Here is a 57,671-nt window from a genome sequence, read left to right on the forward strand (position 1 = left end):
CAAAAACCAGACATATTGTTTTTCTGCTGCATCGGGATGCCAGAAAATGATGCCCATCTGAGCGAAACGTTTGAATGGATAGGGATAGGGGAGCTGACAATTATCAAAACTGACAAACTGTTCAGGGGTTAATTTACAGACCCTGCGGCCCATATCAAACACCCGATACTGGGCGCCACTTTGACGCAGAAATTTGCTCAAGGTGTTGATCTGTCCAATATCCATAACTTACTCCGTATCAGGTACGGTATTCGGCGTTGATTTTCACGTAGTCGTATGAGAAATCACAGGTCCACACTGTTTTGGCAACCTCGCCTCTACCAAGTTTTACCCGGATGGTTATTTCTGACTGTGACATCACCTGCTGGCCTTTTTCTTCAGTATAGTCAGCGGCAGGTTGTCCACCATCGACAATACATACGGCATCCAGATAAATAGCGATTTTCGATAAGTCTAGATTTGGTAAACTACTTCGGCCGACCGCTGCCAGAATACGACCCCAATTTGGGTCTGAGGCAAATAGTGCGGTTTTTACCAGCGGTGAATGTGCAATAGTATAGGCGACTTGCTTACACTCCTCTTCATCAGCACCTTGCTCAACATCAATACTGATAAATTTGGTTGCACCCTCGCCGTCACGCACGATAGCTTGGGCCAGAAAACGGCTTAATGAATTAAGTGCTTCGATAAATTGCTGCGCTTCAACGCTATCTATATCTTCAATCGAAGCATTACCCGCCTGACCAGTTGCCATCAGGATACAAGCATCGTTGGTGGACGTATCGCCATCAACGGTGATGCTGTTAAAAGACTGCTCCATCGAAACTTCAAGCATCTTTTGTAAAATTAATGGGTTGATGGCCGCATCAGTGGCGATATAAGACAGCATCGTAGCCATGTCCGGGCGAATCATGCCAGAACCTTTCGCAATGCCTGTCAGGGTTATTTGCTGCCCATTTAGAGACAACTCTACTGTGCGGGCCTTGGCAATGGTATCGGTGGTCATAATGGCATGGGCTGCCGCAAACCAGTTATCAGCCTGTAAGTTTGCAAATGCTTCCGGCAATACTGTGGTTATTTTGTCTACAGGTAACGGTTGACCAATTACGCCGGTAGAAAAAGGTAACACTGCAGTTGCATCACATTGACCGAATTCGGCCACCGCCTGACAACATGCTTTTGCTGCAGCTAGCCCCGAATCACCGGTTCCAGCATTGGCATTTCCTGAATTTATCAATAGAAAGCGTGTTGCGGATTGGGTCTGATTTTCTCTGGCAATTAATACCGGCGCCGCACAAAACGCATTACGGGTATACACCGCTGCAGTATGACTTCCGGCGGCCAGTTCGATTAAAACCACATCCTGACGGCCTGGTTTTTTGATGCCCGCACTGGCGGTAGCTAATCGGATACCGTTGACAGGTTTTAATTCAGCAGCGATTGGAGCAGAGAGATTAACTGCCATTATTTAATCGCGCCATGGCAATTTTTGAATTTTTTACCACTGCCGCATGGGCACGGATCATTGCGGCCGACTTTTTTACCTTCTCGTGTTAATGGCTGATTCGCTGACGGATGATCAGCTTCTGCTTCAGCTTCGGCAGATGGACTGGCGTGCTGATATTCCACATCTGCAGATTGACGGCGTTGTTCATCAACTGCTTCAACATCTTCCGGTGCCCGCACCTTAACACGAGAAATCAAACTTATCACATCGTGTTTTAAGCTATCCAACATAGCGGTGAACAGCTGGAATGCCTCACGTTTATATTCCTGCTTAGGATCTTTTTGGGCGTAACCACGTAGATTGATGCCCTGACGTAAATAATCCATTTGCGCCAGATGTTCTTTCCACTGGGTATCCAGCGTTTGCAACATAATGGCTTTTTCAAAATGGCGCATTAGCTCGGCACCCACTGTAGCTTCCTTGGCCTGACAGGCAGCTTCGGCTTCATCAATGATACGTTGACGCAAGGTTTCTTCGTGCAAACTGTCGTCTGCTTCTAACCAGCCACTGATATCTAAATCCAGTGCAAAATCATCACGCAGTGCCTGTTCCAGACCCGTGACATTCCATTGTTCATCAATGCTGTTTGGCGGAATATACAGACTGATAACATCGTTAATCACGCTGCTGCGCATTAAAATAATGGATTCAGAAACATCTTCCGATGCCATTAATTCATTACGTTGCTCGTAGATCACTTTACGCTGATCATTAGCCACATCATCGAATTGCAGTAATTGTTTACGGATATCAAAGTTATGTCCTTCTACTTTGCGTTGCGCATTTTCAATGGCTCTGCTAACCCAAGGATGCTCAATCGCTTCGCCTTCTTCCATACCCAGTTTTTGCATCAAACCGGCCATGCGATCTGAGGCAAAAATCCGCATCAAATTATCTTCAAGCGACAGATAAAAACGGGTAGAACCGGGATCGCCCTGACGACCTGAACGACCGCGCAACTGGTTATCGATGCGACGAGACTCATGGCGTTCGGTACCGATAATATGTAAACCACCGGCTTGCAAAACCAAATCATGGCGTTGTTGCCAATCGGCTTTCACTTTGGCTTTTGCAGCGTCATCAGCATCTTCGCCCAATTTATCAAGCTCAGCTTCAAGACTACCCCCTAAAACGATATCCGTACCCCGACCCGCCATGTTGGTGGCAATGGTTACGGATCCTGGTTTACCTGCTTCAGCGATAATATGTGCTTCTTTCTCATGGAATTTCGCATTCAACACTTCATGAGGAATTTTGGCTTTGGTCAGCAATTTATCCAGGTATTCCGAACTCTCAATCGAAGCTGTACCAACTAAAACGGGCTGCTTACGTTTAATACATTCCTGGATATCTAATAGAATTGCGTCGAACTTTTCTTTAGCCGTTAAATAAATTCGATCTGCTTCGTCTTTACGTTGCATTGGTCGATGTGTCGGAATAACGACAACTTCCAAACCATAAATTGACTGTAATTCGTAAGCTTCTGTATCGGCGGTACCGGTCATACCGGATAATTTTTTATAAAGACGGAAGTAGTTCTGGAAGGTGATGGAAGCCAGTGTTTGATTCTCGTTTTGAATCTTCACGCCTTCTTTGGCTTCTATTGCTTGATGTAAGCCTTCAGACCAGCGGCGGCCTGGCATGGTACGACCAGTAAATTCATCGACGATAATGATCTGATCGTCCTGAACAATATATTCGACATCACGATGGAATAAAACATGGGCGCGCAAGGCGGCAGTAACGTGATGCATCAAACCGATATTGGCCGCATCATACAAACTTGCATCGGCCTCCAGCAGACCGGCATCAGTCAATAACTGCTCGATTTTCTCATGGCCAGCTTCAGTGAAATGAACCTGTTTATTCTTTTCATCTACGGTGTAATCACCAGCGACTTTGATATCGTCATCTTCACCTTCCTGTTTGGTGAGATGGGGAATTAGGGTGTTTATTTGTACATAACGCTCAGAGCTGTCTTCCGCCGGACCGGAAATAATCAGTGGTGTTCTGGCTTCGTCGATCAGGATGGAGTCAACTTCATCGATAACCGCAAAATTCAGTGGGCGCTGTACACGGTCTTCCAAACGAAAAGCCATGTTGTCGCGAAGGTAATCAAAGCCAAATTCATTATTGGTACCGTAGGTGATATCCGCGGCGTAAGCTTCACGACGTTCATCACCACTCAAACCACTGACAATAACTCCGGTGGTTAAACCGAGGAAGCCATAAAGTTTACTCATCCACGCCGAGTCACGCTTGGCAAGATAATCATTGACTGTGATTACGTGAACACCTTCGCCAGTCAACGCATTTAGATAGACCGCTAAGGTTGCGACCAGTGTTTTACCTTCACCGGTTTTCATCTCAGCGACTTTGCCATCGTTCAGCACCATACCGCCAATCAACTGAACATCAAAATGGCGCATTTCCATTACACGCTTGCCGGCTTCACGAACTACTGCAAATGCTTCAACCAAAATATCATTGAGCGTTTGGCCGTCATTCAGTCTTTGTTTAAATTCGATGGTTTTGGATTTTAAGGCAGCGTCATCCAGCTTTTCGTATTCGCTTTCCAATTCATTGATAAGGCCAATTTGTTTCTGCAGCTTTTTGATTACACGATCATTGCGACTGCCAAAAACCTTACTGAAAAACTTGCCTACCATGACTGAACTACCTGTTGAATTGAGTCGAATTGACGACGGTTTGATAAATCACGTGATTATAACGCGTACTATTGAGAAGATCGAAGATCAACTTCATCTTTTAAGTGGTGACAGAATGTGTAATTACAAGTGGGATTATTCGATGTAATTAAATGGATTTACGGATTTACCGTCTCGCAGCACTTCAAAATGAACATGAGGACCAGTTGACCGGCCAGTTGACCCCATCAACGCAATGACATCACCTTTATTGACCCGATCACCCGTACTCACTTCCAGCGATTTATTGTGGGCGTAACGTGTTACGTAGCCATTACCGTGATCGATCTCTACCAAACCACCATAACCGCCACGCATACCTGCCCAACTTACAATGCCATCTGCTACAGAAATAACGGCGCTACCAGTTTTTCCTGCAAAATCAATTCCGTCGTGAAAGGATTTTTTTCCGTTGAACGGATCTACTCGATAGCCATAAAAAGATGATATCCAGCCTTCATTGACAGGCCTACCAGTTGGGATGGCGCCAGTGATATTTTCGTTGGTAATCAAATAATCTTGTAATGCCGTTAAAGTATCTTGTTGATTAGCAAAGTCTTGCGAAAGACGAACTAAACTTTCTTCAAATTCAGCATTGGATAACCAGTCACCTGTTGTTTCAATGCCGCCCATGCCTGGAGCAAATTCCAAATCAAAGTCACTTACTTCAAACCCTGCAATTTCCGCTAACCGTTGGCTAAGCATTTTCAAGCGAATGGCTTCCGCCTGCAATCCACCAAGCTGTTGCGCATAGAAACCTTGAATGGCTTCATTAGCAGTCGTGTCATCACTTATAGAATAGGGATCGGTTTTAGGTGTGAGAAGTTGAGCGGTAGGGAAAAATTTTGAATCTTCAGTAGATGTCAGAGTAGTCTTTTCATCAATGTAGTTCATCGCCGAGATAGTTACTGCAATGGTGATTGATAACACAAACATTGTCAGCAACATCAGACTGGTTCGGCTAAAATGCCAGTTCTTGTGGCCGGTATTGTCGGCGGATATTATGATAATCTGCATACTTATCCTCGTCCCGGTATTGAGACATGTCAAATAAACCGCTTCATTTTGCAACTGTGTGCCAAAGTAATCAGCAACTACAGCAAATTGCGAAGCGCGCCCAAAAACTAACCCAGCTTAACAGCATTCTGCAAGAATTTTACCTTCGCAGTTCTCAGGGCATTGCCAGCTGGCAAATCTGAATGACAATAAAATTATCATCCATACCGAAAGTGCGGCAATTGCAAGCTTGTTACGCTTTCATTCCGCAACCATTTGTAAAACACTTTCCAACCAATTGGCTGTTAACATTGATCGCGTCGAAGTCAAAGTAAAACCGGGCAATCTGCCCAGAAATCACCAAGATCCAACACGATTGATATGTCCAATAACAATGCAGCGCTGATTGCTCAGACCGCCGCCGGCTTGGACGATGGTCAGCTCAAAACAGCGCTGCATAAACTCGCAAAGCGAGGTGAATTTTCTAATGACTCCTAGCTGACTATTGAAGCAGCTGGTCGACTGAATACAATCGGTGCATCTGCATCTTCTTCAAATGTCACCAATTCCCAACAATCTTGTTGAGCCAGAAGTTTGCGTAATAAACGATTGTTAACCTCGTGGCCCGATTTATGACCAACGAAAGCGCCAATCAAACTATGTCCTAATAAATACAGATCACCAATTGCATCAAGCACTTTGTGACGAACGAACTCATCTTCGTAACGTAGACCATCTTCATTCAAAACACGAAAGTCATCTACAACGATCGCGTTGTCCATGCTGCCACCAAGCGCAAGATTCATTTCACGCAATTTTTCGATATCTTTCATAAACCCGAAAGTCCGGGCACGGCTGACTTCACGAACAAATGATGTGGAGGAGAAATCAACATCGACTTGTTGTGGTCTGCCAGTAAATGCCGGATGTTCAAAATCAATGGTAAAAGAGACTTTGAACCCTTCAAATGGCTCAAACTTAGCCCATTTATCACCGTCTTCCAGTAATACAGGCTTTTTGATACGAATAAATTGTTTAGCAACTGACTGTTCTTCAATACCTGCAGATTGCACCAGAAACACAAATGGTCCGGCACTGCCGTCCATAATCGGTACTTCTGCGGCATTGAGGTCAATATAAGCGTTATCGATACCCAGCCCGGCAAAGGCTGACAATAAATGTTCAACTGTTGAAACCCGCTGACCATTTTGGACTAGTGTGGTTGACAGGGCAGTCTCACCCACATTCTCCGCTTTGGCTTCGATTTCAACGACTGGATCTAAATCGACTCGACGGAAGATTATGCCTGTATTCGGGGCAGCCGGACGCAATGTTAAATAAACCATCTCACCGCTGTGTAATCCCACACCTGTGGCACGAATCACATTTTTCAATGTTCGCTGCTTAATCAAGGTGCTCTACCCCCTTCTAGTTTAATCATCCGACAATAATATCATAGGCTTATATTACATAACCATCTTCGTTAGTCAGCTTGTCGGCGTAAAAAGGCTGGAATGTCTAAATAATCCATGTTGACATCACCATTGGCCACTTGTTTATGTTCGCTATTCCGACCATTACGTAAAACAGTTGGTTCGTCATAGTCGATATCAATTGGCTTTTTGACAATTTCAATTTGCGGTGCTGAAGCAGTTTCGACTGGTTTCACTACTGCGGCTCTTGCTGCGCCCAAACCAGTGGCAACAACCGTTACACGCAATTCATCAGTCATATCAGGATCAATTACGGTACCCACAACCACTGTTGCGTCTTCTGAAGCAAATTCTTTAATGGTATTACCCACTTCTTCAAACTCACCGATGCTCATATCCAGACCTGCAGTGATATTAACCAATACACCGCGGGCACCCGCCAAATCAACATCTTCCAACAGCGGACTAGATACCGCTAGTCTTGCTGCTTCAGAAGCACGATTTTCGCCAGAAGCACGGCCTGTTCCCATCATCGCCATACCCATTTCTGACATAACAGTTCTTACGTCAGCAAAGTCGACATTGATCATACCTTCACGAGTAATCAGTTCAGCAATACCCTGAACAGCACCCAGTAATACGTCGTTGGCTGATTTAAAGGCATTAAGCAAGCTCATTTCCTTGCCTAATACTTTCAGTAGTTTTTCATTTGGAATGGTAATCAATGAGTCAACATGCTGACCCAATTCTTCAATACCTGCCGCAGCCACTTTCAAGCGTTTAGCGCCTTCGAAAGGGAAAGGCTTAGTTACAACAGCTACGGTCAAAATCCCCATTTCTTTGGCAACCTGAGCAACAACAGGAGCCGCACCCGTTCCTGTACCACCACCCATACCGGCGGTAATGAACACCATATCGGCACCACGGATTACATCCATGATACGTTCACGATCTTCTAATGCTGCCTGACGACCTACATCTGGATTGGCACCGGCACCAAGTCCTTTAGTAATATCAGTTCCTAGTTGTAAATGTGTGGTGGCATTACTTTTACGTAAAGCCTGTGCATCAGTATTGGCACAGATAAAATCAACACCTTCGATTTTACTGGCTACCATGTGTTCCAATGCGTTACCACCGCCACCACCAACACCGATGACTTTAATAACCGCATTCGCTGTATATGTATCAATCAATTCAAATGTCATGATTTTCTCCCCTCTTCATTAACCAACATAACCTGCTCAGAAATTGCCCTGAAACCAACTTTTCATTCTGGCAAGCATTCCTTTAAAACCATCCGAAATCACAGATTCACTGTGACCGGTACTCACTTGTTCATTTCCAAACAATAATAAGCCCACACCCGTGGCGTGGATTGGATTACGTACTACATCAACCAAACCACCAACATGCTGTGGTACACCCAGTCTTACAGGCAGATGAAACACTTCTTCTGCCAATTCAATCGCACCTTCCATTTTTGCACTGCCGCCGGTTAAGACGACACCTGCCGCCAGCATCTCTTCAAAACCGCTGCGGCGTAATTCAGCCTGCACAAGCATCAATAATTCTTCATAGCGTGGTTCCACCACTTCTGCCAGAGTTTGTCTGGCCAGTTGCCGTGGAGGTCTGTCACCGACACTTGGCACTTCAATGGTTTCATCTTCACGAGCCAATTGTGTTAAGGCACAGGCATATTTGATTTTGATCTCTTCGGCATACTGGGTTGGTGTTCGTAAAGCCACCGCAATATCATTGGTAACCTGATCGCCAGCAATTGGAATAACTGCGGTATGGCGAATGGCACCATCAATAAACACGGCAATATCTGTTGTTCCGCCACCGATATCTACTAAACACACACCTAACTCTTTTTCATCCTGTTCCAGTACTGAATAGCTCGATGCCATCTGCTCAAGAATGATGCCATCAACCACCAGTCCACAACGTTCGATACATTTGGTGATATTTTGTGCGGCGCTGACGGCACCGGTAATCAGATGCACTTTGGCTTCCAGACGAACGCCTGACATACCAATTGGCTCACGAATACCTTCCTGATTATCAATAATGTATTCCTGTGGCAGCACATGCAGTAATTGCTGATCGCCAGGGAAATGTACGGCACGAGCCGCATCCAACACCCGGTCCAAATCACCTTGGGTGACTTCTTTATCGCGAATAGCCACCGTGCCATGTGAGTTCAAGCTGCGGATATGACTACCGGCGATACCAGCAAATACAGAATGGATCTGACATCCAGCCATCAATTCAGCTTCTTCAATTGCGCGTTGAATGGATTGAACTGTTGATTCAATATTCACCACAACGCCTTTTTTCATGCCTCTGGCAGGATGTGAACCGATTCCGATAATTTCCAGCTTATTGTCGTTAGGACCAGCATCCAGAATCGGCGCTGCAACTATCGCAACAACTTTGGAAGTTCCGATATCCAATCCGACAATCAGTTCTCTTTCAATTCGTTTCGACATTACACAATTCCATTAAAAACAGGTTGCTTACCATCTTTCCAGACTACTGCGAGTCCGTTGGTATAGCGCATATCTACGGTTTCGATTTGTTCGCGATAGATTGCGAGCGGGCCTTGGAAAACCTGAATAAATCTTGCTAACCGCTGCTCACTGGCAGCCCGGCCAAGTAGCAGCTGCATATCATCTGTAAATTTAACTTGCCACGAACGACGCTCATCCATGGTCAGGCTTTTGACTCTTAAACCTAATGTTTCCACCGTCTGCTGAATCGTGACCATTTGTCTTGCCATCAACTCACTGTTGCCATCAGGCCCGAATAACTGAATGAGTCCTTCCGGCATTTTTCCCCCATCGGGATAAAAAACTTGCCCGCGTGTATTCACTAGTCCGTTTTCGTTCCAACGAGCGATTGCTTGATGCTCACTGACCATCAAGTGCAAGGTATCCGGCCAGACACGTCTCACTTGAATCTGGGCAACCCATGGCAAAGCTTCCCCTGCTTGCCGAATACCCGCCACATTTACATCAAGGAAACTGCCAGTGACGTATGGTGTCACTGCCTCGATCAACGCCTGTTTTTCCGTGTTAATCAATTCACCTTCAACCGTTACATGCATAATCGGCAAGGTGTCGGTATTGTTCAAATACACTGTGCCAAGAATTAACGTCAGCAATACCAACACGGTACTGATATTTCGCAGTCTGACCGACCAGTTAACTTGCTCGCGTGGTTTCACCGCACGGGTGCGGGTTGCTCCAGCAGTTGGGCGTTGTCTGATAGCCATCAGCGTTTAAGCTCCATACTGCCTTGTAGAATTTGTCCGACCAGATTTTCAAAGCTGATCCCAGCCTGACGCGCTGCCATCGGTACCAGACTGTGATCAGTCATGCCCGGGACACTGTTGGCTTCCAGCAGGTAAAATTCACCTTGTTGATCAGCCATAACATCAATGCGTCCCCAACCTTGCATATTAAGTGCATTAAATGCTTTTACCGCCAGTTCCTGACAACGCTTTTCATCTGCTTCTGTCAGACCGCAGGGGCAATGATATTCGGTTGAATTCGCGAGATATTTGGCTTCAAAATCGTAAAATTCTCTAGGAGTTTTTAAACGGATAACCGGCAAAGCCTCACCATTTAAAATGCTGATAGTGTATTCAGCTCCGTTAACCCATTGTTCAGCGATAACTTCGGCATCGTACTCAAATGCCAAATCAATCGCCTGTTGCAAAGCCTCTGAAGTATTTACTTTGCTCATGCCGATACTTGAACCTTCATTAACTGGCTTGATGACGATAGGCAGACTCAATTCTTCAACAATTTGCTGAGGAGTCGATTGACGAGTCAAACGCACATATTTAGGAGTTGGCAGACCCTGGCTTTGCCAAATCTGTTTACTGAGGCGTTTATTCATCGACAATACTGCACCAGTGATGCCGCTGCCGGTATAAGGGATTTGCAGTGACTGCAATACTCCCTGAATTTCACCATCCTCACCGCCCCGGCCATGCAAAATGATAAAAGCACGATCAAAACTGCCTTGCGTTAAACGCTCACTGACTGATTTATCAACATCAATTTCTACTGCATCGATTCCAAGTGACTGCATTGCTGCCAGCACTGCACGACCACTTTTCAACGAAATCTCACGTTCTGCAGATCTCCCGCCCATTAATACAGCGACCCGACCAAAGTTCTGCGGATTAAAAGTTAAGTTACTCATGCATGTTCTCCGATAATGTGGACTTCGGGCATCAGTCTTACCTTTGTTTCTGCTTCGACGCGCTCTCTCACCAACTCGATAAGCGCCTCAATATCAGCAGCGCTGGCGTTGCCTTCATTGACAATAAAGTTGGCATGTTTGGGTGACACACTGGCACCGCCTACCTGTAAACCTTTCAGGCCACATTGTTCAATCAATCGTCCAGCAAAATCACCTTCTGGATTACGAAACACCGAACCCGCACACGGCTGATTGGTTGGCTGACTGTCATTCCGTTTTTTCAATAATTGTTTTATCAACGCTGTTTCAGCATCGGCATCCCCCACTGGTAATTCCAGTGTGGCGGATACAAACCACTCGGTCTCGGGTAGCTCAACATGTCGATAGCTGACTTTAAAATCGCTCACCGGACGTTTTTTCAATTCACCCTGACGGGTGACTGTGGTGGCATCTTTAACCAGCTGCCAGGTTTCTGATCCATGAGCGCCTGCATTCATTGCCAAAGCACCGCCAAGAGTGCCGGGAATACCAGCCAGAAATGCAGCCCCACTCAAGCCATGCTTGGCTGTTTGCTTGGCTACTTTACTGCAGTAAACACCTACTTCGGCTGTAACTGTTTGGCCATCAATATCTAAAGCCTGCATGGTGCCTGCCATACTGATGACAGTGCCAGCATAACCACCATCACGAATTAACAAATTACTACCTAAGCCCAGCCATAACAGTGGTTCATTGGCAGGTAACTGACGTAAAAAATTGGCTAGATCATGTTTATCTTTTGGCCGATAAAAACGCTGAGCATTGCCACCAACACGCCATGAGGTGTGTTGTGAGAGTGGCTCATTGGTTTTCAATTCGCCTTGTAATTCGGTAAACATCATTACCATCAGCTTAGTCCTCCAAGTTGTTGATCCAACTCTTTGGCTATTGCACCGATATCACCGGCACCAAGCGTAAGTAATAAATCTTGATCTTGCAGTAAGCCTGGCAACACTGAAAACAGTGCTTGTTTATCTTCTGCAAACACCGGCTCAACTTGGCCTCGCAAGCGAATAGCACGGCATAAACTGCGGGCATCGGCCCCAGCAATTTTGTTCTCTCCCGCTGGATAAACCTCCAAAACAATTAATACATCAACGGTTGACAGTACGCGGGCAAAGTCTTCAAACAAATCACGGGTACGGGTATAACGATGTGGCTGAAATATCACCACTAGACGTCGATCTGGCCAACCGCCACGACTGGCAGCAATGGTGGCAGCAATCTCAGTTGGATGATGACCATAATCATCAACCAGCAACACTTGACCTTGTGCTGTCTGTTTCTCACCAAGAATATTGAATCGTCTGCCAACACCATCAAACTTCAACAGCGCTCGCTGGCACGCGCTAACATCAACTCCCAAATTACGTGCAACCGCTAAAGCCGCAGTGGCATTCAAGGCATTGTGTAATCCCGGCATATTTAAACGAATCTGATATTGCAAACCGCTTTGAGCTTCGTGAACGATAAACTCGCTTTGTCCTTGGAATTGCTTCAATTCACTGATGCGGAAATCAGCACGCTGATCCTGTCCATAAGTTGTAATCGGACGGGTCACTTCTGGCAAAATACTTTCCACCACATCATCATCAATGCATAACACGGCTAAACCATAGAATGGCAAGTGATGCAGAAACTCAATAAAGGTGGCTTTGAGCTTTTCAAAATCTCCTTCATACGTTGCCATATGGTCGTCATCAATATTCGTCACAATGGCGATCATTGGCTGCAGATATAAAAACGATGCATCGCTTTCATCCGCTTCAGCAACCAGATAACGTCCTGTACCCAGACGTGCATTTGAACCTGCACTATTCAAGCGACCACCGATAACAAAGGTTGGATCCAACTCGCCTTCACTTAACAATGCGGCCGTTAAACTTGTGGTAGTGGTTTTACCATGGGTTCCAGCAACGGCAATGCCATAACTGAAACGCATAAGTTCCGCCAACATTTCAGCACGAGGAACTACTGGTATACGATGTTCACGGGCAGCAACTACTTCAACATTGTCAGCGCTCACTGCGGTGGTAACGACCACCACATCAGCACCTTTTAGATATTCCGCATCATGACCAATCATGATCGTGGCACCCAATTGACGCAGATGTTGAATCAAACTGTTCTCATGCAAATCCGAACCACTGACCTTATAACCCAGATTCAGTAATACTTCGGCAATACCGCCCATTCCCACACCACCAATACCGATGAAATGGATATGTTTGACCCGACTTTGCATTGCTGAGGTTAATTTAGCCATGTGCATACTCCAGACAGATATCCGCGATCTGCGCTGCTGTTCCGGGTTTTGCGAGTGTTCTTGCTTGAATTGCCATGTTTTCTAACTGTTTTCGATGTTCTAATAGTGACTTTAACGTTGCTGCCAGATCATGTGCGTTTAAATCTGAATCCTTAATAAGCAGCGCCGCTCCAGCATCTTTTAATGCCTGAGCATTGTGCGTTTGATGATCATCAACAGCAAAAGGATAAGGAACAAAAATCGCGGCAACGCCTGTCGCGGCAACTTCAGCAACCGTTAATGCTCCGGCTCGGCAAATAACTAAATCTGCCTCAGCGTATGCCACTGCCATATCATCGATAAATTGCGTAACTTTTCCGGTTACTCCAGCGTGTTGATAAGCTTGCTGACAATCCGCCAGATGTTTTTCACCACATTGATGAATGACTTCGACCTGATGTTCTGTTTTGAGTAAAGCTAAAGCCTGTGGCACAACCTGATTCAAGCTTTTTGCGCCAAGGCTTCCGCCTAAAACCAACAGCTTGAATGGCGACAAAGTTCTTGCAGCGTAACGAACCTGAGGTTCTGGTAATTTTTCAATTTGTGCTCGAACTGGATTACCGACCCATTTGGTTTTTGCTGTCTGGGTAAAACTTTTTTCAAAGCCTTGTAAAACCTGTTTGGCAATTTTCGCCAGCAAACGATTGGTTAAACCGGCAATGGCATTTTGTTCGTGAATTAATAATGGTTTTCCTGACAACCATGCCGCCAGACCACCAGGGCCAGAAGCAAAACCGCCCAAGCCAATCACTACATCAGGTTGGAAACGTTTAATTACTTTTCTGGACTCAATTACAGCTCGCAGGATTCTAAATGGTGCCACCAACCAGCCCAACAGGCCGTTACCACGTAATCCTTTAATTGGAATCAAATTTAATTTGAATGCAGCAGCAGGTACCAGTCTGGATTCAATACCGCGCTCAGTACCAATCCACTCTACTTTTACTGAACGTGAGCGTAATTCTTCGGCTACTGCCAAAGCAGGAAAGACATGCCCACCAGTTCCACCAGCCATAATTAATACGCGAGTCATCGTTTGATCCTCGCGGAGGCTTTTTCAGGCTGACGGGTTTCCAAATCAACACGTAATAACAAACCTATTGCCACACAGACGATTACCAAACTACTGCCGCCATAACTCATTAATGGCAACGTTAAACCTTTAGTTGGTAATGCCCCCATATTCACGCCGATATTGACGCAGGCCTGCAATCCCAACCAGACAGCAATACCATAAGCAACTTGAGCACCGAATAATTGACCAGCTTCTTCCGCAGCACGTCCAATTGCCAGAGCACGCCAAATCATCACCAGAAATAATGCAATGACCGCTACAGCACCAATCAATCCCAATTCTTCTGCCAAAATGGAAAACAAAAAGTCAGTATGTGCTTCTGGTAAATAAAACAGTTTTTGCATACTGCTGCCCAGACCGACACCAAACCAATCTCCACGACCGAAAGCAATCAAGGCCTGTGTTAGCTGAAAACCACTACCAAACGGATCTGCCCATGGATCCATAAAGCTTTGCAGACGTTGTAAACGATATGGAGCAATCCAAACCAGCATGGCAAACAGTCCAGCGAGAATCCCCATTAAGCCAATAAACACATCCAGTCTTGCACCACCAAGGAACAACATAACCAAGACTGTCGATAGAATGACGACGATAGAGCCCATATCCGGCTGCATTAACAACAATACTGCTGCCACACTGAGGAGTAATAAGGGCGATAAGACTTTCAATAAAGAGGTATTAAGCTGACCATGATGACGTTGCAAATAATCAGCAACATAAATTATCGCGAATAATTTGATTAATTCTGCAACTTGGAGATTGACCGGCCCTAAAGGTAACCAACGAGAGCTACCATTCACTTCGCGGCCAATGCCTGGTATCAATACTAATACCAACAAACCTACCCCCACCATCAGTAACATCGGCGCCATTTGTTGCCAATGTGAAAGACGTATAGAGATCACACACCACGCAAAAAATAATCCCATCAATGCAAATGCCGCCTGACGGATAAAGAAATACAGCGGTTGACCAGTTTTATTTTCAGCAATTGTAATTGAGGCTGAACACACCATTATCAAACCAATTAGCAACAAGGCTAACGTTGACATTAAAAGCTTAGAATCAAAGTGGGCACTTACACGGCTCATGCCGTCAACTCCCTTACAGCTTGTTCAAACTGTTCGCCACGATCGACATAATTGCTGAACTGATCAAAACTCGCACAGGCTGGTGACAATAAAACCTGTTGGCCATTTTCTGCAGATGTAGCTGCCAGTTTTACGGCCGCTTTAATATCTCCAGCAAAATGTACTTTCACTGATTTCGGTACATGTCGGGCAATCTCTTCTGCAGACTGACCGATTAAAACCACGGTACTGACATATTCATTCAAGGTGGCTGCTAAAGGCTCAAATTTTTGACCTTTGCCAACACCACCAGCAATTAAAACCAACTTCCCACTATCAGCCAAGCCTTCAATTGCAGCGACACTTGCCCCAACATTGGTGGCTTTAGAATCGTTAAACCAACGTACTCCGTTGATCTCACGAACAAACCGGCAACGATGTGGCAAACCTTTAAATTCTCTTAATGCCTGCAGCATCGCATCCATCGGTAATCCCATTACCGAGCCAAGTGCCAGAGCAGCCAACGCATTTGCAACGTTATGTTTGCCAGCAATTTTCATTTCACTGACCAGCATTAATGGCGCATCACCTTCGGCTAACCAGAGATGTCCTCGTTGACTTAATACACCGAATTCATAACCTTGTGATTCATGCAGACTAAAGCCGAGCTGATTACGGCCAGCTATGGCCATTGATGACACAATCGGATCATCCCGGTTAATCACCATGACACCATTACCCTGATAAACCTTTTGTTTTGCTCGCTGGTAATCTTCTACCGAATCATAGCGATCCAGGTGATCAGGACTGACATTCAGAATAACTGAGGCAAAGGCATTCATTGACTTCACAGTTTCCATCTGGAAACTGGAGAGTTCCAGTACATAAAAATCTGGAGCCGGATCGGTCAGCAAATCCAAAGCTGGCGTGCCGAGATTGCCGCCTACCGCGACTTTTTTACCGGCCATTTGAGCCATCAGCCCTACCAGGGTGGTGACGGTACTTTTACCATTTGAACCAGTAATGGCAATAATTGGTGCATTTGCATGTCGTGCAAACAGTTCAATATCGCCCACGATTTCAATACCTGCAGCTGCAGCTTGTTGAATTTGTGGTAAGCGTGGGTCAACGCCTGGGCTCAATACAATACTATCTGCACGCATTAACCAATCAGCCGGGATACTGCCGGTTTTCACCACGACTTCAGGATAGTCCTTTTGTAACGCATTCAAACATGCCGGTTTATCATTGCTGTCAATGACAGCCACGGCATTGCCTTGTTGAACTAAAAATCGTGCGCAGGATAACCCGGTCTGACCTAAACCAATGATCAGGCTATAGTGCGAACTATGATGGTTTAATTCTGCTGTCATCGTATTTTCAACGTCGCTAAGCCGACCAGCACCAGGAAGACGGTGATGATCCAAAATCGAACAATAATGCGTGGCTCGGGCCAGCCTTTTAATTCATAGTGATGGTGTATCGGTGCCATCAAAAACACGCGCTTACCGCGTAATTTATAGGAGGCCACCTGAATCATTACTGAGAGCGTTTCAATTACAAATACCCCGCCCATAATCAGCAATACCAGTTCCTGACGTACCAAAACTGCTACTGTCCCCAGTGCTGCACCTAGTGCCAAAGCACCGACATCCCCCATAAAAACCTGAGCTGGATAAGTGTTGAACCAGAGGAATCCCAAGCCCGCTCCAACCATTGCCGCACAAAATACGGTTAATTCACCGGCACCAGGAATGTGTGGAATCTGCAGATAACGGGCAAACTCAAAGTGACCCGCCACATAACTGAACAAACCTAATGCGGCGGCAACCATTACAGTTGGCATGATGGCTAAGCCATCCAGTCCATCCGTCAGATTCACAGCATTACTGCTGCCAACAATGACCAGGTAGACCACCAGCAAATACCAAGCGCCCAGAGGAATCACGATTTCTTTAAAAAACGGTACGATTAACTGTGTTTCAGCCGGTGTTTGAGTGGTCATATACAAAAATATCGCAGCGCCCAAGCCCACCACGGATTGCCAGAAATATTTATAGCGGCTCAATAAGCCTTTAGGATCCTGTCTGACCAGTTTGATGTAATCATCAACAAATCCAATCAAACCAAACAGTAAAGTAACCAGTAACACGACCCATACATAACGGTTTGCCAGATCAGCCCATAACAATGTGCTGACCGCAATGGCAACCAGAATTAATGAACCACCCATAGTTGGGGTTCCGGTTTTGCTGAAATGCGATTCCGGACCGTCATTTCTGACTACTTGGCCAATCTGTCTGAAACTCAAATGACGAATCATCGTTGGACCAACAACCAACGCGATCCCCAAAGCAGTCATAACCCCTAATATGGCGCGTAAAGTCAGGTATTGGAAAACATTAAAGCCGGTGTGATACTGGCTTAAATACTCACTGAGCATTAATAGCATCAGGCATCTCCTCCAACTGCGAGCACATCCGCCAGCTGATCCAGCTTCATAAAGCGAGAGCCTTTGATTAAGCAAGCCACATCACTGTTCAATGTTTGCTTTAATTCGGCTTCTAACGCGGTCTTGTCGGTGAAATGCTGTGCATTTTCACCAAATGCTATGGCAGCCAGCTCACTTTGTTGGCCAACAGTTAATAATTTCTTTATTCCTGCCGCTTTGGCATCCCGTCCTAGTTGTTGATGTATCGAAGCGCTTTCCGGACCTAATTCACCGAAATCCCCTAAAACTAACCAATGCTCACCTGGAAACTGCATCAAGGTTTGTAAAGCCTGACGGAATGATCCGGGATTAGCGTTATAGGTGTCGTCAATAATTAGGGCATTATTTACTGCCTGACGCAGTTGCAAGCGATGTGGCACAGATTTAATTGCTGCCAACCCTTTCACAATTGCTTCAGGGTCAATTTTCAATGCAAAGCAAATCGCAATTGCAGCCAATGCATTACTGACGTTATGAATTCCTGGTAAGGGAAGACTTATAAAATGACAAACGCCATCCAGTCGGACCATAAAATGGCTGCCGGTTATCGAAAGTTGTAAATCCAAGGCAGTAATATCGGCAGGTTGCTGCAGACCAAAACGAATCTGCTGGCGTGCACCGAGAATGTGTTCCCACAACTCACCGTATGGCATATCAGCATTGATAATGCCTACACCATCTGCTTTAAGGCCTGCATAAATTTCGCCTTTTGCTTCTGCAACACCTTGTAATGATCCAAACCCTTCAAGATGTGCCTCACCAACGTTATTAATTACTGCAATATCTGGTTCGGCCATGGCAACCAGAGATGCAATTTCACCTGAATGGTTGGCACCCATTTCGATTACAGCAAAATCATAATTATCATTTAAACGCGTCAGAGTCAGAGGTACGCCCAACGCATTGTTCAAATTACCTTTAGTCGCTAACACCTTGCCACATTGTGACAAGATCGAAGCAATCATCTCCTTGAGTGTTGTTTTACCGTTGCTACCAGTTACTGCAACCACTTTTGCATGACTTTTCTGCCGCCAGAATCTGGCGATTTGGCCATAAGCGCGGGTAACATCTTCAACGACAAGCTGCGGCAACTCACTAGGAACATATCGATTCACCAGGGCAGCACAAGCACCTGCTTGATAAGCCTGTTCAATAAATTCATGGCCATCGCTATTCACACCAGACAATGCGACAAACAGATCACCGTTTTCAATCTGACGGCTATCAATTTTACTGCCCGTCATCATGGCATCATTGCCACGCAACTCTGTGCTGAGTAGTTGAGCGATCTCAGTCAGGGTTATATTCGTCATAGCATAACCCTTGTGACTGAGTGGCGTTTTTGTATGGCTTTCATAGCTATCTCGTAATCATTAAATGGTTTTTTGACGCCAGAGATTTCTTGATAATGCTCATGGCCTTTGCCAGCAATCAGCACCATATCTTCAAGTGCAGCATCATTAACGGCGTATTCAATCGCCCGTTGTCTGTCTGCTTCGATATGCACATCAATATTGCTTTGGATACCTGCCAAAATATGTTCGATTATGCTGGAGCTGCTTTCATTACGCGGGTTGTCGTCAGTAAGCACTACCTTATCTGCAAGTTCACTGGCGATTTGCCCCATTAATGGACGTTTTCCGTTATCACGATCACCACCACAACCAAATACACACCAAAGTTTGGAACGTGTATCTATATGCTGACGCATACCCTGCAATGCTTTCGCGAGAGCATCCGGAGTGTGAGCAAAGTCAATCACAACCGCGGGTTGTAAATTGCTCGCTAACATTTGCATGCGACCGTTGACACTAATTAAATGATTCAGGCTTTGAGCAATGTCATCTGTTGACCAGTTAAGCAACGATAGAACTGCAGCCGTTGCCAATATATTTTCAACATTAAACTTGCCAAGTAATCGGCTTTGAATCGTTAAATTCTGCTGAGTAATCTGTAAATCAAATTGCAAACCAGTGCTGGCAGTACGAATATTAGAGGCAACAAGATCAGCCTGAGAATCCTTACAGCTATAGCGAACAGTGTTGATTTGCTTCGCAGCCAGTAATGGAATCAATGATTGGCCAAACGCATCATCGGCATTCACAACAGCGGCTCGCAATGAATCAAAATCAAATAAACGTTGTTTTGCCGCAGCGTAGTCCGCCATGCTCTGATGATAATCAAGGTGATCACGACTTAAATTAGTCAATACTGCATAGTCAATATCGACAAAATTCAATCTTCCCTGCTCTAAGGCATGGGACGACGCCTCGACAGTCACATATTGAATTCCACTATCACGCATTTCTGCCAATAACGCTTGTAAACGCACAGGATCCGGCGTTGTCATACCGTTATATTGCATGTCGGTTAACCGTCCACTGCCTAGCGTGCCGATCACTCCACACGCTTGTCCTGCATTTTCCAGTGCCTGAGCGATAAATTGAGTCACCGAGGTTTTGCCATTAGTGCCTGTCACGGCAATGATGATCATCACTGCTGATGGATAGTTATAAAACGCCGCAGCAAGACGCGAAGTTTTATCCTTAAGATTTGCGACGGCCACCAACTCAATGGGTGTAGCTGCCAGTTGTTGTAACAATTCCGGTTCTAATGGTAATTCAGCTGAGTAGCAAACTGCAGCAACATTGGCCGTAATTGCTTGTTTGATATGTTGTAACCGTTCTTGTGGATTGGCTGCTAAGGCAATAAACAAATCCCCTGACTTGAGCTGACGGCTATCAAGACTCATACCTGTTATCAAACAAGTTGAGCTGGTGTCACTCTCAACCAGATGCATTAAATCAATCAGACGCATTTGATAATTCATTGATGCGCCACCTGTAATTGCGTTTGCGGCAAAGCATCAGGTGCAATATTTAATAACCGCATCGCACCAACCATGACATCAGCAAATACCGGCGCAGCTACTGCGCCACCGTAATATTCTTCTCCGGTAGGGTTATCAATGACTACCACCATCGCAAGTCGCGGATTGCTGGCTGGAATTAAACCGGCAAATAACGACAGATATTCGCTTTCGGTATACCCACCTGCCATAGCTTTTTTTACGGTACCGGTTTTAGCGGCAACACTGTAATTAGGCACTGCAGCTCGTTGTGCTGTACCGCCAGGCAATACCACCAACTCCATCATTCCGCGAACCGTTTCCATCAAATCTTTGGAAAATACTCGACGACCTTTTGGCGTTTTATCCTGTTTAATAAAGGTGACATCGCGCATGATGCCGCCATTGCCAATAATCGTATACGCCCTGGCAAGTTGTAATGTATTAGTGGCCAAGCCATAACCATAAGCCAGCGTGGCACGATCCAGAGTTCGCCATGACCGTGGATCAGGTAAACGTCCCATCGCTTCGCCGGGGAAATAAGCACCACTGTCGACGCCCATACCAAAACTGGCAAAATCTTCCCAGAGTTGCATCGGTTCTATTTCCAGGGCAATTTTGCTGGCAGCCACGTTACTGGATTTTTGAATAGATGTGGCGAGATCAATAATGCCGTAATCACGAAAATCACGAATATTATGGCCACTAACGCGCATGGTACCTGGATGGGTATTAATCATCGTGGTGAGATCAAATTTGCCTGACTTCAAACCACTGACTACCGTAAATGGCTTGACAGTTGAGCCTGGTTCAAACAAATCGGTAACGGCACGATTACGTAAGTCAGTTGAGCTCACGCCATATCGATTATTCGGATTAAATGCGGGCTGATTGACCATTGCCAATACTTCGCCAGTCTGTACATCCAGAATAACGGCAGAACCAGATTGTGCCCCATGTTTTTCAACTGCATTTTTAAGTGCGTTGTAACTTAGATATTGCAGACGAAGATCAATGCTCAGCTGAATATTTTCACCTGCTTTCGCCGCACGAATCGGATCACCACCACCTACAAAATTACCTTTACTGTCACGCACCATACGACGCAGTCCAGGCACGCCAGTTAAGAGGGGTTCATAGGTTAACTCGAGACCTTCCTGACCAATATCATCAACATTAGTAAAGCCCACAACATGGGCAGCGACTTCACCGGTTGGGTAATATCGTTTGTATTCCCGCTGTAGTGCCACACCACCAATATTTAACTGTTTAACCTGCTCTGAAATTTCAGGTGTTACCCGACGTTTAAGATAGAGAAATTCACGATTGGGATTTTGATAAATCCGTTCACGGACATTTCTTGCATCAATACCCAGAATGGATGCTAATTTTGTCAATTGTGGATGTTCAGGATCGGTTGCCTGTGGATTCAACCATACCGAATGCACCGGTGTGCTGATGGCCAGAGGTTCACCATGTCGATCCAGAATCATGCCCCGATGTGCGACGATGGGCACATTACGCAAATGGCGCGCATCGCCTTGATTACGTAAAAAATCAGGGTTTAATACCTGAATATCCACCAACCGCCACAATAAACCCAAACCAATCAGAATAAACGACAGTCTGACCAGATTCAGCCGCCAGCTGCCGGTTTGTTGATAACCGCGTTGTTGACGGCGACTCATGGTTTAACCACCACGGTTTGCTCGTTGCTAGGCACTTGCATATTCAAACGGGTACGAGACTGCAGCTCTACTCGGGCGGGGCTTGCCCATGTACTCTGTTCAAGCAATAACTTGCCCCACTCTTCATTCAATTGGTCACGTCTGTTATCCAATTGTTGTAATGCCACAAACTCGCTGCGGCCGGCATGTTTGGTATATACCACCGCAACGGAAGAAATCAGCACCAATAGCGTCATAATCAATACTGGGAAGTCGATACGTACATGCTCAAAAAAAGTTGGCCAACTCATGCCAATTTCTCCACCACACGTAACACCGCGCTGCGTGCACGGACGTTGACAGCTAACTCGGCATCATCCGCTTTGACTGCTTTGCCGATAATGCGTAAGCGCGGGTTTAACTGATCAGCTGTAACCGGAAAATGGGCTGGTAAATTATCGCCTTTGGCTTGATCACGGAAAAAACGTTTTACGATGCGATCTTCCAGCGAATGAAAACTGATAACGACCAGTCTGCCACCTACCGCCAGTACTTCCAGAGCTTGTTCCAGAGCACTGGTTAACTCTTCTAACTCACTGTTGATAAATATACGAATTGCTTGAAAAGTCCGGGTGGCCGGATGCTTGAATTTATCCCGCGTGGGGCTGGCTTTATCTACCAAATCCGCTAATTGTTTAGTAGTAGTAATCGGAGTGTGTTCGCGGGTTTCCACAATAGCTGAAGCAATACGTTTACCGTAACGTTCTTCACCTAATGTCTTAATCACTGTAGCGATTTCATTCATTTCGGCACTGGCAAGCCATTGCGCCGCACTCATGCCTGAAGTCGGATCCATTCGCATATCTAAAGGACCATCATGCTGAAAACTAAAGCCGCGCTCGGCTTCATCCAGCTGCGGGGAAGACACACCAATATCCATCAAGATTCCATTCACTTTGCCCTGCCAGAGTCGTGAATGGATAACGGTTGATAATTCTGAGAAAGCACAATGTTCAATGGAAAAACGGTTGTCAGTTGCAGCTAATGCCTGACCGACTTCAACAGCAGCAGGATCACGATCCAGACCCAATAAACGGCCATTTTCGGAAAGTTGTTCTAACATTGCCCGGGAGTGTCCACCACGACCGAAAGTCGCATCTACATAAATACCATCTGGCTGAATAAACAGGGCCTCGACAGTCTCTTTCAAAAGGACCGGTTGATGTGTAGGGAGTTGGTTCGTCATGACTCCGCCCTATATCGACAGCGTTTCGAGTTCGGCGGGCATTATTGCGTCAAAGTCTTCTTGAAGACATGCGTCCATCAATGTATTCCAGCTTTGTTCATCCCACAGCTCAAACTTATTTCCTTGCCCAATCATTACTATATTTTTATCTAAACCTGCGAACTCACGAAGCTTAGCCGGCAACAAAATGCGGCCATTGCTATCCATCTCACATTCGGTGGCATAGCCCAGCAACATACGTTTCAAACGACGAACTTGAGGATTCAAACTTGGTAGCGCAGATAATTTTTGCTCAACAGTTTCCCATTCTGGCAGTGGGTAAACCTGTAAACAGTGGTCGGAGTGGTCAATTGTGATCACTAATCGGCCCTCGCAGCAGACATCAAGATGCTTACGGAACTTGGCTGGAATGGCCATCCGTCCTTTTGCATCCAGATTGAAAGTTGCTACGCCTCGAAACACCGTTAGTCCTCAAATTGAAAGATCCACAAAGATCCACTTTTCCCCACTTTCCGACACTATAGGAGGGCGACATAACGAAGTCAAGCACGAAAATTAAGCAAATCCTCTTTTTACGACAAGGACTTAGCGCATTTTCATTAAAGTGGGGGAAAAGTGGATCAAGGCAAAAATGAGGACTTATTTCTTATCAAAAAACTGGCATCGGAAGTTAAAGTAGATTCTAGAATAATGATTGGATTTGGACTGACTGAAAAAAATTTAGCCGGGTAAAAACAAAAAAAGTTTGAGATGGCCGATAAGCCGGGTTCTGTCGTGGACAATCATTCATCTGGGACAGATGTCACCATCTGCCTCAAGCAACCTACCCGGGAACCATGCGGGCCGCATGTCATGCCGAAGCATTTGTTCCTCTATTTGGTCTTGCTCCTGGTGGGGTTTACCATGCCACTTCTGTTACCAGAAGCGCGGTGCGCTCTTACCGCACCCTTTCACCCTTACCTGAAAATACATTCAGGCGGTTTACTCTCTGTTGCACTGGCCGTGGACTTGCGTCCCCCAGGTGTTACCTGGCACCTTACCCTATGGAGCCCGGACTTTCCTCACTATGAATCCTTGCGGACATCAAGCGCGATTGTCTGGCCATCTCAGTGAGCTATTTTACCGGAGCAGCTTTATTTTTGCTGAAGTTTCAACGCCATGTCATAGGCTTGGTTTTTCTTGATACCAAGAATAGACGCCGTAATACTTGCCGCCTGCTTCAAAGGTACTTCCTGTAACAGGATCTGCAATACACGGGCCTGCTCTGCTTCATCACTGTCCACTACGGTTGATTGACCTTCAATAAGTAAAACGATCTCGCCTTTTTGATGATTCGGATCATTGATGACAATCTCAACCAGCTCTGCCAAGGGCAGAGTGACAATCGTTTCAAACATTTTTGTCAGTTCGCGAGCCAGACACGCCTTCCGCTCGCCACCAAACACCGCAAGCATATCTTGCAAACTGGCTACCATTCGTTTGGGGCTTTCATAAAAAATCAAGGTACGTGGCTCATTCGCTAGTTTTTCTAACACTTGTCGGCGTGCAGTAGATTTAGGCGGTAGAAACCCTTCAAAGGCAAAGCGTTCAGCGGATAATCCGGAAGCTGACAATGCCGCAATAACTGCACAAGCACCGGGAATCGGGATCACTTTTATTCCCTGTTCACGCGCCATATTGACCAGGCGAAAACCCGGATCGCTTATTAATGGTGTACCTGCATCTGAAATCAAGGCAATGGATTCACCGGCAGCAATACGAGCTAACAATAATTCACTGCGCTGTTGTTCATTATGTTCGTGCAGTGAAATGGTTGAAGTTTCAATACCATGATGCTGTAACAAATATTTGCTGTGGCGTGTGTCTTCAGCGGCAATCAAATCGACTGAAGATAAAACTTCAATAGCGCGCGCTGAAATATCCGCCAGATTTCCGATTGGCGTGGCAACAATATAAAGTGCGGCTGTAGCGTCGTTCACGGCTGGTATCCTGAAAAGAAATATTGATTCTGGTCGTAATATACGCGAACAGGTAAGATGATGCCTTCTCCGAACTAAATTTGATGTAGCTTATGACGCAACGATTTTCCGCCCTGCTTATCTTGTTAGCCCTCCTGACATTATCGGCCTGTCAGCCAATTTCAATGGATACGAAACCTTCAGGTCCTGATATGACGACCTTGATATCTGATGCTGAAAAACAAGGCGACTACGCTGTGGCAGCTGAAGATTATCTGTCCAAAGCGGCTGATTCTGAAGGTGCGCTGAAAGCGGCATTTCAATATCGTGCAGCATTAATGCATTATGAGTTGGGTGAGTTTGCTGAAGCAGAAGCCTTGCTCGCTGAAACCAATTTGCAACAACTAACCTCACGTGAACAATTAACAGCCCACTTATTACGCGCCGATATTGCTGTATTAAATCTCGATGGACAAAGCGCTTTACAACATCTGGATAACATTGATTTTGCTTCGGCCAATGCTGCCCAGCAAAAACGTATTCTGGAATTACGAATCACCGCTTACGATCTGACTGAAAACTGGTTGGAAAAAGCTTTGGCTCATATCCAACTTGATAAGCTGCTGCCGGAAACTGATCGTGAAAACAATCATGTCGCACTTTGGCAGACGTTAATGAAAATGACGCCTCAGGCATTGGATTTATATAATCCTGGTCAGCCTCCTGCCGAAGACAGTGGCTGGTTTGCTCTGGCCTATGCGGTAAAGGCTTATGAAAATAATCCTGAAGCAATGGAAGTCGCCATTGAAGATTGGGAATTTAGTTATCCCAACCATCCGGCCAATGTCGATCAATTGAAAAAAACAGTTAAGGCTCCTGTCCGTCTTCCAGATCAATTGGATTTGATTGGCATATTGTTGCCTGATTCTGGCCCCGCAGCAAATGCTGCACAGGCTATCCGTCAGGGAATTATCGCAGCGCATTTTAATGCTCGTTCGAATGTTCGCCTGCAATTTTATGATGTTCGTCCCGGCAACACACCAGATTCAAATAATGTCATCGCGCAATACGACAAAGCCGTTGCCGATGGTGCGAATATTGTCATCGGACCACTAGATAAACTTTCGGTGGAAATACTGGCCGCCTATGAGTCTTTATCTATCCCAGTGTTAGCACTTAATCGTGTCAGCCAAAATGTCGAAAATACTAATTTCTTCCAGTTTGCTTTAGCCCCTGAAGATGATGCCCGAAGCCAAGCAGATTACGCCAAAAAACTGGGCTATAAACGGGCAATCGTATTAAGTCCTCGTAGTGAATGGGGTGACCGTGTGGTCGCTGCATTTTCAGATGAATGGCAGGCGTCAGGTGGACAACTGGTGACCCGGGCAAAATATGATGAAGCAGAAAATGACTATTCGCATATTTTGACGCCAATTTTAGGTGTGGATAGCAGTAATCAGCGTTATCAGAACCTGCGCCGTACGTTGGGACAATCGTTGGAGTTTGAGCCTCGCAGACGTCAGGATGTGGACTTCCTGTTTATGGTGGGCAGACCATTAAAAGCCCGTCAGTTAGTCACGCAATTACGTTTCCATCGTTCTGGACAATTACCTATTCTTGCTACCTCTCATGCATATGGTGGTGAGGCAAATGCTCAGCAGGATATTGATCTGAATGGTTTGATTTTTACCGATATCCCGTGGATGTTTACAGAACAGTCGGAACAGGATCCTGCATATGCAGCCGTTCGCCGCCAAGCCAGTGGTGATGTAGGTTCATTTATGCGTTTGGCTGCGTTAGGTGTTGATGCCTATCGTATGATTCCTTTCCTGACAGCCATGAGTAGCTCTGAAGATGAAAAATATCAGGGAGCAACTGGAGAATTGACGATTAATGAGCAAGGTCAGATTGAACGTTTGATGCCAATCGCCACTATCCGTAACGGCTTGATTGAACCGCTGCAAAGAGATTAAAGCGAATGGCAGAACATCTCCAGTCTGGTAAACAGGCGGAGCAATTGGCATGTGATTATTTACAACGCCAAGGTTTAAAGCTGATTCAGCGTAATTTTCACTGTCGTCGTGGTGAAATTGACGTGATCATGCAGGATGGACAAACACTGGTTTTTGTTGAAGTTCGGTATCGACGAAATGACTCACATGGTGGCGCGCTGGAAAGTATTACAAGTTTTAAACAATCACGTATCATCACCACAGCCCAACACTATTTAATGCAATCCGGATGGTCCCACAATTGTCGCTTTGATGTCATCGCTATCACTGCCGGCACAGCAGATAAAATTGTGTGGATTCGGGATGCTTTTCAACTAAACTAAGTCACAGTTTTATCTGCACACATTCAACGAGGAACAAATCCATGTACCAAATTAGACTGGTTTTTATGTTACTGATACCGATTATGCTGCTGCAAGCCTGCGCCGCTGTCGTGGTCGGTGGTGCTGCAACCACTGCAGCGGTAGCTTATGACCGCCGAACAGCTGGAGCAGTTTTAGACGATCAATCTATCGAAGCAAAAGCCAAATATGCCATTTTTCAGGACAAAGATATTCACAGCCAAAGCAACATTAATGTAACGAGTTACAATGGATTTGTCTTGTTGTCCGGCGAGACGCCCAATGAAGCGCTTAAACAAAAAGCCGAAAATTTGGTTAAAGATATTCCGAAAGTACGTAAAGTATTTAACGAATTAGCTATTTCAGGCCCAAGCGCATTAACGTCACGCAGCAGTGATAGCTGGATCACCACCAAGGTGAAAGCCAAGATGACTAAAGATGAAAATGTTGATCCCTTATTTATAAAAGTCGTGACCGAACGTGGAACGGTCTATTTGATGGGTAAAGTTACTCGCCCTGAAGCAGATAAAGCTGTCGCGGTTACTCGTTCAACCAAAGGCGTTTTACGAGTAGTGAAAATTTTTGAATATATAGATTAATTATCTAAGCTCAATCGAAAGCCCCTCTCGCAGGGGCTTTTTTTTAAAAAGGTTTCACCACAGCCAGAATCATCACGGCAATCAAAATTAATACCGGCATTTCGTTAAACCAACGGTAAAACACGTGACTACGTTGATTGTTATCCGCAGCAAATTGTTTGAGCATGCGACCACACATACCGTGATAGACAAACAGTAACAACACCAGAGTTAGTTTGGCATGTAACCAGTACATGGCTTTTAGTTGTTCCAGTGGGTAATAACTCATTAGCCAAATACCTAATATCAAGGCAATAACAGCACTTGGCGTCATGATGCCCCGGTATAATTTTCGCTCCATAATTTTAAAACGCTCGTTACCAGCCTGGTCATCACACATTGCGTGATAGACAAACAACCTTGGCAGATAAAACAAAGCGGCAAACCATGTGACCACTGCCATTAAATGAAACGCTTTTACCCATAACATCTGCAATGACTCCTTATTTGAAATAGTGATAGTATCAGCCTTATATAAACAGGAGATCACCGATGTCCGATGAACGCCGATATTTCAGCCGGATTCCTTTTGCTGCCGACGCACATGTCATTGCACCACATGGTGATGTGTACTTGAACTGTCGGGTTATTGATGTCTCGCTCAACGGTTTGCTGATAGCGCGACCCGACAATTGGTCTGGCCAGCTAGCGGATATTTTTAATGTGGATCTGTTGCTGGATGGGGCTCAGATTGTTATCAAAATGCAGGCTGAAGTTGCACATATGGATACACAAAGTATTGGTTTTCACTGCCAACTGATTGACCTCGACAGCATTACCCACTTGAAAAGACTGGTTGAACTCAACCTTGCCGACGAAGGCTTGTTGCATCGGGAATTATCCGCTCTGCTGGACATGCCGGATAACTAGACACGCCTTTATCACTGCCAGCCTTCTTTAAGCGCCTCAATAGCCTGTTGTAAATGATGGACCGCTATCACTTTCAAACCTGAAACAGGTTTACGCGGTGCATTAGCTGCAGGCACCAACGCCACTTTGAAACCATGTTTACCCGCATCCCGTATCCGTTCTTCCCCTGCCTGAACCGGGCGAATTTCACCGGTTAAACCGACCTCTCCGAACACCACCCAATCCTGCGGAATAGCTTTATTGCGCAAACTGGAAATAACGGCTGTTAAAACAGCCAGATCGGCTCCGGTCTCACTGAGTTTAACGCCACCCACTACGTTGATAAAAACATCCTGATCATGACAGGTAATACCACCATGTCGGTGCAAAATAGCAAGTAACATCGCCAGACGGTTTTGTTCCAAACCTACTGAGACACGCCTTGGATTGCCCAGTGGACTTTCATCGACCAGCGCTTGCACTTCCACCAGCATCGGGCGACTGCCTTCGCGAATCACCGTAATCATACTGCCAGGTACGGCATGCTCTCCTCGAGATAAAAAGATGGCGGATGGATTACTGACTTCTTTCAATCCAAGTTCAGTCATCGCAAATACGCCCAACTCATTGACCGCGCCAAAGCGGTTTTTGACTGCGCGTAAAATACGAAACCGTGTTGAGCTGTCGCCTTCAAAATACAACACAGTATCAACCATATGTTCCAAAACACGTGGACCAGCTAAGGCGCCTTGCTTGGTGACATGGCCGACCAGAATCATGGTGATACCGCTGGATTTAGCAAATCTGACTAATTGCGCTGCACTTTCACGCACCTGCGCTACCGTACCGGGTGCTGATTGCAATAACTCAGTAAATACCGTTTGAATCGAATCAATGACCATGACCTGTGGTTGGCGTTGCTGGGCAATCGCCATCATCTGTTCAGCATGGGTTTCTGCAAGTAGGTCCACTGGCGTTTCCTGCAATTGCAAACGCTCAGCACGCAGACGGATTTGCTGCAGGGATTCTTCACCGCTGATATAAAGCGGATTAATACCGCTTAATTCCGCCATACTGGCCATGGCTTGCAACAGTAAAGTCGACTTACCAATACCGGGATCACCGCCTATCAACACTACAGAACCAGTAACAAGTCCTCCACCAAGCACGCGGTCCAATTCCGGCAATCCGGTTGACCAGCGAACAGCTTGTTCGGAGGTAATAGTTTTTAATGCCTGAACTGTATTTTGTTGCTGGCCGGCATAACCAGTGTGTTTATTCATTGTGGCAGATGGTTTAACACTGCTTTGCACCGATTCTTCAAGGCTGTTCCATGCCCCACAGTCTGTACAACGACCAGCCCATTGCGGTGTCTGAGCACCACATTCACGGCAGACATAAACCCGTTTTGCTTTAGCCATGCAGATACTCCCTGTTCACACGCGGTGTCACACAGCATAATAATTCGTAAGGAATGGTTCCGGCTTTTTCGGCTAACCATTCAACTGGTAACGCATCGGTTCCCCAAATAACTACCTCGTCCTCTAATTGTGCTTGTGGACAAGCATCCAGATTGACACATACTGTATCCATGGAAACGCGACCTATAACCGGAACTTCTTTGCCACGAATAATGACTTTGCCAGTATTGGATAAATGGCGACTATAACCGTCACCATAACCAATGCTGACCACGCCCATACGCATTGATTGGTCTGCAGTCCACTGGCCACCATAACCAACTTCATCTCCAGCTTTTAACTGTTGAGTAGCAATCAGTTTCGAGACCAGTTGCATCACCGGCTTCAATCCCAGTTGAGCGCCTGTTTTATCAGCAAATGGCGAAGCGCCATACAGCATCAGGCCGGGTCTTACCCATTGATAATGAGATTGCGGCAAACTGATAATCGCTGCTGAGTTAGCCATACAAACTGGTAAACCCGTGGTTTCTGCAAGTCTTTGCATAACCATTATCTGTTGTTGGTTTCTCGTATCATTCAGTAAATCAGAGTTAGCAAAATGACTCATCAAACCAATCTCGTCGACCAGATCTGTACGTCCTGTAAATTGATCAATGATCTGTCGGATAGGCTGTTCCGCAAGCCCCAACCTATGCATACCGGTTTCCAGCATCAGCCAGATAAACGGCAACGGTTTATAGAGTTTCGCTTTTAATAAATAATCGAGATGTTGTTGCTGATGCAATACCGGTGTTAAATCATATTCCGCAGCCAACTGCCATTCTTCAATTGTGCTGACACCTTCGAAAATGGTTATCGGCTGCTTAAAACCATGTTGTCTGAGGATTAACGCTTCTTTTAATCTTGCTACTGCAAAAGCATCGGTCTGCTCTAATGCTTTGGCGATTTCAATTACACCATGGCCATAGGCATCGGCTTTGATCACCGACATTATTTTACTGTGCGGAGCGTAATAGCGTACTTGCTGCAGATTATGTTGAAGTGCTGTCAGATTGATTCGGGCAAACGGATAGCGGCTCACGAGTCATTATCACCGTAATCTTGTTGGTAATACGCAGGAGCAAAGTTTTCAAAACGGGTATATTTGCCCTGAAAGGTTAGCGCGACAGTGCCGATGGGACCATTACGTTGTTTACTGATAATGATTTCAGCTTTGCCTTTTTCTGCAGAATCTTCGTTATAAACTTCATCACGATAGATGAATACAATGATATCGGCATCCTGCTCAATCGCACCGGACTCACGCAGATCCGACATTACCGGGCGCTTGTTCGGACGTTGTTCAAGTGAACGATTCAACTGAGACAAAGCAATAACTGGAACATTCAGTTCCTTAGCAAGCGCTTTTAATGATCGGGAGATTTCAGAAATCTCATTAGTACGATTTTCAGCCTGCCGTCCATTGGAACTGCCGCTCATCAATTGCAGATAATCGATAATGATCAGGCTCAAACCATGTTCACGTTTTAGCCGTCTTGCCCGTGCTCTAAGTTCTGATGGGGTTAAGCCGCCAGTATCATCAATAAATAATGGTGCTTCGTTTAATAATGCAATGGCCGAAGTCAGTCTGGGCCAGTCATCATCATTCAGTCGGCCGGTTCGTAATCGATGCTGATCTATACGGCCCAATGAGGACAACATCCGCATCGCTAATGAGTCGGCAGGCATCTCCATACTGAATACCGCAACCGGTTGTTTGCTATGGATAGCTGCATTTTCAGCAATATTCATCGCAAAGGTAGTTTTACCCATCGACGGTCGGCCAGCGATAATAATTAAATCCGCAGGTTGTAGCCCGGAAGTTTGATCATCAAAATCAATAAAACCAGTTGGCAGACCGGTAATACCACTGTCCTGTTCAAACAGCGTATCGATTTTATCGACCACTTTGCTCAGGACATCTTTGACCTGAATAAAACCGCCACCACGTTTTGCGCCTTTTTCAGCGATTTCAAAAACACGTCGCTCAGCAGTGTCGAGCATTTCTTCGCTATTTCGGCCTTCTGGCGTAAAAGCCATATTGGCAATGTTATTACCAATCTGAATCAGCTGACGCAAAATTGATCGTTCGCGAACGATCGCTGCATACGCTTTGATATTAGCTGCACTGGGAGTATTGCGCGCAAGGGCGCCGAGATAGGCAAGTTCGCCAACTTTATCGAGTTCACCACGTTGATTATGCCATTCGGCCAGCGTGATAACGTCTACGGGATTGGCTTGCTCCATTAATTCCGCAATGCCACGGAAAATAAGCTGATGGTCGTGGCGGTAGAAATCCTGCTCAACCAATAGATCAGAAACCTGTTCCCACGCACTGTTATCAAGCATCAATCCGCCTAAGACAGATTGTTCAGCTTCTACTGAATGTGGTGGTACCTTCAGGGCCTGAGTCGCGCTGTCTTGATAGCTTTCTGGATAAGTTATCTGTTCCACAGCAATTGTCCAAGCTGGTTAAACAAGCATTTGATTCAATATAACTGAATCACAAAATAGCAGAGGCACAGAATGTTCCATGCCCCTGCTGTTCAATTTTCTTACTGTTGTTCTTGTGCTTTTGCGATCGCTTCAGCTTCTTCACGTGAAGCTTCACGTGCTTTACGCGCTTCTTCTGCAGCGGCAATAGCAGCAAGTTCAGCTTCTGAAGTGATGTTTACTTTCAGGCTATAGACAACATCTGCATGCAATTGCACATCAATGTTGTATTCGCCTGTGTGACGCAAAGGACCAGTCGGTAAACGGACTTCGTTACGATCAACATCAGCGCCTTTAGCATTTACCGCATCAGCGATATCTGCAGCAGTAACTGAACCGAACAATTTACCTTCCACACCTGCGTTAGCCATGATGTCTACATCACCAGCTGCAATCAGTTTTTTCTCACGTTCTTGAGCAGCAACGAGTAATTTGGCCGCCGCCGCTTCTAATTCAGCACGACGTTCTTCAAATTTAACTCTGTTGTTCTTGTTAGCAGGCAAAGCCTTACCAGCAGGAACCAGATAGTTACGACCATAGCCAGCTTTTACGCTAACTTCGTCACCCAAATTGCCAAGCTTTTGAACTTTTTCCAGCAAAATTACTTGCATCGTTCTAACCCTCATTCGCAGTCAGGGACTGCTTATAAAATAACCGCATTACGCTAGTGCGCGTTTGCGAAAATTAAACCATTGTTCCAAAACACCCAGTGTCGCAGTCAAAATCAACATTTGTGGCAGCATCAATACCATTAGCACATACATTACCACTAACCATGCAACCGATTTCTGTTTCGCCCGAACAATCGCGTGGGCAACCGCAATACCTTGTATTGCAAACAGCACCAGCAGAACCGGCAAACAATCAATTAACAGCATCAGCGAACTGGCTATCGGTGTCAGTGACAGAGCCATCAGCACTGCGGTCAGTATTGCCAGCGTTTTACCCAAAGTAATTTGAGTAAATTCACTACCAAACGCACCTTCGTTATATAACGCAGACTGCCATGCACGACCGATCAAGATACCCAGAATAATATTGACGCTAACTGCTGCTGCTATTAACCCGGTCATCATGCCGGCCATCTGGACCAGAAAGTTTTGAGTATCAGCAGCATTCAGTTGCCATCCAGATTGTTCTGATAGCAATTGAACGAATGGTGTCAACATTTCCTGCCACCATAATGCAGGGTTTGGTAAGAAAATATGCGCTATCAATACCACCAGAATACCCGCGCCAGCGGTAGCCAAAAGTGCCCGCTCCAGCGATCGAGTGTATCCCAATACCAATGTCACTAAATAAGCTGGTAACCAACTGGTTAGTAATAATGCCGCAGCAATCCAGACCTGCCCTAAAAGCAGTCCGGCGACTACAGCGAATACTACTAATGTTGCTGCCATTACCCGCAGACCTTCTTTAGGGCCCACACGTAAGGTGGCCAGCACAATAACCCCGCTAGCGAGATAATTGAGTGGTGGTAACAGCATTGCAGCAACCGATAGCAAAGCAGCTGCAAATGCAGCTTGCCAGCGACCTTTCATTGCAAAATCAGCTATACCGCGCAACATAATATTTCTTGATTTTAACCTTACAACTGGGAAGCTAAATTACTTGTGCATGTCACAGTAAGGCAGCAATGCCAAAAACCGTGCACGTTTTACACAAGTTGACAGCTGACGCTGGTAACGAGCTTTTGTACCGGTGATACGGCTAGGAACGATTTTGCCTGTTTCAGTAACGAAATTTTTAAGCAGGTTTACGTCTTTATAATCAATTTGTTTCACACCTTCGGCAGTGAAACGACAAAATTTTCTACGTCTGAAAAAACGTGCCATCGTGATATCTCCTGATTAGGCTTGTGATACGGGTTTTTCGTCGTCTTTGCGCATCATCGGTGAAGCATCAGTAACTGCTTCGTCCATGCTGACAACAAGGTGGCGAATAACGGCATCATTGAAACGGAACGCAGTGGTAACTTCGTTCAACTGCTCAACATCACATTCAACATTCATTAACACGTAATGTGCTTTGTGAACTTTGTTGATTGGGTAAGCTAATTGACGACGGCCCCAGTCTTCCAGACGGTGAACTTGACCACCAGCAGTAGTCAGTGTTTGTGTATAGCGCTCGATCATACCGGGCACTTGTTCGCTCTGATCAGGGTGGACCAGAAACACGATTTCGTAATGTCTCAATTTGAGCTCCTCACGGTTTATACAGCTTGCTGAAAAATTTCAGAAAGCAAGGAGTTTTACCTGTTAAAAGGCAATCGCGGATTTTACTTCATTTTAGTACTTACTCACAAGCGACGTTGACGATCCGCCTCAAATAGACACACACCTGCAGCCACAGATACGTTGAGACTTTCTGCGCCACCTTGCATCGGTATATGCATTACCTGATCGCAATGATCTCTGGTCAAACGGCGAATACCCTGCCCTTCTGCCCCAAGGATGATCGCTAAAGGTCCTTTGAGATCGGCTTGATAAAGGCTCATTTCACTATCACCCGATGTGCCAACCAACCAGATACCCCGTTGCTGCAAATCTCGCAAAACGCGCGCAAGATTAGTTACTTGAATAAACGGCAGACGTTCGGCCGCTCCACTGGAGATCTTGATGGCGGTAGGCGTCAAACCAGATGCACGATCTTTGGGAGCAATCACTGCATGTGCTCCGGCAGCTTCCGCTGTTCGCAAACAAGCGCCGAGATTATGCGGATCTTGTACACCGTCAAGAATTAATAGAAAGGGTGTCTGCTGTAAATTATCCAGCAATACATCCAGATCGGTTTCATCCAGAACAGCTAACGGATGACAGCGTGCAACACAGCCTTGATGACGGTTTTCTGGAACCATATCGTCCAGTTGCTGACGTTGGGTTTTATGCAAACGTATACCCAAATCACCGGCTAATTTATAAATAATTTCCACACGTTGATCATGGCGCTCATCGGCTACCCAGATTTCTGCCACACGTGAAACAGGCGACTCAAGAGCCGCCTGCACTGCGTGCAAACCGAAAATCAGATCTTGCGATGGTGCCTGGTTTCTTTCTGATGTGCCTTTACGGCGTTTGGTAGGCTTCAGCTTCCTGTCCCTCTACAATTGGTTTAACAATAATTTCGACACGACGATTCAATTGTCGCCCTGCCTCGGTTTCATTACTGGCACGTGGTTCTAATTCACCGCGGCCCATTGGCACCAAACGTTCTTTCAAAACTCCACGTGCTGCAAAATAATTGGTGACCGATTGTGCTCTGCGCTCTGAAAGCTGCTGGTTGTAACTTTCTGAACCTCTGCTGTCAGTATGGCCGATGACATGAATGATGGTTTTCGGATAACGTTGCAGCACGTCGGCGACTTTATTCAAAGTCGGCTCAAATGCCGGTTTGATAGCAGCACTGTCAAAATCGAAAGACACTTCATTGGAAATATCGATTTTTAAAGATTCATCTTGTAACTGCTGGATTTGTAGTTCATTACGAGCTTGCTCTTGAGCCAACGCTTCATTCATTTCACGCTGCTGATTATCCATATAACGACCAACGCCAGCTCCTGCCAACGTACCGACAGCCGCGCCAGCTATAACACCGCCTGCTCCATCATCAATGGCATAACCAATGATAGAACCGGCTGCAGCACCAATTGCCGCACCTCTTTTGGTCCGCATATTTGGATCATCCGCCGCACAACCCGACAAAATGATCGCTGATGAAATGGCTGAGACTAATAGAATCTTTTTCATTATTTTAACTCCCTTACTATTGCGTTGCATTCTAGACCCTAAGCGCTATGCTGACTATACTTGCTTTCCACCAAATTAAATGAGAACCATTCGATATGGATCGCCCCTTTATTCCAGTCAAAATTGCCGTACTGACGATTTCCGATTCTCGTACTGAAGTCGATGATGTCTCTGGCAAAACGTTACAAGACCGATTACTCGCAGCTGGGCATGAACTGGCAGATAAACAGATTGTTGCAGATGATATTTATCAAATTCGCGCCATTATTTCTCAATGGATTTGCGATGAACAGGTTGACGTTATTATCACTACAGGCGGCACTGGACTGACAGGACGTGATGGTACGCCGGAAGCTGTCCAAGTTTTATTCGATAAAGAGATCGTCGGCTTCGGAGAACTTTTCCGACAAATCTCCTATGACATTATCCGTACTTCTACTGTTCAATCAAGAGCCATTGCCGGAGTGGCAAACGGTACATTTATTTTTTGTCTGCCCGGATCTTCTGGTGCCTGCAAAACGGGCTGGGATGACATTCTGCAACACCAGCTTGATGTAAGACATCGGCCATGTAACTTTGTTGAACTGATTCCCAGGCTGCGAGAGAAATGATTACTTTGCAATTATTTTCCACAGCGGGATGCCATCTCTGCGAGCTTGCGTTTGAACAAGTCAAAAGCCTACCTAATGCTGATCAGATTAATTTGCAAATCGTGGAAATTGGCGATGATGATGGCTTGGTGGAACAATATGGCATTCGTATTCCGGTGTTGAAATTCCCCGATAACAGTGAATTGAATTGGCCGTTTGAGCAACACAATATTCTGCAAAAAATTGCTGTTGTGACAGAGGAACTTTAACGTTAACAACGGCTCTTAACTTTACTATCAAGTTATCTTTTGTGGAGCCACCAAATGAAAGTGTTGATCTGGCCTTTTTTAATCTTCTGGTCTGTCTCCACACCTTTGATTGCCGCTGAATTTCCAGCAATTCCCGGCAAACGATTTGATGTTGGTGGATATCAGTTACATATTCATTGTTCTGGCTCCGGTAGTCCGACCGTTATTGTCGATGTAGGCCTTGGCGATGATTCGACTGATTGGCTGCCGATTCAGCAAGCTGTTTCCAATAACTCTCGGATTTGCGTGTTTGACCGCCCCGGTTACGGATGGAGTGATTTTGGTCCAGCACCACGAACCAGCAACCGAATTGCCAGTGAGCTGGAGATATTGCTTGAACAGGCTGATATTGCCCCGCCTTATATTTTGGTAGGTCATTCATTTGGTGGATACAACATCCGTATTTTTGCCGCCAATAATCCGCAAATGGTGGCTGGTATGGTATTGGTTGATGCTTCTCATGAAGATCAATACAACCAGTTTCAGATCAAACTTCCCAACAATTTCGATCGCCGCGGCACTATTATGATTTTGCCAAAATCAACCGATAGTATGGCGCATGCCAATAAACCACCGATTTTGCGTGAACGAGCTTTTCATGCTGCCAGAGCTGAAATCTCAGCACTCGATGAAAGCTCAGTGCAACTGCAGAAAAACTCAGCTTTACCGGTTGTGCCATTAATTGTCATTAGCCGTGGTAAACCGGAATGGTATGGCGATGCCAGTCAGCAACAACGCGAAAAAACCTGGATTAATCTGCAACAGGACTTATCCAGACTGTCACCAATAAGTTCGCATATGTTTGCTCATCAAAGCGGCCATGCCATTCCACATGAACAACCAGAAATCATTATTGAAGCCATTAACGATATCGTCAGTCGGGTGCATGCCCGCAATGTGCTCTAAAAACAGTTATACTGCCTGCTTTTTTTAGCTGGATAACATGACTGTTCTTTACATTGATTCGGATGAGGCGTTAACGCAATTTTGCCAGGATATTCAGCACAGCAAATGGCTGGCCATCGATACAGAATTTCTGCGCGAAAAAACCTATTATCCCCAACTATGCCTGATTCAGATTGCCAATGATGAGGTCATTGCCTGTGTTGATCCTATCGCTATTAAAGATCTTTCACCTTTACTTGATCTGCTCTATCAACCGCAAATAACGCTGGTTTTCCATGCTGCAAGACAAGATCTGGAATTGCTGTATTTATTAAAAAATACATTGCCACAGAACCTGTTTGATACCCAATTAGCTGCGACCATTCTGGGTGATGGTGATCAGATCGGCTATGGTAATCTGGTTAAGTTACGGCTTGATGTGAGCCTGGATAAAGCCCATTCGCGAGCGGATTGGACCCAACGTCCTTTAAGTGCAGAACAGCTGGAATACGCTGCTGATGATGTGCGTTATCTGCGTGAGTTATACCATCAGATGTCAGCCGATCTTGAAAAACAAGGTCGTACTGAATGGCTTAAAGAAGATTTTGCTGACCTTGCCAATGCTAATAATTACATCGCTGATCCGGAGACTATCTGGCGTAAGATTCGTGGTGCCGGTAAATTAAAAGGTGTGCAACTTGCCGTATTACAACAATTGGCAGCCTGGCGTGAGCAACGTGCCATTGATAGAGATCGCCCGAGACGATGGATCATCAAAGATGAGGTAATGCTGGATTTAGCTCGTTTTGCACCGGAAAAAATTGAAAAACTCAGTCAAATCCGCGGACTTGAAGCTCGGGATATTGAACGAAGTGGTCGTGCCATTATTGACGTCATCAGTAAAGCCAAACAAACTCCGCCAGAACAGTGGCCGATATTGCTGAGACCTGAACCACTGAGCAATCAGCAAGAAGCTCTGATTGATGCATTGATGGCTTTACTGCGTAAGTTCTGTGATGACCAATCGATAACTCCCATTGCCGTGGCTAGCCGTAAAGACATTGAGAGACTGGTACGTGGTGAAACCGATCTGTCGTTATTGCAAGGCTGGCGTAACCAAATCGTTGGGCATCATCTGACCGCTTTTATCGAAGGCCATCTGTCGGTTACCGCTGATACACAACAGATTCATACAAAAGAGGTATAAACATGTCGGTACTTATCTGTGGCTCCTTTGCCTACGACAATATTATGGTGTTTCCCGATCAATTTAAAAATCACATTCTGCCTGACAAAGTGCACATGCTGAATGTGTCGTTTCTGGTGCCGGAGTTGCGTCGTGAATTTGGTGGTTGCGCAGGTAATATCGCTTTTAATATGAAAATGTTGGGTGATGATCCGATCCCAATGGGCACCGTTGGCAGTGATTTTGGTACCTATGCCGCCTGGATGGACAAGTTTGCGATTAACCGCCGTCATGTCCACGTCAAAGAGAATCATTTCACCGCGCAGGCTTATATCACTACCGATATTGATGATAATCAGATCACGGCCTTTCATCCCGGTGCGATGAATCTGGCTCATGAAACTAAAATCAGTGAAGCCCAAAATATCCAGCTGGGTATTATTGCTCCCGATGGTCGTGATGGCATGCTTCAACACGCCCAGCAATTTGCTGATGCCGGTATTCCATTTATCTTCGACCCAGGCCAGGGGTTACCGATGTTTAATGGTGAGGACTTGCTGCAGTTTGCTCGTCAAGCTACATATATTGCTCTGAATGATTACGAAGCACAGCTATTTGAAGACAGAACCGGTCTGCCGCCCGAAGAAATTGCCAAACTTGTGGAGGCATTGATTATCACTCGTGGTGCTGAGGGTTCGCACATTTATACTGAAGGAAAACGTATTGATATCCCTTGTGCTAAAGCCGCGGAAGTTGCTGATCCAACAGGTTGTGGTGATGCTTATCGTGCAGGATTATTACATGGCATTTTGCATGGCAAGGATTGGGAAATCACGGGGCGTATTGCATCTTTATTAGGTGCCATTAAAATTGAACAACATGGCACGCAGAATCATCAATTCACCAGCGAGGCTTTTGCTCAGCGGTTTGAGCAAAACTTTGGGATGCCATTACGTTAAAAACATTTTAGCTCTGAGACTGCAACTTGGCAGTTTCAGAGCAAATAATGGCAAAGCTGCAAAATTACTGCAGCAAATACCCCTGCGATCACATCATCAAACATAATGCCAAAACCGCCATGCAGCTTGCGATCAGCAAGTGATACCGGCCAGGGCTTCCAGATATCAAACAATCTGAACAATACAAATCCCAGTAACATCCATTGCCATCCGGCTGGCGCGGCAATCATTGTCACCAGATAACCGACAATTTCATCCCACACTACAGCAGAAGGATCATCCTGTTTCAACCAGTTCACTGCTTGCTGACAAATCCAAATCCCGGCAACAAATGCTATGAGTGTGATCAGTAAATAACTCAGCAAGTCGAAATCGTGAATCAACCAATAAATTGGCAGCGCTACAATCGTCCCCATAGTGCCTGGTGCTTTCGGTGACAAACCTGAACCAAACCCATAAGCCAGTAAACAGGCAGGTCTTTTGAGCAAATCCTGAAAAGTGACTTTATTATGCGAAGTGGTCATAGCCTGCCTTTATCTCTGAGAATGCCTGCCACTCGCCTTGAGCATTCTGAAAATACATACCTTTGTCTTGCGTTATTTCCCCTATCACACGAATCATTTTGGGAAACTGTTGTTTGAGTTTTGCCACATTTTCAGCAGGTGCGGTAAAGCATAATTCGTAATCATCGCCACCAGTCAATGCCAGCTGAGTCGCTTGTTCTAAAGGAAGTTTTTGCAATACCGATGAGAATGGTAAAGTGGATAAATTCAACTTTGCGCCTTTATTACTGGCAGTAACAATATGATTCAAATCCGCTAATAAACCATCCGAAACATCTATTACCGCATGAGCTTGCCCAACAAGTTGCTGACCAATTTGATTACGTGGGGTGGGCATTTCCAGGCGTTGGAGTAAGTACTCAACATCCTCATCGTTTAATAATGCAGTATCAAGTTGTCCCAATCTGTATTTAAGACCCGCAGCGGCATCCCCCAAACATCCGGTCACACAGATCAAATCAGCAGTTTGCGCAGCATTGCGCTGCAGAATATTATCTTTCGCTAAATGCCCATGAACCTGAATGGTGATGGTTAATGGTCCACGCGTAGTATCCCCACCAACCAATTGAATCCGATGTTGTTGAGCGATGTCAGCTAAACCGGCTGAAAACTGTTTCAGCCATTCATCATTTATTTCCGGCAAGGTTAACGCCAAGGTAAACCAGGCAGGTTCAGCTCCCATCGCTGCCAGATCGCTGAGATTGACTGCCAGGGACTTGATGCCTAATCGATAGGGATCTACATCGGCAAAGAAGTGTATTCCTTGTACCAGCGTATCAATGGAAATAGCTGTATAAAAATCTTGCGGATTGTTTAAAACGGCACAGTCATCACCAATTCCAACAATCACATCTTCACGGTTAGCCGTTAAAGCGTGGAAATACTGTTGAATTAGAGAAAACTCAGGAGATTTTTTCATTCAAAAAAAGCCCCGTCTGGATGGTTTCATCTTTTCGGGGCTAATAATCAATTCGCTTTTTTCTGAGCGCGTGCGGCTTTAGCGGCTTGATATTCGACCTGACGTAAACGCGCGCCGATCTTATCCAACACGCCGTTGACATATTTATGGCCTTGTTCGCCACCAAATGATTTGGCAAGTTCAACGGCTTCATTCAACACTACGCGATACGGAATATCCGGGCGATGCATATATTCAAAAACAGCTAGCCGCAGCACTGAAACTTCAACCGGATCAATGGCCGATAAACTTCTATCTATCGCATGAGCCAGTTCAGCATCAATGGTATCGATGTCTTTGGTCACGCCTTCGACCAGCAGTTGGAAATAATTTTTGTCGATTTTATTGGCATATTCTGCCATGACAAAATCCATGGTTTCTTTTTCAGGAGCCTGATTGTTAACCAATGATTGATAAAGCGCTTGCACAGCAGCACGTCGCGCTTGAGTCCGGGGTAATCCACCAGCCATTTACTTGGCAGCTCCGATTTGACGTAACACATTGACCATTTCAATAGTGCCCATCGCCGCTTCAGCGCCTTTATTACCGGCTTTGGTGCCAGCTCGCTCAATCGCCTGCTCAATAGTATCGACCGTCAATACACCAAAAGCGATTGGTATATCGAGTTGCAATGTGAGTTGGCCAAGACCTTTTGAACATTCACCAGCAACATATTCAAAATGCGGAGTACCACCACGAATAACCGCCCCTAATGCAATAATTGCATCATATTTGCCGGTTTTACCCATACGTTGTACTGCCAGAGGAATTTCCACTGCGCCCGGAACGCGGGCGATTTCAATATCTTTTTCCACAGCACCGTGACGTAATAATGTATCTACTGCGCCAGCAATCAGATTATCAACGATAAAGTCATTGAAACGGCCAGCAACGATACCCACTCGCATGCCTTTTGCGGAAAAGTCACCTGAAAAGGTTTTGATATTGCTCATATTTCAGAAATGTCCAAAGAGAGAAAAAAGATATTGTACTGTGTTTAAAAATGAATGCCTAACAGTCAGTTATAGCCAGCGTTGCTTTTCGGCTGCTGTTTTATTTCGTGCATGCGGTAAGGCATCGGCATCAGCTTCAACCACGGTCCATTGATAAGGTGATTGATCAATGCGTACAGCGGTTAATTGTTCGCCCCACACCGCGCCACTATCCAGCGAAAAAACATTGTCATATTGTCCGGTACCCAGTTGTGACCAATGTCCGAATACAATCCTGTCGTTTGCGCTGGCGCGATTTGGCATCATAAACCAGGGTTTTTGTTCAGCCGGTTTGTCCTTCGGCGCACCTTTAAATTTAAGCGCCAGACTACCGTCTTCGTGACAATAACGCAGTCGGGTAAAACAATTGGTGATAAAGCGTAATCTGTCCCAGCCGGTTAAATCAGCAGACCAGCGTTTGGGTTTGTTACCGTACATATGTTTAAAAAATTCACGCCAGTTGTCGGATTGCAAAACTGATTCTACTTCCGCAGCACGGAGCAATGCATCCTCAATACTCCACTCTGGCGGTAGACCTGCATGCACCATAGAAAACTGTAATTGTTTGTCGTGATAAAACAACGGTTGATGACGTAACCAGTGAATCAATTCTTCACTATCAGTTGCAGTTAAGACCGGTTCGATCGTATCCAGTCGATGACTGAACTCATTATTTCCAGCTGCATGCGCCAGCATGTGCAAATCGTGGTTGCCTAAAACTACTTTTGCTGCCTGTTCACCCAAATCCCGCACAAAACGCAAAGTGTCTAACGATTTGGGTCCACGGTTCACCAAATCACCAGCCAACCAGATTTGATCCTGCTGAGGATCAAATCTGAGGGCTTCAAGTAATTTGATCAGTTCATCAAAGCATCCCTGAACATCACCGATTGCATAAACAGCCATCGTCTTAGCGAATTAACGGCGACGATACAAAGGTTCAGGCCTTAATACTGTGGCCTGATAACTTTCACTGAAAGCATCAAATGCTGCTAGCGCTTGCACCAAACGATTTGGATTAGCCAGTTCAAAACTGTTAATGCCGCATTGCGACATATAAAACAACTGGTCGTATAACACATCACCCTGCGCGCGAATTTCACCTTTAAAGTGGTAGCGATCACGCAATAAACGTGCGTAGGAATAACAACGTCCGTCAGTAAATACTGGAAATAGTAAGACGACGAGTTGAAAGCGGTCTAAATCAGGAACGATTTCTTCCAAGGGATCATCCCCTGAAAGTCGAATTCCCAAACCACCTTCATGACGACTTAATGTCTCGTGTTGTTCTTGCCAACGCGTTATCGAAACCGTGATATTGCCGGCAACCAGAGCGGCTTCATCGTCAAGATGCTGCCAGTTGTCGTCAACAATCTCGCGATCTTTAATGATCTTCTGCATAAACACGCTCCTTGAAGGGATCAACGCCAACTCGGCGAACAGTCGCGAGGAAACTTTCATCGTCATGTCGCAATTCGATATAGGCATCCAGTAAATGCGCTACGGTATCGACCACTTCATCTTTGGGGATGGCTCGGCCCAGACGTTCGCCTAGTGATGCATCAGCCTCTGAACTTCCGCCCAAGGTGAACTGATACCACTCTTCCCCTTTCTTATCGACACCCAGAATACCGATATGGCCCACGCTTTGATGCGCGCAACCATTCATGCAGCCGGAGAACTTGATTTTGATATCACCCAGATCGTGTAAATAGTCCAGATCATCAAAACGTTGTGCGATTCCTTTGGATAAAGGAATAGAAGTCGCATTGGCCAGACCACAGTAATCCAGTCCCGGACAGCAGATAATATCTGTCAGTGTATTGATGTTCGGTGTAGCCAGATCTTCTGCATTCAAACGCAACCACAATGCATATAAATCCGCTTGTTTTACATCGGTATAAACAAGATTTTGTGTGTGCGTGGAACGCACCTCACCAAAACTGAATTCATCTGCCAAATCGGCTACCACTTCCAATTGCTCAGAAGTAATATCTCCTGGGGCTTGGCCTGGTTTTTTCAATGAAACATAAACAGCGCGATAGCCTGGAATTTTATGATCTGCAGTATTTTGTTTAACCCACAAAGCGAAGTCTTTGTCTTGCGCTAACAGATCTGCATAACTGCTATCGGAATCAGCCGCATCCAATTCATAAGCTGGCTCAGTGAAATACTGTTTTACCCGTTCGATTTCTTTTGCATCCAGTTTCAGCTGGTCGCGAATATGCACCCATTCGGCTTCAACCAATTCACGGATATGGTTGATGCCATGTTCCCGAACGGTGATTTTGATGCGTGCTTTATATTTGTTGTCACGACGACCAAGGCGATTATAGACACGTACGATGGCTTCGAGATAAGACAACAGATCCTGTTTTTCCAGGAAAGGACGAATCTGTTCGCCAATAATCGGCGTACGGCCTAAACCACCGCCTACCAACACTTCAAAGCCCACTTCACCTTCGTGATTTTTCACAAGATGCAAACCGATATCATGCAACTTGGTTGCGCGCGATCTTCATGTGATCCAACAACAGCAATTTTAAATTTGCGTGGGAGGTAAGCAAACTCCGGATGGAAAGTTGACCACTGGCGAATAATCTCGGCCCATGGACGTGGATCTTCGATTTCATTGGCATTGACGCCGGCAAGTTGGTCCGAGGTGGTGTTACGTATGCAATTACCACTGCTTTGAATACCATGCATTTGCACACTGGCAAGGTCTGCCAGAATATCCGGTACATCTTCCAGTTTCGGCCAGTTCATTTGGAAATTCTGCCGTGTGGTGAAATGCACAAAGCCCTTATCGTAGCGACGTGCTACTTCCGCAATTTTGCGAACTTGGCGGGATGACATCATGCCGTAAGGCACTGCTATCCGTAACATCGGTGCATGAATCTGAATGTATAAACCATTCATAAGGCGTAGCGGACGAAATTGCTCTTCAGTCAATTCGCCGGCAAGGAAACGACGGGTTTGATCGCGAAATTGTGCTACTCGCTGATCTATCATCGTCTGATCATACTTATCGTATTGATACATTTATGGTCTCTAAACGGTTTCAATGGAACCGCCCATTATAACGATGCTGGCTTATAACAGGAAATTATAAATGGCTATATTGATATTACTCGATGAGAAAATAATCCACTAAGGCCGAATAATTTAATCAATAATTCTTTATCATCGCTAACAATCATTAATTTTTGATGAATCTAAAAATCAATACTGCTGGAGATCAAAACCTTTGCTAGGGTCAAATGGTAAAAAGTTTATCATTGAAAATGTCACCTATTTGAAAAACAACCACTCATCCGATTGAGTAGCTGTGGAGCAAATCAAGAATGTCGAAATTTACGCGTATGCAACAACGCATCTGGATCCTATTTGGCTTTGCCATTTTGATCTTTATGGGCAGCTTTTATGATCCCGAACCGCAAAATAATGTCTCTTCGCCTGCTGGCAGTGTTGAGCAGCTGTTTGAACAGCGGCAAAGCGATGTTCAGATTGAGGTGTCCGGCACGGTAATCCGGCTGTTATCAGATGATAATGAAGGCAGTCGACATCAGCGGTTTATTATTGAATTACCTAGCAGCCAAACCCTGTTAATTGTTCACAATATCGATTTGGCACCAAGAATTGATGATATTAGAGAAGGCGACGAAGTCCGCGTTTACGGCGAATATATCTGGAATGATAAAGGTGGCTTAATTCACTGGACCCATCATGATCCAGCTAACCGTCATCCACATGGCTGGATAAGACATCAGGATAGACTTTATCAGTAATGCTAGAACTCGCTACCAGCTTTCCACCTATTGTCGGCAAAGCTCCGAAATCTCTTATTCTCGGCTCGATGCCAGGTATGGAGTCGTTAAAACAACAACGTTATTACGCCCATCCACGCAATGCATTCTGGCCCATCATGACCTCATTGTTTGGTGAATCAGCTAACTTAGATTATCAACAACGTTGTGATTTATTAATACAAAAGCAGATTGCTGTGTGGGATGTTTTGAAAAGTTGTCGCCGCCCAGGAAGTCTAGATCAGCATATTGAAACAGAAACGATAATTGCCAATGATTTTGTGGATTTTCTGCAGAGGCATCCATCAATAACTCAGATTTATTTTAATGGCGGCAAAGCGGAACAAGTCTTCAAACGTTATGTGATAAAACAATTGGAGGCAGCTGAAATTTCATTGATTTTTCACAAACTTCCTTCAACCAGCCCAACACATGCTGCTATGCGTTTTGAAACCAAACGACAGCTTTGGCATCAGGCGTTATCAACGCCACCAATCTGATGTCGGCGTTGCCAGAGATTCAAAGCTTGGTTTGGCAAAATAATATCCCTGAAATAACTCAATGCCCATTTCTTGCAAAACATAAAGTTCGTCTGCAGATTCGATACCTTCCGCTATCACAGTAATGTTTAAATCCTTACAGAAAGCAATGATACCGCGGGTAATGGACTGCCGGACTTTATCATTATGTATATTGCGTATTAAGGCCATATCCAGCTTCACTAAATCGGTCTGCATATTTGCCAGCAGGTTTAGTCCTGCATAACCAGCACCAAAATCATCTATGGCTGTTGAAAATCCTTGTTGTTGATAAGACTGAATAATGTTCTGCAGGTGAACATGGTCATTTATCTGCTCACCTTCCGTCACTTCAAAAATAATGCGTTCAATCGGAAAATTATAGATTTCAGCAGCTTCTAATGTCGTGCGTATACACAATTCGGGTTTATAGACCGCATTAGGCATAAAATTGATGCTGAGTTTTGAATCAATGTTGAGTTCTGCAGCAAGTTTGATTGCTTTGACTCGACATGCCTGATCAAAGCGATAGCGGTTACTGTCATTCACATTGGCAAAAACATGCGCAGCTCCTTGACCATCAACACCCCTTACCAAAGCTTCCTGCGCATAAATCGTTTGATCGGTAGTGTTAACAATGGGTTGGAAAGCCATTGAAAAATCAAAGCCCAGCAAGCCACTGTTTAAACATTCACCACACCCAATCTTTCGAAAATCTGCTTGTTCTTTCATTATTCACCATCCCGGTTTCGCAGAATGTAACCTAAATCACTGCTTGCTACTAAAACCGGTTCACATAATTCGCAAAAATTTTACAAAGTCACTTTAACAATTTTCGTTACGATGCCAAAACATTACGCAGGCCTCAATAACATAGAGCAAACCATGAGCAGGATTTAATTGAAATCAAAAGAGAGGGTTCGATAGATTTTACAGAATAAACTGTACGGTAAAATCAGGCCGCGAGCACGGCCTGATTTGTCTGGTTTATTTCAGTAGATCACTGATATCTTTGGTATCCCAATGTGGGAAGTGTTTACGGATTAAAGCATTTAACTCAAGCTCAAATGCTGAAAAATCCGTTGCAGCCACTGCCTCATTGGTAATACCTGTAATGGCTTCAGTAATCATACCGGCACCAATCGTTACGTTGGTCAGCCTATCGATAATAATAAATGCACCAGTAGTTCGGTTACGCTTGTAAGCGTCGAACACAACCGGTTTATTCAATGAAAATTCACATAAGCCGATTTCATTAAGTTTCAGCTCAGTCACATGATTATGAGCAAGAGTATTTACATCCACCTGATGATCAACTTGCGTCATAACACCGGTACTGTCAGAAACGCCAACCTTAATGTTGTATTGCTTATTTGCTATTAGAGGTTGTTCCGTCATCCACACAACCATGGCTTTAAAACGACTGGATACATGTGGTTGATGATCACGATGCACAATCATATCGCCGCGACTGACATCCACTTCATCCTGTAAGGTGACGGTTATCGATTCACCCGGAACCGCATAATCCAATTCACCATCATAGGTCACCAGCGCTTTCACTTTGCTTTCCTTGCCAGATGGCAATACCGTTATTTCATCACCAGGTTTAAGGATACCGGCAGATAAGGTGCCACAATAACCGCGGAAATTCAGATTCGGTCGACTGACAAATTGCACCGGGAAACGTGCATCTTGGGTATTGGCATCTTTACCGATCTCAATATTTTCCAACAATTCCATCATTGTGTTGCCCTGATACCAAGGCATGTTTTCACTTCTGTTCACCACGTTATCGCCGTTTAAGGCCGACATCGGTACAAAGTGAATATCTTCAATTTCCAGTTCACGGGCAAATTCGCTATAGGCTTTACGAATATCGTTAAACACCTGTTCACTGAAATCCATCAAATCCATTTTATTGATGGCCACGATGATATGTTTAATACCCAGCAATGAAGCAATAAAACTGTGCCGGCGTGTCTGCGTCTGCATACCATAACGGGCATCGATCAGAATAATTGCCAACTGACAGGTTGACGCGCCGGTAGCCATATTCCGGGTGTACTGTTCATGGCCAGGTGTATCGGCAATGATAAATTTGCGTTTGGTCGTTGAAAAATAACGATACGCCACATCTATGGTAATACCCTGCTCACGTTCAGCTTGCAGACCATCGACCAGTAAGGCCAGATCGACCTGGTTGCCTGTGGTTCCGGATTTAACACTGTCACGTGTTACTGCCTCAAGCTGATCTTCATAAATCATTTTGGAGTCATGTAACAACCGCCCAATCAGAGTGCTTTTACCATCATCCACGTTACCGCAGGTCAGAAAACGCAGCAGTTCCTTATTTTCGTGTTGCTTAAGGTAGGCTTCGATATCGGACGCGATCAGCGCATCAGTTTCATATGTCATGTTGAGTGCCTGGTTTAATTATCTTTAACGGGGTCCAGATGCTCATTAATTTGAGCATCAAATTCAATTTATTCAGCGGCTTGATGAGGGATTCGCAGCCCCTCAACATCAAAACTAGAAATAACCTTCCTGTTTCTTTTTCTCCATCGAGCCGGCCTCATCGTGATCAATCGCACGACCTTGCCGCTCAGATGTCGTGGTCAACAGCATTTCCTGAATAATTTCAGGCAAAGTATCGGCATCTGACTTCACTGCTCCGGTTAATGGATAACAGCCCAATGTACGGAAACGTACTTTTTCCATACGGATTTGCTGGCCTTCCGGAATACGCATACGGTCGTCATCGACCATAATGGTGAGACCATTGTAATCAACGACCGGACGCTCGGCAGCGTAATACAGCGGGACAATCGGGATCTGCTCTAAATAGATGTATTGCCAGATATCCAGCTCTGTCCAGTTCGATAGCGGGAAAACACGAATGCTTTCGCCTTTATTTACTCTACTGTTATAAATATTCCATAGCTCAGGACGTTGTGCTTTGGGATCCCAGCGATGGTTTTTATCGCGAAACGAATATACCCGCTCTTTGGCACGAGATTTTTCTTCATCACGGCGTGCACCGCCAAAGGCCGCATCAAAACCATGTTTACTCAACGCCTGTTTTAATGCGTCAGTTTTCATGATGTCGGTATAGCGAGGATGATCAAAAGGGTTGATACCTGCGTCGACACCTTCCTGATTGGTATGTACGATAAGTTCGAGTCCCAGCTCTTTGGCACGCTGATCGCGGAACTTGACCATTTCCTGAAACTTCCAGGTGGTATCAATATGCATCAACGGGAATGGTGGCTTGCCAGGATAAAATGCCTTCATGGCCAGATGCAGCATGACCGCAGAATCCTTACCAATCGAATATAGCATGACCGGATTTTCAAACTCAGCGGCCACTTCACGCATGATATGAATGCTTTCGGCTTCGAGTTGTTTTAAGTGTGTAAGTTGTTTTTCAGTCATAATTTTCTCTGTTACTTAGCCTTTACGTGTAAGCCACATTCTTTGGTTTCAGGATTTTCCCACCACCAGCGACCCGCGCGAATATCTTCGCCCGGTGTAATCGCTCTAGTGCATGGGGCACAGCCAATACTGGCATAACCCTGATTATGTAATTCGTTAAATGGAACATCAAAAGCGCGGATATATTTCCATACTTCGCCATTGGACCAGTCCGTTAGTGGACTGAATTTTTGCAATCCATGATCGGCATCCCATTCTGATACTGGCAACTCACTACGGGTGACAGATTGTGACCGGCGCATGCCGGTCAGCCAGGCTTTTTTACCAGCCAAAGCACGATTTAACGGGGCAACCTTGCGGATGCCACAGCATTGTTTTCGCATTTCAACGCTGTCATAAAATGCATTCGGCCCATTGTGAGTGACAAACTGTTCAATACTCAGGGTATCGGGATAATAAACCTCAACCTCAAGGTTATAATGCTGTTTTGCCTGCTGCATTAATTCATAGGTTTCTTTAGGCAGCCGACCAGTATCCAAAGTGAAGATGCCGATTTGAGGTGCGAACTTGGCAATCATATCCATCAACACCATATCTTCAGCACCATAACTGGTGGCGAGAATCGCAGGACTATAATCAGCAGCTATCTGCTCCAGCAATTGTTTTGCTGCATCGACTTTTAATTGAAGCTTTTCATTTATTTCTGTCATTTCGAATTACTTTTTATTCGTTTAGTTTTTTACAGCGCTACATTTTTAGAAAGATTGATTTGGGCAGGAAGTTTACCAGCTGGCAATATTCAATCAATGAATATTATTTTCTATCTATATAGGTTTTAAATATATAAAGAGCTTATCGCCTCATACTTATTATTTAATTTGTTAACAAAGCCTTAACCTGTTTTGATAAAGACTGCTAATTGTTCACATTTCTTTCACGGTACTTAACCGATGCTCTATTTCCAAATCAACTCCAGGATGAGAGGCTGAAGATGACAACTTACAGACTTTTATTAGTAATAACAGCAGTATGTTCTGCTCTTATTACTGCTTTAATAATATATCCAGTCAACTCAAATAGCTTAAATGTGCCAATGCAGAATCAGGCTCCCCCCGTCTGGTTGCAAATGGATAACTCAACAGTAACTCAACGCCATAATATTGAAGAACCGTTGACTATGGCGATAAGAATTTGTACTGCTAATAACTGTGAATACATCGCCTTAAGCCCAGCTGAAGCGCAAAACCTGTTGACCACGGAAAACGACTTCGCGTCTCAAAATGATCAATATCAAATTACAGTGCCATTGCAATTACCGCAATATGGCGTACCGATAATTGAGATGTAAATTCCGATGAAAATTTTCAACTCTTTTATATAAAATATTTATAAACTTAATTTGATTACTAAACAAAAATGGATATAGCGCATGAAGTTGCAACAACTTAAGTATGTTCGCGAAGTCGCTCGTCGTGGTCTTAGTATTTCGGCTGCGGCTCAAGCTTTACATGCTTCCCAACCGGGTGTCAGCAACCAGATCCAGTTGTTAGAAGATGAATTAGGTTTATTAATATTTGAACGTCATGGAAAACGTTTGTCTGCAATTACACCTCTCGGAGAGTCCGTGATTGCCATGGCTGAGCGTGTATTACAAGAAGTGGATAATTTACGGGAGCAAGCTGCCGATAGTCGACATGAAAAAAAAGGCACGCTTTCAATTGGTACTACACATACTCAAGCCCGTTACGCCCTACCCAAAGCGATAAAAGCATTTTCTGAACAATACCCAGATGTGCATTTAAATATGGTGCAAGGCACACCACCCGAGGTGGCAGAAATGGCCGCTACCGGAAAAGTGGATTTAGCTATCGCCACTGAAGGATTGTCCAAATTTGATAATTTGGCGATTTTGCCTGCTACGAGTGGAATCGCACGGTAATTGCGCCACCCGGACACCGCTGTTAAATGAAAAAAAACTCACTCTGGAGGCAATCTCGAAATATCCCATTCTCACTTATGTCATGGGGTTTACTGGTCGCGCTCAACAAGATCAATCCTTTATTGAACAGGGTTTAAAACCTAATGTAATTTTCACAGCAACCGACGCAGATGTAATTAAAACCTACGTGGAACTTGGTCTTGGAATCGGCATTATCGCCAACATGGCATTTGATCCAATCAAAGATGCTCCGTTACAGGCAATGGATGCCAGTGGTTTATTTAAACCAAGTACAACGCATATGGGAATCCGCAAAGGCAGCTATCTGCGTGGCTATAGCTATGCTTTTATTGAGTTTTTTGCCCCACATTTACAACGCTCAACTATCCAAAACGCCATTGCATTGTGAATTTTTCCCTTTAGCATTTCGGAATGTGATGGTAGTTTATTCGGGCTAATTATTGGCATTCCAAATGAAATATAAGAAGGAAATATAATGAAAGCTGTATTAAAAGGCCTGGTTACAGGCTTGTTCCTGTTACCTGCACTGGTATTCGCTCATGGTGCTTCACGTCTGCAAGTCGAAGAAACTGTGTTGATTAATGCCGATGCTGAAACTGTATGGAACATGGTCAAAGATTTCGATAGTCTGCATAAATGGCATCCAGCCATCATTTCTACCGAGGCATCAGGTGGAAATGAAGTTGGGGCAACTCGCACATTAACACTTGATAACAATGCCACCATCACTGAAACATTAAAGCGTTTCGATGCGGAAAAAATGAGCTATCAATATGATATCGATTCCATGAGCTCTGTGGGTCAAGTGGATATCGAAGGTGAAATGCATGATATCCCTGCCGTTCCAGTCAGTCGTTATAAAGCATGGGTAACCGTTGAAGCTGAAGGCGATCAAACCAAAGTTACCTGGTTAGCCAAATTTTTCCGTGGTTATACCGGTAATCATCATGAACCTAAAGAGTTGAATGATGAAACGGCTACCAACGCTATTCAAGGTATTTTCCGTTCAGGCCTTGATACTTTGAAAGCCAAAATCGAAAACTAAGTTAAAACCGACTCAAACATTGAAGGCGCCTAAGGGCGCCTTTTTTATGGCTATCGAAATTTTAATGGTGGGAAAAAATCACTTTTTTCTGTATATTTTCTCCACTTGCTAATACAAGCCTCGGGGTGGTCGAAAGGCCTGAGATTCACCAGTTGGTGGAGACCCGATGAACCTGATCCAGGTAATACTGGCGTAGGGACAGGCGGCAACACCTTCTTGCTAGATCTATGCAAATGGCGTGATCCCCTGTCCTTTTTATGAAATTAAAAAGGATAGTCATGAAACCCACCCTGCTTTCCATTGCAGTTACCAGCGCGCTTTTTTCGCCCTGCGCAGTCGCTCAGAACACCAGTACTGATTTACCTTCCATGCTAGTAAGTGCCGACTTTCGTCCGGCTGAAGCTCAGGATATTCCCGTCAGTCTGACAACATTTGATGAAGAAATCATTGAATCCCGCGGTGCTCAGCATCTTGAAGATGTGTTGAATCTTGCACCCAATGTAAATCTCTCAAGTGGCGCTTCACGTGGTCAGTTTTTTCAGATCAGGGGTATTGGGGAACGTAGTCAATTTGCTGCGCCATTAAACCCTTCCGTGGGTTTAATTATTGATGGCATCGATTTCAGCCGTACTGGTGGTGCCGCAACATTATTTGATATTGAACAGGTCGAAGTGCTGCGAGGTCCACAGGGAACCCGTTATGGCACCAATGCTCTTGCTGGCGTAATCAATATGCAAAGCAAACAGGCCACCAACGAACTGGATATGAACTTTGAATCCACGTTGGCAAATTACAATACGCGCAGTGTGGGTGTTGCCGTTGGTGGGCCATTAATTAAAGATACCTTACTAGGCCGGGTTGCTGTTCATACTTATCAATCAGATGGGTTTATGGATAACGACTTTCTGGGTCGTGACAATACGCAAAATCGTGATGAGATTACTGCTCGCAGCCATTTAAAATGGTTAGTGAATAATGATTTAACCATTGACCTGAATCTGCTGCATCTAAATATTGATAATGGTTACGATGCTTTTACTCTTGATAACAGCCGAAATAGTCTTTCTGATGAACCTGGAGAAGATAAGCAACGGACCAATGCTTTTGCCTTAAAGAGTGATTGGCGGGCGAATAGCAAAGTTCAGTTACAGTCTGCAGTAACATATTCAAAATCAGATCTGACCTATAGCTACGATGTAGATTGGAATAATAGAGCTGCAAATGATGCTTTATTTAACCGTAACCCACCATCATGTCTCGATGACACCGACCCAGACGCATGTATATTTTTCCCATTCAACGCTTTTGAAGAATTTAATCGTACCCGCGAAAACCATTCATTTGAAATACGTGCATTATCCAATGAGGATGGCAGAATTTTTAATGATTCTAGCGACTGGACTGTTGGACTTTATTATTTATCTCAAGATGAAAAATTAGACTTTGAGTCTCCTTACACTCCATTAGTAAACCGATATGAAACAGAAAACACAGCACTGTTTGGTCAACTTGATACATATTTAACGGATAAGTTAACGTTAATTAGCGGACTCCGTGTTGAGTATTTTGATGCAAAATATCGTGACAATGAGGGTTTAAGCAAAGACCCAAATGAAGTGCTTTTCGGTGGAAAGCTCGGATTAAATTATCAGTTAACCGACCACCATATGTTATTTACCTCTTTATCACGCGGTTATAAATCGGGGGGAGTTAATAACGGTAATGGGGTTGAAGCCCAATACCGTGATTTTGATACCGAATATCTTTGGAACCTTGAAGTCGGCGCTAAATCTTTATGGCTTGATGGCGATTTAACGACTAATGTTGTTGTCTTCTATGGCATTCGTAAGGATGCGCAAGTTAAAAATTCCAGACAAGTTGAACAGTCTTTTATTGATTATCAACAAAATGCAGCTCGCGGCACCAATGCCGGAATAGAGTTCGATATCGATTGGTTGATTAATAATCAGTGGCGCACATTTGCAACGGTTGGTTTGTTACATACCGAGTTTGACCGATTCGATGCACGCGATGGACTTGATATCACTGGCCGAGATCAAGCGCATGCTCCAAGGTATCAATTTAGCTTGGGAGGAGAATACTATCTGAACAGAAACTGGACCTTCCGAGCTAATATTGAAGGTAAAGACGAGTTTTATTTCTCAAATAGCCATAATGAAAAGTCTGGTTCTTATGCCATTACTAATGCCAGCTTGCAATATCAGGAACAAAACTGGCGTGTGAATATCTGGAGTCGTAATTTATTTGATAAAGATTACTACACCAGAGGATTTTTCTTCGAAAATGATCCTGCTATCGGGTATCAACCTACACGATATGTTCAATATGCCGATCCACGTACTTTCGGTGTGACTATCTCTTACGACTACTAATTTAACGGAGCACGGCAGTGCCCCTTTCTAGGAAATCATTATGCGAATTTCTGTAGATATCAGCCTTTATCCGCTGACTGAACAATTTGTCGAACCAATTCTGGCGTTTATTGCCAAGTTGGAAAACAATTCAAAATTGATTGTGCATCGTAATACATTGAGCACCCAGATTTTTGGTGAATACCGGGATGTGATGGATGCGATGGATAGTGAAATTGAAGCCGTGTTTGCCCAAATACCACATAGTGTCTTTGTCTTAAAACTGATCGGTAATGATCGTCATCAAGTCAAAGACTGATGTCTGAATCAGGTTGGTGGGATATTACGCTAGCTGGACTGGCATCCATGAGTGGTTGGGAAGTATTTGCCGCTCTGCTAGGCATTGGTTATATCCTGTTTGCTGCCCGAGAATCACAATGGTGCTGGCCATTAGCGTTTATCAGTACCATTATTTACACCGTCCTGTTTTGGGAAAATCAGTTACCGATGCAGGCTCTACTCAACCTGTATTACATAGGTATGGCGGTGTATGGCTTTATTCTCTGGCATCGTCATGAAAATCAGACCGCAGAACTGAATATTCACAGCTGGCCATGGCAATACCATCTGATCTTTATTGCCACTGGTGGCTTTCTCAGCCTGATTTTTGGTTATTACTTATCGGCACACGCCACCCAATATCCCTATCTCGATGCTTTTGTAATGTTGTTTTCAGTGATGAATACCGTATTAATGGCACGAAAAGTATTGCAAAACTGGCTGTATTGGCAGGTTATCAATAGCTCTGCGATTGTGCTTTATGCACTGACGGGGTTCTACGCCACTATCGTGATGTTCAGTATTTATCTGTTTCTCGCTATGGCGGGGTATTTCAAATGGCGACAGTTATTAGCGGCTCAGCAAAATAAAGCTTAATAAAAAAGATGGGGATGATTAAGCCACACTTCGATATCGGTTTCCCCCAGTACGT

60 protein-coding genes, 1 other RNA gene, 3 pseudogenes and 1 riboswitch (1 of these 65 cut by a window edge) are annotated in these 57,671 nt (G+C 44.9%); of the genes and pseudogenes, 18 read left to right on the top strand and 46 right to left on the bottom strand.

Translation table 11 applies throughout. From position 1 onward, the window contains the following. The 4 genes from E8Q33_RS01695 to E8Q33_RS01710 form a co-directional block, all read right to left on the bottom strand. A partial coding sequence (locus E8Q33_RS01695; RefSeq protein ID WP_247869867.1) for a DUF3549 family protein occupies nt 1–225 on the bottom strand: 225 nt, incomplete at its 3' end. A gap of 13 nt (nt 226–238) precedes the next feature. Next, complete coding sequence (gene argJ / locus E8Q33_RS01700) at nt 239–1,465, bottom strand: bifunctional glutamate N-acetyltransferase/amino-acid acetyltransferase ArgJ (protein ID WP_136552378.1); 1,227 nt, start codon at nt 1,463–1,465, stop codon at nt 239–241. Further along, nucleotides 1,465–4,176 (bottom strand): preprotein translocase subunit SecA, encoded by a 2,712-nt coding sequence (gene secA / locus E8Q33_RS01705; RefSeq protein ID WP_136552380.1) that lies wholly within the window; start codon nt 4,174–4,176, stop codon nt 1,465–1,467. The genes argJ and secA overlap by 1 nt, the downstream gene beginning before the upstream one ends. A 135-nt stretch (nt 4,177–4,311) precedes the next feature. Then, the gene (locus tag E8Q33_RS01710; protein WP_247869868.1) at nt 4,312–5,232 is read right to left on the bottom strand and encodes a M23 family metallopeptidase; all 921 of its coding nucleotides are present in this window, start codon (nt 5,230–5,232) and stop codon (nt 4,312–4,314) included. A 136-nt stretch (nt 5,233–5,368) separates the two neighbouring features. Between E8Q33_RS01710 and E8Q33_RS16630 the strand changes: the two genes are divergently transcribed. Then, nucleotides 5,369–5,617 carry a DciA family protein gene (locus E8Q33_RS16630; protein WP_136552495.1) on the top strand — a complete coding sequence of 83 codons (249 nt, stop codon included), beginning with the start codon at nt 5,369–5,371 and terminating at the stop codon, nt 5,615–5,617. A gap of 88 nt (nt 5,618–5,705) precedes the next feature. On the opposite strand, the gene lpxC is transcribed toward E8Q33_RS16630, so the two are convergent. The 19 genes from lpxC to rsmI form a co-directional block, all read right to left on the bottom strand. Beyond that, complete coding sequence (gene lpxC, locus E8Q33_RS01720) at nt 5,706–6,623, bottom strand: UDP-3-O-acyl-N-acetylglucosamine deacetylase (RefSeq protein ID WP_069295746.1); 918 nt, start codon at nt 6,621–6,623, stop codon at nt 5,706–5,708. Between the two features lie 71 nt (nt 6,624–6,694). Then, on the bottom strand, nt 6,695–7,852 hold the full coding sequence (ftsZ, locus tag E8Q33_RS01725) for a cell division protein FtsZ (RefSeq protein ID WP_069295745.1): 1,158 nt from the start codon (nt 7,850–7,852) through the stop codon (nt 6,695–6,697). A 36-nt stretch (nt 7,853–7,888) separates the two neighbouring features. Continuing rightward, nucleotides 7,889–9,139, bottom strand: coding sequence for a cell division protein FtsA (gene ftsA, locus E8Q33_RS01730; RefSeq protein ID WP_069295744.1), 1,251 nt, complete (start codon nt 9,137–9,139; stop codon nt 7,889–7,891). Next, nucleotides 9,139–9,924 carry a cell division protein FtsQ/DivIB gene (locus E8Q33_RS01735; protein WP_136552382.1) on the bottom strand — a complete coding sequence of 262 codons (786 nt, stop codon included), beginning with the start codon at nt 9,922–9,924 and terminating at the stop codon, nt 9,139–9,141. The genes ftsA and E8Q33_RS01735 overlap by 1 nt, the downstream gene beginning before the upstream one ends. After that, the gene (locus E8Q33_RS01740) at nt 9,924–10,862 is read right to left on the bottom strand and encodes a D-alanine--D-alanine ligase (protein ID WP_136552384.1); all 939 of its coding nucleotides are present in this window, start codon (nt 10,860–10,862) and stop codon (nt 9,924–9,926) included. The genes E8Q33_RS01735 and E8Q33_RS01740 overlap by 1 nt, the downstream gene beginning before the upstream one ends. After that, nucleotides 10,859–11,749, bottom strand: coding sequence for a UDP-N-acetylmuramate dehydrogenase (gene murB, locus E8Q33_RS01745; RefSeq protein WP_136552386.1), 891 nt, complete (start codon nt 11,747–11,749; stop codon nt 10,859–10,861). The genes E8Q33_RS01740 and murB overlap by 4 nt, the downstream gene beginning before the upstream one ends. Then, nucleotides 11,749–13,167, bottom strand: coding sequence for a UDP-N-acetylmuramate--L-alanine ligase (murC, locus tag E8Q33_RS01750; protein ID WP_136552388.1), 1,419 nt, complete (start codon nt 13,165–13,167; stop codon nt 11,749–11,751). The genes murB and murC overlap by 1 nt, the downstream gene beginning before the upstream one ends. Next, nucleotides 13,160–14,239 (bottom strand): undecaprenyldiphospho-muramoylpentapeptide beta-N-acetylglucosaminyltransferase, encoded by a 1,080-nt coding sequence (murG, locus tag E8Q33_RS01755; protein ID WP_136552390.1) that lies wholly within the window; start codon nt 14,237–14,239, stop codon nt 13,160–13,162. Before murG ends, murC begins: the two co-directional genes overlap by 8 nt. Next, nucleotides 14,236–15,375, bottom strand: a complete 1,140-nt coding sequence (gene ftsW, locus E8Q33_RS01760) for a putative lipid II flippase FtsW (protein ID WP_069295739.1) — start codon at nt 15,373–15,375, stop codon at nt 14,236–14,238. Before ftsW ends, murG begins: the two co-directional genes overlap by 4 nt. Further along, entirely contained in the window at nt 15,372–16,727 is a 1,356-nt protein-coding gene (murD, locus tag E8Q33_RS01765; RefSeq protein ID WP_136552392.1) for a UDP-N-acetylmuramoyl-L-alanine--D-glutamate ligase, read from the bottom strand. Before murD ends, ftsW begins: the two co-directional genes overlap by 4 nt. Beyond that, nucleotides 16,724–17,806 carry a phospho-N-acetylmuramoyl-pentapeptide-transferase gene (gene mraY, locus E8Q33_RS01770; protein ID WP_069295737.1) on the bottom strand — a complete coding sequence of 361 codons (1,083 nt, stop codon included), beginning with the start codon at nt 17,804–17,806 and terminating at the stop codon, nt 16,724–16,726. The genes murD and mraY overlap by 4 nt, the downstream gene beginning before the upstream one ends. After that, nucleotides 17,806–19,158: a UDP-N-acetylmuramoyl-tripeptide--D-alanyl-D-alanine ligase gene (gene murF, locus E8Q33_RS01775; RefSeq protein WP_136552394.1), complete on the bottom strand. Its 1,353-nt coding sequence runs from the start codon at nt 19,156–19,158 to the stop codon at nt 17,806–17,808. Before murF ends, mraY begins: the two co-directional genes overlap by 1 nt. Next, on the bottom strand, nt 19,155–20,675 hold the full coding sequence (locus tag E8Q33_RS01780) for a UDP-N-acetylmuramoyl-L-alanyl-D-glutamate--2,6-diaminopimelate ligase (protein WP_136552396.1): 1,521 nt from the start codon (nt 20,673–20,675) through the stop codon (nt 19,155–19,157). Before E8Q33_RS01780 ends, murF begins: the two co-directional genes overlap by 4 nt. Next, entirely contained in the window at nt 20,672–22,381 is a 1,710-nt protein-coding gene (locus tag E8Q33_RS01785) for a penicillin-binding protein 2 (protein ID WP_136552398.1), read from the bottom strand. Before E8Q33_RS01785 ends, E8Q33_RS01780 begins: the two co-directional genes overlap by 4 nt. Then, nucleotides 22,378–22,671, bottom strand: coding sequence for a cell division protein FtsL (gene ftsL / locus E8Q33_RS01790; protein WP_069295735.1), 294 nt, complete (start codon nt 22,669–22,671; stop codon nt 22,378–22,380). Before ftsL ends, E8Q33_RS01785 begins: the two co-directional genes overlap by 4 nt. After that, nucleotides 22,668–23,606 (bottom strand): 16S rRNA (cytosine(1402)-N(4))-methyltransferase RsmH, encoded by a 939-nt coding sequence (rsmH, locus tag E8Q33_RS01795; protein ID WP_136552400.1) that lies wholly within the window; start codon nt 23,604–23,606, stop codon nt 22,668–22,670. Before rsmH ends, ftsL begins: the two co-directional genes overlap by 4 nt. Nucleotides 23,607–23,615: 9 nt before the next feature. Then, a complete protein-coding gene (gene mraZ / locus E8Q33_RS01800) occupies nt 23,616–24,068 on the bottom strand; it encodes a division/cell wall cluster transcriptional repressor MraZ (protein ID WP_136552402.1) in 453 nt (150 codons plus the stop codon). 280 nt (nt 24,069–24,348) lie between these two features. After that, an RNA gene (rnpB, locus tag E8Q33_RS01805) (RNase P RNA component class A) lies at nt 24,349–24,715 on the bottom strand. 24 nt (nt 24,716–24,739) lie between these two features. Further along, nucleotides 24,740–25,585, bottom strand: coding sequence for a 16S rRNA (cytidine(1402)-2'-O)-methyltransferase (gene rsmI / locus E8Q33_RS01810; RefSeq protein WP_136552404.1), 846 nt, complete (start codon nt 25,583–25,585; stop codon nt 24,740–24,742). Nucleotides 25,586–25,776: 191 nt separating this feature from the next. On the opposite strand from rsmI, the gene E8Q33_RS01815 reads away from it, so the two are divergent. From E8Q33_RS01815 to E8Q33_RS01825, 3 genes are read left to right on the top strand one after another with little or no spacing between them, the layout of a single operon-like run. Further along, nucleotides 25,777–27,537, top strand: coding sequence for a penicillin-binding protein activator (locus tag E8Q33_RS01815; protein ID WP_245652153.1), 1,761 nt, complete (start codon nt 25,777–25,779; stop codon nt 27,535–27,537). A 5-nt stretch (nt 27,538–27,542) separates the two neighbouring features. Further along, complete coding sequence (locus E8Q33_RS01820; protein WP_069296743.1) at nt 27,543–27,899, top strand: YraN family protein; 357 nt, start codon at nt 27,543–27,545, stop codon at nt 27,897–27,899. A gap of 41 nt (nt 27,900–27,940) precedes the next feature. After that, complete coding sequence (locus E8Q33_RS01825) at nt 27,941–28,516, top strand: BON domain-containing protein (RefSeq protein ID WP_136552406.1); 576 nt, start codon at nt 27,941–27,943, stop codon at nt 28,514–28,516. Between the two features lie 43 nt (nt 28,517–28,559). Here the strand turns inward: E8Q33_RS01825 and hemJ are convergent, their stop codons facing one another. Next, a complete protein-coding gene (gene hemJ / locus E8Q33_RS01830; protein ID WP_305792027.1) occupies nt 28,560–28,991 on the bottom strand; it encodes a protoporphyrinogen oxidase HemJ in 432 nt (143 codons plus the stop codon). A gap of 56 nt (nt 28,992–29,047) precedes the next feature. Between hemJ and E8Q33_RS01835 the strand changes: the two genes are divergently transcribed. Further along, entirely contained in the window at nt 29,048–29,425 is a 378-nt protein-coding gene (locus E8Q33_RS01835; protein WP_069296740.1) for a PilZ domain-containing protein, read from the top strand. 11 nt (nt 29,426–29,436) lie between these two features. Here the strand turns inward: E8Q33_RS01835 and radA are convergent, their stop codons facing one another. From radA to E8Q33_RS01880, 9 genes and pseudogenes are all read right to left on the bottom strand, one after another. After that, complete coding sequence (radA, locus tag E8Q33_RS01840) at nt 29,437–30,825, bottom strand: DNA repair protein RadA (RefSeq protein WP_136552408.1); 1,389 nt, start codon at nt 30,823–30,825, stop codon at nt 29,437–29,439. Further along, entirely contained in the window at nt 30,818–31,906 is a 1,089-nt protein-coding gene (gene alr, locus E8Q33_RS01845; protein ID WP_136552410.1) for an alanine racemase, read from the bottom strand. Before alr ends, radA begins: the two co-directional genes overlap by 8 nt. Beyond that, on the bottom strand, nt 31,903–33,318 hold the full coding sequence (gene dnaB / locus E8Q33_RS01850) for a replicative DNA helicase (protein ID WP_069296737.1): 1,416 nt from the start codon (nt 33,316–33,318) through the stop codon (nt 31,903–31,905). Before dnaB ends, alr begins: the two co-directional genes overlap by 4 nt. A 206-nt stretch (nt 33,319–33,524) precedes the next feature. Continuing rightward, nucleotides 33,525–33,968 (bottom strand): annotated as a pseudogene (gene rplI / locus E8Q33_RS01855) (50S ribosomal protein L9); the annotation flags it as partial. Nucleotides 33,969–34,016: 48 nt separating this feature from the next. After that, complete coding sequence (locus E8Q33_RS01860) at nt 34,017–34,925, bottom strand: DUF2232 domain-containing protein (protein WP_136552412.1); 909 nt, start codon at nt 34,923–34,925, stop codon at nt 34,017–34,019. Between the two features lie 39 nt (nt 34,926–34,964). After that, entirely contained in the window at nt 34,965–35,192 is a 228-nt protein-coding gene (gene rpsR, locus E8Q33_RS01865; RefSeq protein ID WP_014706206.1) for a 30S ribosomal protein S18, read from the bottom strand. A 15-nt stretch (nt 35,193–35,207) separates the two neighbouring features. Then, complete coding sequence (gene rpsF, locus E8Q33_RS01870; RefSeq protein WP_069296734.1) at nt 35,208–35,552, bottom strand: 30S ribosomal protein S6; 345 nt, start codon at nt 35,550–35,552, stop codon at nt 35,208–35,210. 104 nt (nt 35,553–35,656) lie between these two features. Then, nucleotides 35,657–36,364 (bottom strand): 23S rRNA (guanosine(2251)-2'-O)-methyltransferase RlmB, encoded by a 708-nt coding sequence (rlmB, locus tag E8Q33_RS01875; RefSeq protein ID WP_247869869.1) that lies wholly within the window; start codon nt 36,362–36,364, stop codon nt 35,657–35,659. A gap of 58 nt (nt 36,365–36,422) precedes the next feature. Continuing rightward, nucleotides 36,423–37,103, bottom strand: a complete 681-nt coding sequence (locus E8Q33_RS01880; protein WP_084003062.1) for an OmpA family protein — start codon at nt 37,101–37,103, stop codon at nt 36,423–36,425. Between the two features lie 95 nt (nt 37,104–37,198). Here E8Q33_RS01880 and moaB point away from each other — a divergent pair, with 95 nt between their 5' ends. The 5 genes from moaB to E8Q33_RS01905 are packed head-to-tail and all read left to right on the top strand — an operon-like array spanning nt 37,199 to nt 41,031. Next, nucleotides 37,199–37,714, top strand: a complete 516-nt coding sequence (moaB, locus tag E8Q33_RS01885; protein WP_069296731.1) for a molybdenum cofactor biosynthesis protein B — start codon at nt 37,199–37,201, stop codon at nt 37,712–37,714. After that, the gene (locus E8Q33_RS01890) at nt 37,711–37,962 is read left to right on the top strand and encodes a glutaredoxin family protein (protein ID WP_069296730.1); all 252 of its coding nucleotides are present in this window, start codon (nt 37,711–37,713) and stop codon (nt 37,960–37,962) included. Before moaB ends, E8Q33_RS01890 begins: the two co-directional genes overlap by 4 nt. Before the next feature lie 54 nt (nt 37,963–38,016). After that, the gene (locus tag E8Q33_RS01895; RefSeq protein WP_069296729.1) at nt 38,017–38,907 is read left to right on the top strand and encodes an alpha/beta fold hydrolase; all 891 of its coding nucleotides are present in this window, start codon (nt 38,017–38,019) and stop codon (nt 38,905–38,907) included. A 37-nt stretch (nt 38,908–38,944) separates the two neighbouring features. Next, on the top strand, nt 38,945–40,093 hold the full coding sequence (gene rnd, locus E8Q33_RS01900) for a ribonuclease D (RefSeq protein WP_136552416.1): 1,149 nt from the start codon (nt 38,945–38,947) through the stop codon (nt 40,091–40,093). Between the two features lie 2 nt (nt 40,094–40,095). Next, nucleotides 40,096–41,031: a carbohydrate kinase family protein gene (locus E8Q33_RS01905; RefSeq protein WP_136552418.1), complete on the top strand. Its 936-nt coding sequence runs from the start codon at nt 40,096–40,098 to the stop codon at nt 41,029–41,031. A gap of 35 nt (nt 41,032–41,066) precedes the next feature. Here the strand turns inward: E8Q33_RS01905 and E8Q33_RS01910 are convergent, their stop codons facing one another. The 8 genes and pseudogenes from E8Q33_RS01910 to E8Q33_RS16640 form a co-directional block, all read right to left on the bottom strand. Further along, nucleotides 41,067–41,555: a phosphatidylglycerophosphatase A gene (locus E8Q33_RS01910; RefSeq protein WP_069296726.1), complete on the bottom strand. Its 489-nt coding sequence runs from the start codon at nt 41,553–41,555 to the stop codon at nt 41,067–41,069. Then, nucleotides 41,539–42,513 carry a thiamine-phosphate kinase gene (gene thiL / locus E8Q33_RS01915; RefSeq protein WP_136552420.1) on the bottom strand — a complete coding sequence of 325 codons (975 nt, stop codon included), beginning with the start codon at nt 42,511–42,513 and terminating at the stop codon, nt 41,539–41,541. Before thiL ends, E8Q33_RS01910 begins: the two co-directional genes overlap by 17 nt. A 47-nt stretch (nt 42,514–42,560) precedes the next feature. Next, complete coding sequence (gene nusB, locus E8Q33_RS01920; RefSeq protein ID WP_069296724.1) at nt 42,561–43,022, bottom strand: transcription antitermination factor NusB; 462 nt, start codon at nt 43,020–43,022, stop codon at nt 42,561–42,563. Continuing rightward, a complete protein-coding gene (gene ribE, locus E8Q33_RS01925; protein ID WP_069296723.1) occupies nt 43,023–43,505 on the bottom strand; it encodes a 6,7-dimethyl-8-ribityllumazine synthase in 483 nt (160 codons plus the stop codon). A gap of 69 nt (nt 43,506–43,574) precedes the next feature. Then, nucleotides 43,575–44,450, bottom strand: a complete 876-nt coding sequence (locus E8Q33_RS01930; RefSeq protein ID WP_136552422.1) for a symmetrical bis(5'-nucleosyl)-tetraphosphatase — start codon at nt 44,448–44,450, stop codon at nt 43,575–43,577. Nucleotides 44,451–44,462: 12 nt separating this feature from the next. Continuing rightward, nucleotides 44,463–44,945: a DUF934 domain-containing protein gene (locus tag E8Q33_RS01935; protein ID WP_069296721.1), complete on the bottom strand. Its 483-nt coding sequence runs from the start codon at nt 44,943–44,945 to the stop codon at nt 44,463–44,465. Continuing rightward, a complete protein-coding gene (locus tag E8Q33_RS16635) occupies nt 44,929–45,414 on the bottom strand; it encodes a hypothetical protein (RefSeq protein ID WP_371413251.1) in 486 nt (161 codons plus the stop codon). Before E8Q33_RS16635 ends, E8Q33_RS01935 begins: the two co-directional genes overlap by 17 nt. A 20-nt stretch (nt 45,415–45,434) precedes the next feature. Then, nucleotides 45,435–46,586 (bottom strand): annotated as a pseudogene (locus tag E8Q33_RS16640) (hypothetical protein). A gap of 302 nt (nt 46,587–46,888) precedes the next feature. Here E8Q33_RS16640 and E8Q33_RS01945 point away from each other — a divergent pair. Both E8Q33_RS01945 and E8Q33_RS01950 read left to right on the top strand, forming a co-directional pair. Continuing rightward, nucleotides 46,889–47,332, top strand: coding sequence for a DUF3465 domain-containing protein (locus E8Q33_RS01945; RefSeq protein WP_136552424.1), 444 nt, complete (start codon nt 46,889–46,891; stop codon nt 47,330–47,332). Next, nucleotides 47,332–47,850, top strand: coding sequence for a DNA-deoxyinosine glycosylase (locus tag E8Q33_RS01950; protein WP_136552426.1), 519 nt, complete (start codon nt 47,332–47,334; stop codon nt 47,848–47,850). Before E8Q33_RS01945 ends, E8Q33_RS01950 begins: the two co-directional genes overlap by 1 nt. Here E8Q33_RS01950 and E8Q33_RS01955 read toward each other — a convergent pair. The 4 genes from E8Q33_RS01955 to E8Q33_RS01970 form a co-directional block, all read right to left on the bottom strand. Next, nucleotides 47,833–48,600, bottom strand: coding sequence for an EAL domain-containing protein (locus E8Q33_RS01955; protein WP_069297083.1), 768 nt, complete (start codon nt 48,598–48,600; stop codon nt 47,833–47,835). The genes E8Q33_RS01950 and E8Q33_RS01955 overlap by 18 nt on opposite strands. Before the next feature lie 255 nt (nt 48,601–48,855). Continuing rightward, nucleotides 48,856–50,286, bottom strand: coding sequence for a sulfate adenylyltransferase subunit CysN (gene cysN, locus E8Q33_RS01960; RefSeq protein ID WP_136552428.1), 1,431 nt, complete (start codon nt 50,284–50,286; stop codon nt 48,856–48,858). 114 nt (nt 50,287–50,400) lie between these two features. Continuing rightward, nucleotides 50,401–51,303, bottom strand: coding sequence for a sulfate adenylyltransferase subunit CysD (gene cysD / locus E8Q33_RS01965; RefSeq protein WP_069297081.1), 903 nt, complete (start codon nt 51,301–51,303; stop codon nt 50,401–50,403). Between the two features lie 11 nt (nt 51,304–51,314). After that, nucleotides 51,315–52,013 (bottom strand): phosphoadenylyl-sulfate reductase, encoded by a 699-nt coding sequence (locus E8Q33_RS01970; protein WP_136552430.1) that lies wholly within the window; start codon nt 52,011–52,013, stop codon nt 51,315–51,317. A 281-nt stretch (nt 52,014–52,294) separates the two neighbouring features. Here E8Q33_RS01970 and E8Q33_RS15405 point away from each other — a divergent pair, with 281 nt between their 5' ends. The 6 genes and pseudogenes from E8Q33_RS15405 to pnuC all read left to right on the top strand — a co-directional run bounded on the left by E8Q33_RS15405 (nt 52,295) and on the right by pnuC (nt 57,616). Beyond that, nucleotides 52,295–52,651, top strand: a complete 357-nt coding sequence (locus tag E8Q33_RS15405) for a hypothetical protein (protein WP_168800116.1) — start codon at nt 52,295–52,297, stop codon at nt 52,649–52,651. 81 nt (nt 52,652–52,732) lie between these two features. Continuing rightward, nucleotides 52,733–53,651, top strand: a pseudogene (locus E8Q33_RS01980) (CysB family HTH-type transcriptional regulator). A gap of 87 nt (nt 53,652–53,738) precedes the next feature. Beyond that, nucleotides 53,739–54,308 carry an SRPBCC family protein gene (locus E8Q33_RS01985; RefSeq protein WP_069296907.1) on the top strand — a complete coding sequence of 190 codons (570 nt, stop codon included), beginning with the start codon at nt 53,739–53,741 and terminating at the stop codon, nt 54,306–54,308. 111 nt (nt 54,309–54,419) lie between these two features. Further along, a riboswitch (TPP riboswitch) is annotated at nt 54,420–54,525 on the top strand. Between the two features lie 61 nt (nt 54,526–54,586). Then, nucleotides 54,587–56,701, top strand: coding sequence for a TonB-dependent receptor (locus tag E8Q33_RS01990; RefSeq protein ID WP_136552434.1), 2,115 nt, complete (start codon nt 54,587–54,589; stop codon nt 56,699–56,701). A 40-nt stretch (nt 56,702–56,741) separates the two neighbouring features. Beyond that, complete coding sequence (locus tag E8Q33_RS01995) at nt 56,742–56,999, top strand: YkoF family thiamine/hydroxymethylpyrimidine-binding protein (protein WP_136552436.1); 258 nt, start codon at nt 56,742–56,744, stop codon at nt 56,997–56,999. After that, the gene (pnuC, locus tag E8Q33_RS02000) at nt 56,999–57,616 is read left to right on the top strand and encodes a nicotinamide riboside transporter PnuC (RefSeq protein ID WP_136552438.1); all 618 of its coding nucleotides are present in this window, start codon (nt 56,999–57,001) and stop codon (nt 57,614–57,616) included. The genes E8Q33_RS01995 and pnuC overlap by 1 nt, the downstream gene beginning before the upstream one ends. Here pnuC and E8Q33_RS02005 read toward each other — a convergent pair. Next, nucleotides 57,613–57,671: the final stretch of a phosphotransferase gene (locus tag E8Q33_RS02005; protein ID WP_136552440.1), read on the bottom strand. It continues 817 nt past the right edge of the window; only the last 59 of its 876 coding nucleotides appear in the window; its start codon lies beyond the right edge, outside the window — the gene reads right to left on this strand; the stop codon is at nt 57,613–57,615. The genes pnuC and E8Q33_RS02005 overlap by 4 nt on opposite strands.

Source organism: Methylophaga sp. SB9B (assembly GCF_004832235.1).
Classification (GTDB): Bacteria; Pseudomonadota; Gammaproteobacteria; order Nitrosococcales; family Methylophagaceae; genus Methylophaga; species Methylophaga muralis.

Excerpts from the sequence above, each read along its gene's own strand:
- argJ (WP_136552378.1), bottom strand. The coding sequence starts at position 1,465 with ATGGCAGTTAATCTCTCTGCTCCAATCGCTGCTGAATTAAAACCTGTC.
- secA (WP_136552380.1), bottom strand. The coding sequence starts at position 4,176 with ATGGTAGGCAAGTTTTTCAGTAAGGTTTTTGGCAGTCGCAATGATCGT.
- E8Q33_RS01710 (WP_247869868.1), bottom strand. The coding sequence starts at position 5,232 with ATGCAGATTATCATAATATCCGCCGACAATACCGGCCACAAGAACTGG.
- ftsZ (WP_069295745.1), bottom strand. The coding sequence starts at position 7,852 with ATGACATTTGAATTGATTGATACATATACAGCGAATGCGGTTATTAAA.
- ftsA (WP_069295744.1), bottom strand. The coding sequence starts at position 9,139 with ATGTCGAAACGAATTGAAAGAGAACTGATTGTCGGATTGGATATCGGA.
- E8Q33_RS01735 (WP_136552382.1), bottom strand. The coding sequence starts at position 9,924 with ATGGCTATCAGACAACGCCCAACTGCTGGAGCAACCCGCACCCGTGCG.
- E8Q33_RS01740 (WP_136552384.1), bottom strand. The coding sequence starts at position 10,862 with ATGAGTAACTTAACTTTTAATCCGCAGAACTTTGGTCGGGTCGCTGTA.
- murB (WP_136552386.1), bottom strand. The coding sequence starts at position 11,749 with ATGGTAATGATGTTTACCGAATTACAAGGCGAATTGAAAACCAATGAG.
- murC (WP_136552388.1), bottom strand. The coding sequence starts at position 13,167 with ATGGCTAAATTAACCTCAGCAATGCAAAGTCGGGTCAAACATATCCAT.
- murG (WP_136552390.1), bottom strand. The coding sequence starts at position 14,239 with ATGACTCGCGTATTAATTATGGCTGGTGGAACTGGTGGGCATGTCTTT.
- ftsW (WP_069295739.1), bottom strand. The coding sequence starts at position 15,375 with ATGAGCCGTGTAAGTGCCCACTTTGATTCTAAGCTTTTAATGTCAACG.
- murD (WP_136552392.1), bottom strand. The coding sequence starts at position 16,727 with ATGACAGCAGAATTAAACCATCATAGTTCGCACTATAGCCTGATCATT.
- mraY (WP_069295737.1), bottom strand. The coding sequence starts at position 17,806 with ATGCTATTAATGCTCAGTGAGTATTTAAGCCAGTATCACACCGGCTTT.
- murF (WP_136552394.1), bottom strand. The coding sequence starts at position 19,158 with ATGACGAATATAACCCTGACTGAGATCGCTCAACTACTCAGCACAGAG.
- E8Q33_RS01780 (WP_136552396.1), bottom strand. The coding sequence starts at position 20,675 with ATGAATTATCAAATGCGTCTGATTGATTTAATGCATCTGGTTGAGAGT.
- E8Q33_RS01785 (WP_136552398.1), bottom strand. The coding sequence starts at position 22,381 with ATGAGTCGCCGTCAACAACGCGGTTATCAACAAACCGGCAGCTGGCGG.
- ftsL (WP_069295735.1), bottom strand. The coding sequence starts at position 22,671 with ATGAGTTGGCCAACTTTTTTTGAGCATGTACGTATCGACTTCCCAGTA.
- rsmH (WP_136552400.1), bottom strand. The coding sequence starts at position 23,606 with ATGACGAACCAACTCCCTACACATCAACCGGTCCTTTTGAAAGAGACT.
- E8Q33_RS01815 (WP_245652153.1), top strand. The coding sequence starts at position 25,777 with ATGACGACCTTGATATCTGATGCTGAAAAACAAGGCGACTACGCTGTG.
- E8Q33_RS01820 (WP_069296743.1), top strand. The coding sequence starts at position 27,543 with ATGGCAGAACATCTCCAGTCTGGTAAACAGGCGGAGCAATTGGCATGT.
- E8Q33_RS01825 (WP_136552406.1), top strand. The coding sequence starts at position 27,941 with ATGTACCAAATTAGACTGGTTTTTATGTTACTGATACCGATTATGCTG.
- E8Q33_RS01835 (WP_069296740.1), top strand. The coding sequence starts at position 29,048 with ATGTCCGATGAACGCCGATATTTCAGCCGGATTCCTTTTGCTGCCGAC.
- radA (WP_136552408.1), bottom strand. The coding sequence starts at position 30,825 with ATGGCTAAAGCAAAACGGGTTTATGTCTGCCGTGAATGTGGTGCTCAG.
- E8Q33_RS01860 (WP_136552412.1), bottom strand. The coding sequence starts at position 34,925 with ATGTTGCGCGGTATAGCTGATTTTGCAATGAAAGGTCGCTGGCAAGCT.
- rpsR (WP_014706206.1), bottom strand. The coding sequence starts at position 35,192 with ATGGCACGTTTTTTCAGACGTAGAAAATTTTGTCGTTTCACTGCCGAA.
- E8Q33_RS01880 (WP_084003062.1), bottom strand. The coding sequence starts at position 37,103 with ATGAAAAAGATTCTATTAGTCTCAGCCATTTCATCAGCGATCATTTTG.
- moaB (WP_069296731.1), top strand. The coding sequence starts at position 37,199 with ATGGATCGCCCCTTTATTCCAGTCAAAATTGCCGTACTGACGATTTCC.
- E8Q33_RS01890 (WP_069296730.1), top strand. The coding sequence starts at position 37,711 with ATGATTACTTTGCAATTATTTTCCACAGCGGGATGCCATCTCTGCGAG.
- E8Q33_RS01895 (WP_069296729.1), top strand. The coding sequence starts at position 38,017 with ATGAAAGTGTTGATCTGGCCTTTTTTAATCTTCTGGTCTGTCTCCACA.
- rnd (WP_136552416.1), top strand. The coding sequence starts at position 38,945 with ATGACTGTTCTTTACATTGATTCGGATGAGGCGTTAACGCAATTTTGC.
- E8Q33_RS01905 (WP_136552418.1), top strand. The coding sequence starts at position 40,096 with ATGTCGGTACTTATCTGTGGCTCCTTTGCCTACGACAATATTATGGTG.
- E8Q33_RS01910 (WP_069296726.1), bottom strand. The coding sequence starts at position 41,555 with ATGACCACTTCGCATAATAAAGTCACTTTTCAGGATTTGCTCAAAAGA.
- thiL (WP_136552420.1), bottom strand. The coding sequence starts at position 42,513 with ATGAAAAAATCTCCTGAGTTTTCTCTAATTCAACAGTATTTCCACGCT.
- nusB (WP_069296724.1), bottom strand. The coding sequence starts at position 43,022 with ATGGCTGGTGGATTACCCCGGACTCAAGCGCGACGTGCTGCTGTGCAA.
- ribE (WP_069296723.1), bottom strand. The coding sequence starts at position 43,505 with ATGAGCAATATCAAAACCTTTTCAGGTGACTTTTCCGCAAAAGGCATG.
- E8Q33_RS01930 (WP_136552422.1), bottom strand. The coding sequence starts at position 44,450 with ATGGCTGTTTATGCAATCGGTGATGTTCAGGGATGCTTTGATGAACTG.
- E8Q33_RS01935 (WP_069296721.1), bottom strand. The coding sequence starts at position 44,945 with ATGCAGAAGATCATTAAAGATCGCGAGATTGTTGACGACAACTGGCAG.
- E8Q33_RS01945 (WP_136552424.1), top strand. The coding sequence starts at position 46,889 with ATGTCGAAATTTACGCGTATGCAACAACGCATCTGGATCCTATTTGGC.
- E8Q33_RS01950 (WP_136552426.1), top strand. The coding sequence starts at position 47,332 with ATGCTAGAACTCGCTACCAGCTTTCCACCTATTGTCGGCAAAGCTCCG.
- E8Q33_RS01955 (WP_069297083.1), bottom strand. The coding sequence starts at position 48,600 with ATGAAAGAACAAGCAGATTTTCGAAAGATTGGGTGTGGTGAATGTTTA.
- cysN (WP_136552428.1), bottom strand. The coding sequence starts at position 50,286 with ATGACATATGAAACTGATGCGCTGATCGCGTCCGATATCGAAGCCTAC.
- cysD (WP_069297081.1), bottom strand. The coding sequence starts at position 51,303 with ATGACTGAAAAACAACTTACACACTTAAAACAACTCGAAGCCGAAAGC.
- E8Q33_RS01970 (WP_136552430.1), bottom strand. The coding sequence starts at position 52,013 with ATGACAGAAATAAATGAAAAGCTTCAATTAAAAGTCGATGCAGCAAAA.
- E8Q33_RS15405 (WP_168800116.1), top strand. The coding sequence starts at position 52,295 with ATGACAACTTACAGACTTTTATTAGTAATAACAGCAGTATGTTCTGCT.
- E8Q33_RS01985 (WP_069296907.1), top strand. The coding sequence starts at position 53,739 with ATGAAAGCTGTATTAAAAGGCCTGGTTACAGGCTTGTTCCTGTTACCT.
- E8Q33_RS01990 (WP_136552434.1), top strand. The coding sequence starts at position 54,587 with ATGAAACCCACCCTGCTTTCCATTGCAGTTACCAGCGCGCTTTTTTCG.
- E8Q33_RS01995 (WP_136552436.1), top strand. The coding sequence starts at position 56,742 with ATGCGAATTTCTGTAGATATCAGCCTTTATCCGCTGACTGAACAATTT.
- pnuC (WP_136552438.1), top strand. The coding sequence starts at position 56,999 with ATGTCTGAATCAGGTTGGTGGGATATTACGCTAGCTGGACTGGCATCC.